This window comes from Actinotalea solisilvae, assembly GCF_016464425.1.
Taxonomy (GTDB): domain Bacteria; phylum Actinomycetota; class Actinomycetes; order Actinomycetales; family Cellulomonadaceae; genus Actinotalea; species Actinotalea solisilvae.
Map to the genome: position 1 here is coordinate 1 of NZ_JADDKQ010000013.1, position 57,146 is coordinate 57,146.

53 protein-coding genes, 1 pseudogene and 1 riboswitch (1 of these 55 running past the window's edge) are annotated in these 57,146 nt (G+C 75.6%); of the genes and pseudogenes, 6 read left to right on the plus strand and 48 right to left on the minus strand.

Annotation, left to right across the window (positions count from 1 at the left end; all coding sequences use genetic code 11):
- The coding region (locus tag JIG38_RS11820; RefSeq protein WP_199424025.1) for a hypothetical protein at window positions 1-406 on the plus strand (406 nt) is incomplete at its 5' end.
- A 78-nt stretch (window positions 407-484) separates the two neighbouring features.
- Here the strand turns inward: JIG38_RS11820 and JIG38_RS11825 are convergent.
- The 18 genes and pseudogenes from JIG38_RS11825 to mihF form a co-directional block, all read right to left on the minus strand.
- Complete coding sequence (locus tag JIG38_RS11825) at window positions 485-967, minus strand: PH domain-containing protein (protein WP_307844855.1); 483 nt, start codon at window positions 965-967, stop codon at window positions 485-487.
- A 2-nt stretch (window positions 968-969) separates the two neighbouring features.
- Window positions 970-1,821 carry an ATP phosphoribosyltransferase gene (hisG, locus tag JIG38_RS11830; RefSeq protein WP_199424026.1) on the minus strand — a complete coding sequence of 284 codons (852 nt, stop codon included), beginning with the start codon at window positions 1,819-1,821 and terminating at the stop codon, window positions 970-972.
- A gap of 58 nt (window positions 1,822-1,879) precedes the next feature.
- The gene (locus tag JIG38_RS11835) at window positions 1,880-2,143 is read right to left on the minus strand and encodes a phosphoribosyl-ATP diphosphatase (protein WP_199424027.1); all 264 of its coding nucleotides are present in this window, start codon (window positions 2,141-2,143) and stop codon (window positions 1,880-1,882) included.
- Between the two features lie 11 nt (window positions 2,144-2,154).
- A complete protein-coding gene (gene pnuC, locus JIG38_RS11840) occupies window positions 2,155-2,868 on the minus strand; it encodes a nicotinamide riboside transporter PnuC (protein WP_199424028.1) in 714 nt (237 codons plus the stop codon).
- The gene (ribH, locus tag JIG38_RS11845) at window positions 2,868-3,335 is read right to left on the minus strand and encodes a 6,7-dimethyl-8-ribityllumazine synthase (protein WP_199424029.1); all 468 of its coding nucleotides are present in this window, start codon (window positions 3,333-3,335) and stop codon (window positions 2,868-2,870) included. Before ribH ends, pnuC begins: the two co-directional genes overlap by 1 nt.
- Window positions 3,332-4,594: a GTP cyclohydrolase II gene (gene ribA, locus JIG38_RS11850; RefSeq protein ID WP_199424030.1), complete on the minus strand. Its 1,263-nt coding sequence runs from the start codon at window positions 4,592-4,594 to the stop codon at window positions 3,332-3,334. Before ribA ends, ribH begins: the two co-directional genes overlap by 4 nt.
- Window positions 4,591-5,196 (minus strand): riboflavin synthase, encoded by a 606-nt coding sequence (locus tag JIG38_RS11855; protein ID WP_199424031.1) that lies wholly within the window; start codon window positions 5,194-5,196, stop codon window positions 4,591-4,593. The genes ribA and JIG38_RS11855 overlap by 4 nt, the downstream gene beginning before the upstream one ends.
- The gene (gene ribD, locus JIG38_RS11860; protein WP_199424120.1) at window positions 5,197-6,300 is read right to left on the minus strand and encodes a bifunctional diaminohydroxyphosphoribosylaminopyrimidine deaminase/5-amino-6-(5-phosphoribosylamino)uracil reductase RibD; all 1,104 of its coding nucleotides are present in this window, start codon (window positions 6,298-6,300) and stop codon (window positions 5,197-5,199) included.
- Window positions 6,301-6,451: 151 nt separating this feature from the next.
- A riboswitch (FMN riboswitch) is annotated at window positions 6,452-6,607 on the minus strand.
- Between the two features lie 70 nt (window positions 6,608-6,677).
- The gene (gene rpe / locus JIG38_RS11865; protein ID WP_199424032.1) at window positions 6,678-7,346 is read right to left on the minus strand and encodes a ribulose-phosphate 3-epimerase; all 669 of its coding nucleotides are present in this window, start codon (window positions 7,344-7,346) and stop codon (window positions 6,678-6,680) included.
- A gap of 28 nt (window positions 7,347-7,374) precedes the next feature.
- The gene (locus JIG38_RS11870; RefSeq protein WP_199424033.1) at window positions 7,375-8,967 is read right to left on the minus strand and encodes an RsmB/NOP family class I SAM-dependent RNA methyltransferase; all 1,593 of its coding nucleotides are present in this window, start codon (window positions 8,965-8,967) and stop codon (window positions 7,375-7,377) included.
- Window positions 8,964-9,899 (minus strand): methionyl-tRNA formyltransferase, encoded by a 936-nt coding sequence (gene fmt, locus JIG38_RS11875; RefSeq protein ID WP_199424034.1) that lies wholly within the window; start codon window positions 9,897-9,899, stop codon window positions 8,964-8,966. Before fmt ends, JIG38_RS11870 begins: the two co-directional genes overlap by 4 nt.
- Before the next feature lie 41 nt (window positions 9,900-9,940).
- On the minus strand, window positions 9,941-10,573 hold the full coding sequence (locus JIG38_RS11880) for an HAD family hydrolase (RefSeq protein WP_199424035.1): 633 nt from the start codon (window positions 10,571-10,573) through the stop codon (window positions 9,941-9,943).
- The gene (locus JIG38_RS11885; protein ID WP_199424036.1) at window positions 10,570-12,732 is read right to left on the minus strand and encodes a primosomal protein N' family DNA-binding protein; all 2,163 of its coding nucleotides are present in this window, start codon (window positions 12,730-12,732) and stop codon (window positions 10,570-10,572) included. Before JIG38_RS11885 ends, JIG38_RS11880 begins: the two co-directional genes overlap by 4 nt.
- Before the next feature lie 60 nt (window positions 12,733-12,792).
- Window positions 12,793-13,998, minus strand: coding sequence for a methionine adenosyltransferase (metK, locus tag JIG38_RS11890; protein WP_199424037.1), 1,206 nt, complete (start codon window positions 13,996-13,998; stop codon window positions 12,793-12,795).
- Window positions 13,999-14,066: 68 nt separating this feature from the next.
- Window positions 14,067-15,380 (minus strand): annotated as a pseudogene (coaBC, locus tag JIG38_RS11895) (bifunctional phosphopantothenoylcysteine decarboxylase/phosphopantothenate--cysteine ligase CoaBC); the annotation flags it as partial.
- On the minus strand, window positions 15,346-15,609 hold the full coding sequence (gene rpoZ / locus JIG38_RS11900) for a DNA-directed RNA polymerase subunit omega (protein WP_182111167.1): 264 nt from the start codon (window positions 15,607-15,609) through the stop codon (window positions 15,346-15,348). The gene rpoZ and the pseudogene coaBC, both read right to left, overlap by 35 nt.
- A 186-nt stretch (window positions 15,610-15,795) precedes the next feature.
- A complete protein-coding gene (gene gmk, locus JIG38_RS11905; RefSeq protein ID WP_233404889.1) occupies window positions 15,796-16,368 on the minus strand; it encodes a guanylate kinase in 573 nt (190 codons plus the stop codon).
- Window positions 16,369-16,376: 8 nt separating this feature from the next.
- Complete coding sequence (gene mihF, locus JIG38_RS11910) at window positions 16,377-16,688, minus strand: integration host factor, actinobacterial type (RefSeq protein WP_182111168.1); 312 nt, start codon at window positions 16,686-16,688, stop codon at window positions 16,377-16,379.
- A 139-nt stretch (window positions 16,689-16,827) separates the two neighbouring features.
- Here mihF and JIG38_RS11915 point away from each other — a divergent pair, with 139 nt between their 5' ends.
- Window positions 16,828-18,186, plus strand: a complete 1,359-nt coding sequence (locus tag JIG38_RS11915) for a hypothetical protein (protein ID WP_199424039.1) — start codon at window positions 16,828-16,830, stop codon at window positions 18,184-18,186.
- Between the two features lie 10 nt (window positions 18,187-18,196).
- Here JIG38_RS11915 and pyrF read toward each other — a convergent pair whose 3' ends face one another.
- The 9 genes from pyrF to JIG38_RS11960 form a co-directional block, all read right to left on the minus strand.
- Complete coding sequence (gene pyrF, locus JIG38_RS11920; protein ID WP_199424040.1) at window positions 18,197-19,060, minus strand: orotidine-5'-phosphate decarboxylase; 864 nt, start codon at window positions 19,058-19,060, stop codon at window positions 18,197-18,199.
- Window positions 19,057-22,407, minus strand: a complete 3,351-nt coding sequence (carB, locus tag JIG38_RS11925) for a carbamoyl-phosphate synthase large subunit (RefSeq protein ID WP_199424041.1) — start codon at window positions 22,405-22,407, stop codon at window positions 19,057-19,059. The genes pyrF and carB overlap by 4 nt, the downstream gene beginning before the upstream one ends.
- Complete coding sequence (gene carA, locus JIG38_RS11930) at window positions 22,391-23,647, minus strand: glutamine-hydrolyzing carbamoyl-phosphate synthase small subunit (protein ID WP_199424042.1); 1,257 nt, start codon at window positions 23,645-23,647, stop codon at window positions 22,391-22,393. Before carA ends, carB begins: the two co-directional genes overlap by 17 nt.
- Window positions 23,644-24,189, minus strand: coding sequence for a PH-like domain-containing protein (locus JIG38_RS11935; RefSeq protein WP_199424043.1), 546 nt, complete (start codon window positions 24,187-24,189; stop codon window positions 23,644-23,646). Before JIG38_RS11935 ends, carA begins: the two co-directional genes overlap by 4 nt.
- Window positions 24,186-24,767 (minus strand): PH-like domain-containing protein, encoded by a 582-nt coding sequence (locus JIG38_RS11940; RefSeq protein WP_199424044.1) that lies wholly within the window; start codon window positions 24,765-24,767, stop codon window positions 24,186-24,188. The genes JIG38_RS11935 and JIG38_RS11940 overlap by 4 nt, the downstream gene beginning before the upstream one ends.
- Window positions 24,764-26,092, minus strand: a complete 1,329-nt coding sequence (locus JIG38_RS11945) for a dihydroorotase (RefSeq protein ID WP_199424045.1) — start codon at window positions 26,090-26,092, stop codon at window positions 24,764-24,766. Before JIG38_RS11945 ends, JIG38_RS11940 begins: the two co-directional genes overlap by 4 nt.
- Window positions 26,089-27,081, minus strand: coding sequence for an aspartate carbamoyltransferase catalytic subunit (locus JIG38_RS11950; RefSeq protein WP_199424046.1), 993 nt, complete (start codon window positions 27,079-27,081; stop codon window positions 26,089-26,091). The genes JIG38_RS11945 and JIG38_RS11950 overlap by 4 nt, the downstream gene beginning before the upstream one ends.
- Window positions 27,078-27,737, minus strand: coding sequence for a bifunctional pyr operon transcriptional regulator/uracil phosphoribosyltransferase PyrR (pyrR, locus tag JIG38_RS11955; RefSeq protein ID WP_199424047.1), 660 nt, complete (start codon window positions 27,735-27,737; stop codon window positions 27,078-27,080). Before pyrR ends, JIG38_RS11950 begins: the two co-directional genes overlap by 4 nt.
- Before the next feature lie 61 nt (window positions 27,738-27,798).
- On the minus strand, window positions 27,799-28,566 hold the full coding sequence (locus tag JIG38_RS11960; protein WP_307844856.1) for a helix-turn-helix domain-containing protein: 768 nt from the start codon (window positions 28,564-28,566) through the stop codon (window positions 27,799-27,801).
- 25 nt (window positions 28,567-28,591) lie between these two features.
- Here JIG38_RS11960 and JIG38_RS11965 point away from each other — a divergent pair, with 25 nt between their 5' ends.
- Entirely contained in the window at window positions 28,592-29,179 is a 588-nt protein-coding gene (locus JIG38_RS11965) for an alpha/beta hydrolase family protein (RefSeq protein WP_199424049.1), read from the plus strand.
- An 82-nt stretch (window positions 29,180-29,261) separates the two neighbouring features.
- Window positions 29,262-32,669: a proline dehydrogenase family protein gene (locus JIG38_RS11970; protein ID WP_199424050.1), complete on the plus strand. Its 3,408-nt coding sequence runs from the start codon at window positions 29,262-29,264 to the stop codon at window positions 32,667-32,669.
- A gap of 15 nt (window positions 32,670-32,684) precedes the next feature.
- On the opposite strand, the gene JIG38_RS11975 is transcribed toward JIG38_RS11970, so the two are convergent.
- Complete coding sequence (locus tag JIG38_RS11975) at window positions 32,685-34,184, minus strand: pyridoxal phosphate-dependent decarboxylase family protein (RefSeq protein ID WP_199424051.1); 1,500 nt, start codon at window positions 34,182-34,184, stop codon at window positions 32,685-32,687.
- Complete coding sequence (locus JIG38_RS11980) at window positions 34,184-35,545, minus strand: MFS transporter (RefSeq protein WP_199424133.1); 1,362 nt, start codon at window positions 35,543-35,545, stop codon at window positions 34,184-34,186. The genes JIG38_RS11975 and JIG38_RS11980 overlap by 1 nt, the downstream gene beginning before the upstream one ends.
- A 142-nt stretch (window positions 35,546-35,687) precedes the next feature.
- Between JIG38_RS11980 and JIG38_RS11985 the strand changes: the two genes are divergently transcribed.
- Window positions 35,688-37,952: a putative bifunctional diguanylate cyclase/phosphodiesterase gene (locus tag JIG38_RS11985; RefSeq protein ID WP_307844858.1), complete on the plus strand. Its 2,265-nt coding sequence runs from the start codon at window positions 35,688-35,690 to the stop codon at window positions 37,950-37,952.
- Window positions 37,953-37,973: 21 nt separating this feature from the next.
- Here the strand turns inward: JIG38_RS11985 and nusB are convergent, their stop codons facing one another.
- From nusB to JIG38_RS12005, 4 genes are all read right to left on the minus strand, one after another.
- A complete protein-coding gene (gene nusB / locus JIG38_RS11990; RefSeq protein WP_199424053.1) occupies window positions 37,974-38,390 on the minus strand; it encodes a transcription antitermination factor NusB in 417 nt (138 codons plus the stop codon).
- A 1-nt stretch (window position 38,391) separates the two neighbouring features.
- Window positions 38,392-38,955, minus strand: a complete 564-nt coding sequence (gene efp / locus JIG38_RS11995) for an elongation factor P (protein ID WP_199424054.1) — start codon at window positions 38,953-38,955, stop codon at window positions 38,392-38,394.
- 254 nt (window positions 38,956-39,209) lie between these two features.
- On the minus strand, window positions 39,210-39,647 hold the full coding sequence (locus JIG38_RS12000; RefSeq protein WP_199424055.1) for a hypothetical protein: 438 nt from the start codon (window positions 39,645-39,647) through the stop codon (window positions 39,210-39,212).
- 87 nt (window positions 39,648-39,734) lie between these two features.
- Complete coding sequence (locus tag JIG38_RS12005) at window positions 39,735-40,364, minus strand: hypothetical protein (protein WP_199424056.1); 630 nt, start codon at window positions 40,362-40,364, stop codon at window positions 39,735-39,737.
- A gap of 92 nt (window positions 40,365-40,456) precedes the next feature.
- On the opposite strand from JIG38_RS12005, the gene JIG38_RS12010 reads away from it, so the two are divergent.
- Window positions 40,457-42,364 carry a DUF6541 family protein gene (locus tag JIG38_RS12010; protein ID WP_199424057.1) on the plus strand — a complete coding sequence of 636 codons (1,908 nt, stop codon included), beginning with the start codon at window positions 40,457-40,459 and terminating at the stop codon, window positions 42,362-42,364.
- Here the strand turns inward: JIG38_RS12010 and JIG38_RS12015 are convergent, their stop codons facing one another.
- The 15 genes from JIG38_RS12015 to JIG38_RS12085 form a co-directional block, all read right to left on the minus strand.
- Window positions 42,365-43,582: a glycosyltransferase 87 family protein gene (locus JIG38_RS12015; RefSeq protein WP_199424058.1), complete on the minus strand. Its 1,218-nt coding sequence runs from the start codon at window positions 43,580-43,582 to the stop codon at window positions 42,365-42,367.
- A 70-nt stretch (window positions 43,583-43,652) separates the two neighbouring features.
- The gene (locus JIG38_RS12020) at window positions 43,653-44,105 is read right to left on the minus strand and encodes a type II 3-dehydroquinate dehydratase (protein ID WP_199424059.1); all 453 of its coding nucleotides are present in this window, start codon (window positions 44,103-44,105) and stop codon (window positions 43,653-43,655) included.
- Between the two features lie 35 nt (window positions 44,106-44,140).
- On the minus strand, window positions 44,141-45,271 hold the full coding sequence (gene aroB, locus JIG38_RS12025; RefSeq protein ID WP_199424060.1) for a 3-dehydroquinate synthase: 1,131 nt from the start codon (window positions 45,269-45,271) through the stop codon (window positions 44,141-44,143).
- Window positions 45,264-45,821, minus strand: coding sequence for a shikimate kinase (locus JIG38_RS12030; protein WP_199424061.1), 558 nt, complete (start codon window positions 45,819-45,821; stop codon window positions 45,264-45,266). Before JIG38_RS12030 ends, aroB begins: the two co-directional genes overlap by 8 nt.
- A gap of 5 nt (window positions 45,822-45,826) precedes the next feature.
- Complete coding sequence (aroC, locus tag JIG38_RS12035; protein WP_199424062.1) at window positions 45,827-47,047, minus strand: chorismate synthase; 1,221 nt, start codon at window positions 47,045-47,047, stop codon at window positions 45,827-45,829.
- A gap of 82 nt (window positions 47,048-47,129) precedes the next feature.
- Window positions 47,130-47,930, minus strand: coding sequence for a hypothetical protein (locus tag JIG38_RS12040; RefSeq protein ID WP_199424063.1), 801 nt, complete (start codon window positions 47,928-47,930; stop codon window positions 47,130-47,132).
- Window positions 47,927-48,604 carry a PilN family protein gene (locus tag JIG38_RS12045; protein ID WP_199424064.1) on the minus strand — a complete coding sequence of 226 codons (678 nt, stop codon included), beginning with the start codon at window positions 48,602-48,604 and terminating at the stop codon, window positions 47,927-47,929. Before JIG38_RS12045 ends, JIG38_RS12040 begins: the two co-directional genes overlap by 4 nt.
- Window positions 48,601-49,665 (minus strand): type IV pilus assembly protein PilM, encoded by a 1,065-nt coding sequence (gene pilM, locus JIG38_RS12050; protein WP_199424065.1) that lies wholly within the window; start codon window positions 49,663-49,665, stop codon window positions 48,601-48,603. Before pilM ends, JIG38_RS12045 begins: the two co-directional genes overlap by 4 nt.
- 92 nt (window positions 49,666-49,757) lie before the next feature.
- Window positions 49,758-50,561 carry a prepilin peptidase gene (locus JIG38_RS12055; RefSeq protein ID WP_307844859.1) on the minus strand — a complete coding sequence of 268 codons (804 nt, stop codon included), beginning with the start codon at window positions 50,559-50,561 and terminating at the stop codon, window positions 49,758-49,760.
- 2 nt (window positions 50,562-50,563) lie between these two features.
- On the minus strand, window positions 50,564-52,120 hold the full coding sequence (locus JIG38_RS12060) for a hypothetical protein (protein ID WP_199424066.1): 1,557 nt from the start codon (window positions 52,118-52,120) through the stop codon (window positions 50,564-50,566).
- A 14-nt stretch (window positions 52,121-52,134) separates the two neighbouring features.
- Complete coding sequence (locus JIG38_RS12065; RefSeq protein WP_199424067.1) at window positions 52,135-52,821, minus strand: prepilin-type N-terminal cleavage/methylation domain-containing protein; 687 nt, start codon at window positions 52,819-52,821, stop codon at window positions 52,135-52,137.
- Window positions 52,814-54,643, minus strand: coding sequence for a type IV pilus modification PilV family protein (locus JIG38_RS12070; protein ID WP_199424068.1), 1,830 nt, complete (start codon window positions 54,641-54,643; stop codon window positions 52,814-52,816). The genes JIG38_RS12065 and JIG38_RS12070 overlap by 8 nt, the downstream gene beginning before the upstream one ends.
- Before the next feature lie 96 nt (window positions 54,644-54,739).
- Window positions 54,740-55,192, minus strand: a complete 453-nt coding sequence (locus JIG38_RS20255; RefSeq protein ID WP_233404890.1) for a type II secretion system protein — start codon at window positions 55,190-55,192, stop codon at window positions 54,740-54,742.
- 175 nt (window positions 55,193-55,367) lie between these two features.
- Window positions 55,368-56,597 carry a type II secretion system F family protein gene (locus tag JIG38_RS12080; RefSeq protein WP_199424069.1) on the minus strand — a complete coding sequence of 410 codons (1,230 nt, stop codon included), beginning with the start codon at window positions 56,595-56,597 and terminating at the stop codon, window positions 55,368-55,370.
- Window positions 56,597-57,146, minus strand: partial view of a type IV pilus twitching motility protein PilT gene (locus tag JIG38_RS12085; RefSeq protein ID WP_307844860.1) — the end only. 1,136 nt of this gene lie beyond the right edge of the window; 550 of the gene's 1,686 nt are visible here — the last part of the coding sequence; its start codon lies off the right edge, out of view; its stop codon occupies window positions 56,597-56,599. The genes JIG38_RS12080 and JIG38_RS12085 overlap by 1 nt, the downstream gene beginning before the upstream one ends.

Genomic DNA, 57,146 nt, shown 5'->3' on the forward strand with positions numbered 1-57,146 from the left:
GAACTCCTGGCTGCACGACAACCTCTACTACCTCCAGGACCCCAACTACGGGAACACCCCCACCCACGACGACAACGTCCAGATCCAGGCCGGCACCAACATCACCATCCGCAACTCGGTCCTCGAGGACACCCACAACGCGGCCGTGATGATCACCCAGGACGCCGGCAGGGTCGCCAACTTCACGTTCAGCGGCAACCGCGTCGACAACGGGGCGTGCACCATCAACGTGGCCGAGAAGAGCTACGGGCCGGTCAACGGCCTGCGCATCACCGACAGCACCTTCGGGCTCAACATGGTCCGCTCGCGCTGCGCGATCTCGATGCCGCTCACCACGTCGTCCATCTCGACGGTGACGGGCAACCTCTTCACCGACGGCAGCGTCGTCGCGATCACCCGCGGCTGACGTCCGCTCTCACGACGACGGCCGCGTCCGGGAGGGCGCGGCCGTCGTCGTGCGCGGTCCGGCGGGCGGCGGGCGCCGTCAGTCGTCGCGCGCGGTCGGCGAGTGCAGGGCGACGAGCGTCGCCATGCGCCGCGCCTCGGCGTCGGCGCGCGGGCCGTCGGCCCGCTGCACGCCCATGACGGCGAGCGTGTCGCCGTCGGCCAGGTCGAGCTGCACCCACGGCCGGCCGTGGCCGAAGCGCACGGACACGACCTCGGCCCAGGTGACGCGGCGCGTGAGGAGGAGGTTGCGCACCGTGACGCCCTCGGCGTCCGGCACCGCGCGGACGCTCGCCTGGCGCCACAGGAACCAGGCGACGAGCGCACCGAACCCCACGATGCCGACGAGGTCGAGCGGCGACTGGCGGTCGGGCGCGACGCGCGGGAGCAGCACCGCGATGCCGATCATCAGCGCCAGCACGAGCGCACCCAGGACGAGCGAGACGACCCGCGCCGCGCGCGGGCGGAACGGTCGGTGCAGCTCGTCCCCGGCGCGCGGTCCGTCGGGCGTCGGCGCGGGCACGGTCAGAGCCGGCAGGCGTGGATCGACGTCACGAGGATCGCGCGCGCGCCGACGTCGTACAGGGCGTCCATGACGCGGTTCGTCTCGTCGCGCCGGACCATCGCGCGCACGGCCGCCCACTCGCGGTTGTGCAGCGGGGACACGGTCGGCGACTCCAGGCCGGGCGTGATCGCGACCGCCTGCTCGACGAGGTGCAGGGGCACGTCGTAGTCCATGAGCACGTACTGGCGCGCGGTGAGCACGCCCTGCAGGCGCCGGGTGAGGACGTCGAGCCCCGCGGGCTCGTCGACGTCGCTGCGGCGCACGAGCACCGCCTCCGAGCGCAGGATCGGGTCGCCGAACACCTCGAGGCCCGCGGCCCGCAGGGTGGTGCCGGTCTCGACGACGTCGGCGATGACGTCGGCCACACCCAGCTGGATCGCGGTCTCGACAGCGCCGTCGAGCCGCACGATCTCGCGCGCCTGGACGCCGTGCGCCCGCAGGTGGGCCGCGACGAGCACGGGGTAGGACGACGCCACGCGCCGGCCGGCGACGTCGCGCACGCCCGAGGGTCCCTCGGTCGCCGGCGCGGCGAAGCGGAAGGTCGAGCGCGCGAAGCCGAGCGGCAGGTGCTCGACCGCGGGCGACGCCGAGTCGAGCAGCAGGTCGCGGCCGGTCACGCCGACGTCGACCGTGCCCGCACCCACGTACACCGCGATGTCGCGCGGGCGCAGGAAGAAGAACTCGACGTCGTTGTCCGGGTCGGGCAGCACGAGCTCGCGGGAGTCGCGCCGCTGGCGGTAGCCCGCCTCGCGGAGCATCTCGGCGGCGGGCTCGGAGAGCGAGCCCTTGTTGGGGACGGCGATGCGGAGCACGGGGTCCTTCGTTCGGGTCGTGGCGTGGGTGCGTGCAGGGCGCGCAGCGGGGCGCGGCTCAGAGGTGGGCGTACACGTCCTCGAGCGTGAGCCCGCGGGCGATCATGAGCACCTGCAGGTGGTAGAGCAGCTGGGAGATCTCCTCCGCGGTGCGCTCGGCGCCCTCGTGCTCGGCGGCCATCCACACCTCGGCGGCCTCCTCGACGATCTTCTTGCCGATGGCGTGGACCCCGGCGTCGAGCTCGGCGACGGTGCCGGAGCCCGCCGGACGGGTGGTCGCCTTCTCGGCGAGCTCGGAGAACAGGGAGTCGAACGTCTTCACGACGCCAGAGCCTAGACGCCCTCGCGGTCGGGGGCCGGGCCGTCCACCCCGAGCGTGCCCGCGCCCGCCGACGCGGTGACCGCCTCGGGCCGGCCCGCCCGCTGCGCGCGCAACCACACGGTGAACCCGTAGAGCACGACCCCGCCGTAGACCGCGTAGAGGACCGCCGACGGGTAGTACCCCGCCTGGAGCAGCAGGGGCACGCCGACGACGTCGACCGCGATCCACACGAGCCAGAACTCGGTCCACCCGCGCGCCATGCCGTACGTCGCGAGCAGGCTCCCCGTGAAGATCCACGCGTCGGCCCACGGGCCCCACGAGCCCAGCGCGCCGAAGACGAGCGCGAAGACCACCGTGCCCACGGCGGCGCCCACGAGCAGCTGGAGCCGTCCGCGCGTGCCCGCCCAGGTCGGGACGATGGCCGGCCCGTCGCCCTCGCCCTGGGCCTGGCGCCAGCGCACCCAGCCGTACACGGCGACGACCACGAAGAAGACCTGGCGGCCCGCCTGGCCGTAGAGGTCCTTCGCCTGCGGCGTGTCGAAGACCCCGCCGAGGAACACCGTGAACAGGAGCACGTTGCCGACGATCCCCACGGGCCACGCCCACACGCGCCGGCGCATCCCGCCCACGGCCGACGCGAGCCCGAAGAGGTTGCCGATCACCTCGCGCCAGAGGATGGGGTGGCCGGCGACCGAGAGCTGGGCGTCGAAGAGCCAGTCGAGCATCACAGGCCCCGCAGCGCGAGCACCGTCGCGACCGCGGCCTCGGCGGCCTCGGCACCCTTGTCCTCGCTCGAGCCCGGCAGGCCCGCGCGGTCGAGCGCCTGGGCCTCGTCGTCGCACGTCAGCAGGCCGAAGCCGACCGGGACGCCCGTGCGCACGGCGACGTCCGTGAGGCCCTGCGTGGCCGCCGAGCAGACGTAGTCGAAGTGGGGGGTGCCCCCGCGGATGACGACGCCGAGGGCGACGACGGCGTCGACGCCCGTGCGCGCGACGCGGCCCGCGGCGACCGGCAGCTCGAACGACCCCGGGACGCGCAGCAGGCGCACGTCCGTGACGTTCGCGGCCGCCAGCGCACGCTGCGCGCCGGCGACGAGCCCGTCCATGACCTCGGTGTGCCAGCTCGCGGCGACGACGGTGACGCGCAGGCCCGTGCCGTCCAGGGTGAGTCGTGGTGCGCCGGCTCCGCTCATCGCGGGTCCTCCTCGGGGGTGCCGTGGTGGGTGAGCAGGTGGCCCATCGCCACCGCCTTGGTGCGCAGGTACGCGGCGTTCTCGACGGTGCGTCCCACCTCGAGCGGGACCACCTCGTCGACGACGACGCCGTGGGCCTCGAGGCCCGTGACCTTCGCGGGGTTGTTGGTCAGCAGGCGCACGCGCGCCAGGCCGAGGTCGGCGAGCACGGCCGCGGCCGCGCCGTACTCGCGGCGGTCAGCGGGCAGGCCGAGCTCGAGGTTCGCCTCGACCGTGTCGCGGCCCTCGTCCTGGAGCGCGTACGCCTCGATCTTCGCGAGCAGCCCGATGCCGCGGCCCTCGTGCCCGCGCAGGTACACGACCGCACCGCCCTCGTGCGCGACGCGCTCGAGCGCCGCGTCGAGCTGGGGGCCACAGTCGCACCGCAGCGAGCCGAAGGCGTCGCCCGTGAGGCACTCGGAGTGGACCCGGACGGCCGGCACGGGCGCCGCGTCGGCGACCTCGGCCGGCACGAGCGCGACGTGCCCCGCGCCGGTGCTGAGGTCGCGGTAGCCGTGCACGTGGAAGACGCCGTGGCGCGTGGGCAGGCGCGCCGTCCCCGTCGCGTGCACGCGGGCACGGGGCGGCGCGGCGTCGGGCACGGCGTCGTCGTGCTCGCGGCGCCAGGCGACGAGGTCCTGGATCGTCAGCAGGACGAGGCCCTCGGTCGCCGCGAGGGCGGCCGCGTCGTCGAGACGCATCATCGTGCCGTCGTCGTGCACGAGCTCCGCGATGCCGGCGACCGGCTCGAGCCCGGCGAGGCGGCACAGGTCGACGGCGGCCTCGGTGTGCCCGCCGCGGTGCAGGACGCCGCCCGGCACGGCGCGGAGCGGGAGCACGTGGCCGGGCCGGATGACGCTCTGCGGCCCGGCCGCCGGGTCGGCGAGGACGCGCAGCGTGTGCGCGCGGTCGGCGGCCGAGATGCCCGTCGTGACGCCGTCGGCGGCGTCGACGGTGACGGTGTAGGCCGTGCGCCGCGGGTCCTGGCTGTGCGGCACCATGAGCGGGAGCTCGAGCGCGTCGGCGCGGGCCGCGGGCATCGGCGCGCACAGGTAGCCCGACGAGTGCCGGATCGTCCACGCGACCCACTCGGGCGTCGCGGACTGCGCCGCGAGCACGACGTCGGCCTCGTTCTCGCGGTCCGGGGAGTCGGCGACGAGCACGGGTCGGCCGCGCCGCAGCTCGGCCAGAGCCTCCTCGACCGTGCCCAGCCGGATCACGCGGGTCCCCCGGCGCGGCCGCCCAGCAGCCGCTCCACGTACTTGGCGACGACGTCCACCTCGAGGTTGACGGTGTCCCCGGGCACGAGCGCGCCGAGCGTCGTCGCGGCGAGCGTCGTGGGGATGAGCGAGACGCCGAACGAGGCGTCGTCCACGCCCGTCACCGTGAGCGAGACGCCGCCCACGGCGATCGAGCCCTTCTCCGCGACGTAGCGCGCGAGCCCGGCCGGGAGCGCGAACCGCAGGTCGTCCCAGCGCGGCCCCGGCGCGCGCGAGAGCAGGGTGCCCGTGCCGTCCACGTGGCCCTGGACGAGGTGCCCGTCGAGCCGGCCGTCCGCGCGCACGGCGCGCTCGAGGTTCACGGCGGCCCCGGGGACGAGCCCTCCGAGCGTGCTGCGCGCGAGGGTCTCCGGCATGGCGTCGACGCCGAACGCGTCGCCGTCGAGGTCGGTGACCGTGAGGCAGACCCCGTCGACGGCGATCGAGTCGCCCAGACGCGTGCCCTGGGTGACGACGGCGCCGCGCAGCGTGAGGCGCGCGTCCTGCCCGCCGCGGTCGACCGCGACGACCGTGCCGATCTCCTCGACGATCCCGGTGAACATCTAGCTCTCCTCGTGGGGGGTGCGCTGGTGGTGGGGCACGGGCTGGTGCTGGGGCACGGGCTGGTGCTGGGGCGCGGCCTGGTCGTGGGGCGCGGGCCGGTCGTCCAGCGGGTGCCGGACGTCGGCCACGAGCAGGACGTCGGGGCCGAGCACGCGCAGCGACCTCGGCCGCAGCCGGAACGCGTCGTCGATCGAGGCGATGCCCAGGTCGGCGACGGCGGCGGGGCCGGCGCCCAGCAGGACGGGTGCGAGGTAGGCGTGCACCTCGTCGACGAGGCCCACGCGCAGGAACGCGGCGGCGAGCGTCGGGCCGCCCTCCACGAGCAGGTGGCGGACCTCGCGCTCGGCGAGCCGCGCCAGGACGGCGGCGAGGTCGCGCGTGGGCTCGACGACGAGCGGCCCGCCCGGCCCGCGCAGGCGCGCCCCGTCGGGCACGGGCGTCGACCCGACGACGACGCGCAGGGGCTGGTGGGCCGCGAGGTCGCCGTCGGCCGTGCGTGCCGTGAGCGCGGGGTCGTCGGCGAGCACGGTCCCGGTGCCGACCGCGATGGCGTCGACCTCGCCGCGCAGCGCGTGCGCGTGCGCGCGGGCCTCGTCGGACGTGATCCACCGGCTCGAGCCGTCCGCGGCGGCGACGCGCCCGTCGAGCGTCGTCGCGAGCTTGAGCGTGACGAAGGGCCGGCCGGTGCGCACGGCGTGCAGCCACACGCGCAGCAGCGCCTCCCCCGCGTCCTCCCGCACGCCGCCGACGACGTCGACGCCCGCGGCCCGGAGGGCGGCGCCCCCGCCGGCCGCCGCAGGGTTCGGGTCGTCCACCGCGTGCACGACGCGCGCGATCCCGTGCTCGATCAGGAGCGCCGCGCACGGCGAGGTCCGCCCCGTGTGCGCGCACGGCTCGAGGGTCACGACCGCCGTCGCCCCGCGGAGGTCCTCGCCCGCGGCCCGGGCCGTGGCGACCGCGGCCGCCTCTGCGTGCGGCGTCCCCGCCCCCTCGTGGCGGCCCTCGCCGAGCGTGCGCCCGTCGGGCGCGAGCAGCACGGCGCCGACGCGCGGGTTGGGCCCGTGGGCGGGCCCGCCGGCGGCGAGCTCGAGGGCGCGGTCCATCGCGGCGAGCTCGGCGGGGCTGGCCCCGGGCGGGGTCGGCGCGGCCGTCGTCGGTGCGGTCACGGTCACCTCCCTCGAGCGCTCAGCTCCGGGGGTGCGCGACGGGTCGCGAGGACGTCACGGCGGCACCGTCGTGTGCCGTCGCCGACGCCACGTGCTTCCTCCCATCCGGACTTTCACCGTCGGTCCTGGAGTTCCACCAGGTCAACCGTCCCCGCTCGTCCCGGCACCGAGGTGCCGGCACGGTCGTGGACGGGTCGCGGACTGTCACCGCCGGCTCGGACTTTCACCGACCCCGGAGCACGTACGTGTTCGGCCGCCAGTGTGCCACAGGGAGCGGAGCGTCCTCGCAGGCGCCCGCGGAGGGCCTGGGGCGGTCAGGCGTGCCGGTGCGCGGCGGCGGCGAGGCGCCGCAGGTCGTCGATCGCCACGGCCGCGTCGTCGGCACCGTAGACGGCCGATCCGGCGACGAAGACGTTCGCCCCCGCCTCGGCCGCGCGCTCGACGGTCTCGGTGGAGATCCCGCCGTCGACCTCGACCCAGACGTCGAGGCCCGCCTCCTCGACCGCGCGGCGCGCCCGGCGGATCTTCGGCAGCGTCACGTCGAGGAACGACTGGCCGCCGAACCCGGGCTCGACGGTCATGACGAGCACCATGTCGACCTCGGGCAGCAGGTCGACGAACGGCTCGACCGGGGTGGCGGGTCGCAGCGCGAGCCCGGCGCGCGCGCCGAGGCGCCGCAGCTCGCGGGCGAGGCGCACGGGGGCGCGCGCGGCCTCGGCGTGGAAGGTCACCGAGGCGGCGCCCGCCTCGGCGAACCCGGGCGCCCAGCGGTCCGGGTCCTCGATCATGAGGTGGGTGTCCACGGGCACGGGCGACACCTGCACGAGCCGCTCGACCACCGGCAGGCCGAGCGTGAGGTTCGGCACGAAGTGCTGGTCCATGACGTCGACGTGGACCATGTCGGCGGTCGCGACCCGGCCGAGGTCCCGCTCGAGGTTCGCGAAGTCGGCCGACAGGATGCTGGGCGAGATGAGGACGTCCATGCCGACAGTCTGGCGCAGCGTGCGCGGCTCAGGTGCGGCGCAGCAGCGCGAGGTGCATCGCGTCGGTGCCGTGCACGTGGGGCCAGAGCTGGACCCACGGGCCGGGCCCCAGCTCGATCGGCCCGCCGACCACGGCGCGCACCGCCTCGCGCGCGTCCAGCTGCTCGACGTCGTCGCGACGGCGCAGCACGTCCGTGACGACGAGCTGCGTCTCGGCGACGTGCGGCGAGCACGTCACGTACGCGACGACGCCCCCGGGGCGCACCGCGTCCAGCGCCGACGCCAGGAGCCGGCGCTGGAGCTCGGTGAGCGGGCCGATGTCGGCGGGCGCGCGCCGCCACCGCGCCTCGGGCCGCCGCCGCAGCGCGCCGAGGCCGGTGCACGGTGCGTCGACGAGCACGCGGTCGTACGACGCCGGCTCCTGCGCACCCACGGTCCGGCCGTCCGCGCAGCGCACCTCGACCACGCCCTCCGGCAGCGCGGCGACCGCCGCGCGCACGAGTCCCGCGCGGTGCGGCTGGACCTCGTTGGCGACGAGCGTCGCCCCCCGGCCCGCGGCGAGGGCGCCGAGGAGCGCGGACTTCCCGCCGGGACCCGCGCACAGGTCGAGCCACCGCGCGTCCTCGCCCGCGACCTCGGCCGCGGCCAGGGCGAGCGCGACGAGCTGGCTGCCCTCGTCCTGGACGCCCGCTCGACCCTCGCGGACACCCGGCACGTCCGCCGGGTCGCCGCCCGCGAGCACGACCGCCGTCGGCGCCCACCGGCCCGGTGCCGCGGAGGGCGCGGCCTCGAGGAGCGCCGACCGGTCCGCGAGCCCGGGGCGGGCGACGAGCGTCACGGCGGGCGCGGCGTTGTCGGCCTCGAGCAGCGCGTCGAGCTCGGACCCGTCGCGCGCGTCGGCCACGAGCGCCTGCCGCAGCGCCCGCACGACCCACCCCGGGTGGCTGTGGACCACCGCGGCGCGGTCGAGGGGGTCGGCCCCCGCCGCCTCGGCGACCCGGTCGAGCCACAGGTCGAGCGGGGCGGTCGACACCTGCCGGAGCACGGCGTTCGCGAACTGGGCCGGCCCGGCGCCGATGCGTCCGCGCACGAGGCCGACCGTCATGGAGACCGCCGCGTGCGCGGGGACGCGCATCCCGAGGAGCTGGTGCACACCGAGGCGCAGCGCGTCGAGCACGGGCGGGTCGATCGCCGTCGTCGGCCGCCTCGCGGCGATCTCGACGACGGCGTCGTACCGGCCCTGCAGGCGCAGCGTCCCGTACGCGAGCTCGGTCGCGAAGGCCGCGTCCCGGCCGCGGATCCCCCGCTGGCGCAGGAGGGGCGGCAGCACGAGGTTGGCGTACGCGTCGGACTCCGCGACCTCGCGCAGCACGTCGAACGCCGCGAGCCGCGCCGCGTCACCCGTCCTCGCGCGCTCCGCGGGTGCCTGGGCCCCGCGGGCGACGTCGCCCGTGAGCCGCGCGCGACCCCGCTGACGACCGGCCGCGTCGCGCCCCTCGTCCCGGGGCGGGCGTCCCTGGTCGCGGCCGCGCGGACCCGTGCCGCGGGCGTCCTCGCGGCGTCCCTCGCCGCCCGGCCCGCCCTCGCCGCGCCGGCCCGCCCGGCCGTGCCGGTCGCTCACCGCTCCCCCAGCGTCGCGCCGTCGAGGTCGCGCGACCCGCGGGCCCAGTCGGCCGCCGCCATCGGCCGCCGGCCCGCGGGCGCCACCTCGCCGAGGCGCACGGCGTGGGTGCCCGTGCCGACGAGCACGTCCTGCCGGCCCACGGCGACCTGGCCCGGGGCCAGGTCGGTGACGTCGGCGTGCAGCCGGACGGGCCCGAGGCGCAGGCGGTCGCCGCCCGGGAGCGTCGTCCACGCGCCGGGGGCGGGCGTGACAGCGCGCACCCGCCGGTCCGTCGCCACCGCGGGGTGCTCCCAGCGCACGCGCGCGTCCTCGGTGCCCAGGCGCGGCGCGTGGCTGACGCCGTCCGCGGGCTGCGGCACGCCGACGACGGCGCCGTCCTCGAGCCCGTCGAGGGTCGCGACCAGGAGGCCCGCCCCGGCCGTCGCGAGCCGCTCGAGCAGGTCGCCCGACGTGTCGCGCGGCCGGACCGTCTCCGTGAGCGTCCCGAGCACGGGCCCGGTGTCCAGGCCCGCGTCGATCCGGAAGGTCGTCGCGCCCGTGACCTCGTCGCCGTGCAGGACGGCGTGCTGCACCGGCGCGGCGCCACGCCACGCGGGCAGGAGCGAGAAGTGCAGGTTCACCCAGCCGTGGCGGGGGACGTCGAGCACCGCGGGCGGCAGGAGGGCGCCGTACGCGACCACGGGCGCGCAGTCCGGCCGGGTCGCGGCGATCGCCGCGCGCACGCCGTCGTCACGCAACGAGGACGCCTCGAGGACCGGCAGCCCGGCCTCGAGGGCCCGGACCTTGACGAGGCTGGGCTGGAGGCGCCGCCCGCGTCCGGCCGGGGCGTCCGGGCGCGTGAGCACCGCGACGACCTCGTGCCGGGAGGCGAGGAGCGCGTCCAGGGCCGGCAGGGCGACCGCGGGGGTGCCGGCGAAGAGCAGACGCATCCCCCGATCCTAGGGTCGGGCCCGGGGCCCGCCGCCCCGGCTCAGGTGCCGGGTGCCCGCGGCGACGCGGGCACCTCGACGCCGAGCGCGCGCAGCGTGCCGCGCAGCGCGTCGTGCGACGTGAACAGTTCGGTGCGGAACCCGGCCCGGGCCGCCGCGTCGACGTTGACCGGCGCGTCGTCGGTGAAGAGCGTCCGCGCGGGGTCGAGCCCGAAGCGCCGCGTCGCGAGCCCGAAGATCCGCGGGTCGGGCTTGGCGAGGCCCTCGCGGCCCGAGACGAGCACGTCCTCGAGGCGGCCGACGACGGGCGCGGTCGTGGGCGCGACGTGGAACGTCTCGGCCGACCAGTTGGTGAGGCCGAGCACGCGCACGCCCGCGGCGCGCAGGTCGTCGACGAGCGCGTCGGCGCCCTCGACCGGGCCGGGGACGGCCTCCGCGAAGTGCTCGACGTACACGTCGAGCAGTCCCACGTGCTGCGGGTGGGTCGCCTCCAGCTCCGCGCGCGCCTCGGCCCAGGGCCGCCCGGCGTCCTGGCGGTGGTTGAAGGCCGCGAAGTCGACCTCGTCGAAGAACCGGCGGACGTCGGCCTCGGGGTGGCGGCCGCGGAACGGCAGCCACGGGTCCCACCGCACGAGGACCTGGCCGAGGTCGAACAGGACGGCGTCGACGGTCACACGACCTCCAGGGGTTCGGCGACGACGCGGACCGGGCCGGCCTCGCGGCGTGCGCTCCGGGTGGCGACGGCCGCGGCGACCGCGGCCGTCGTGCGGGCCGCGACGGGCCACGGCGAGCGCACGAGGGCGCGCACGGGCCGCCGGGTCTCCGGGTCCAGCACGGCCTCCGCGGGCGCGGCGCCCTCGACCGCGAGCGGGCCGAGGACGACGGCGCCGTCGGGCAGCGCGAGCCGCGCGAGCAGGGCCTCGACGGCGTCGCGCGGTCCCTCGAGCGCGACCATGTGGACCGCGGGCGGGAGGCCGAGCTCGGCGCGCTCGACGAGCTCGCGCTCGGCGAGGTGGGCCGGGTCCCAGCGGACGAGGGCCTGGCTCGGCTGCGGCGCGGCGTCGCCGACGAGGAGCACGCGGCCGCCCTCACCGGCGGGTCGCACGAGCGCCGCCGCGCCCATCCAGGTGCGCAGCGCGTCGACCGCGACCTCGAGCCCGGCGCGCGACGTCACGACGGCGGCGTCGAGGAGGACGGCGGCCGCGTAGCCGCCCGCCGCGCGCGGCTCAGCGCCCGGCGTCGCGACGACGAGCGCCGGCCGGTCGGGGACCTGCGCCAGCACGCCGGTCGCGGCGCCGGACACGCGCACGGGGACGCCGGGGAAGGCGCGGCCCAGCTCCTCGGCGGTGCGTCCGCTCCCGACCCGCACGGAGCGCAGCGTCGTGCCGGAGCAGGCCGGGCAGCGCCACGCGGTCGCGAGTCGACCGCACCACCGGCACCGCGGAGGCGCCGTCGGCCCGGTGAGCTCGAGCGGCCCGCTGCAGTGCGTGCACCGCGCCGGGGCGCGGCAGGTGCCGCACGCCACGGCGGGGACGTACCCGGCGCGCGGCACCTGGACGAGCACCGGGCCGGCCGCGAGGCCCTCGGTGACCGCGCGCCACGCGGGTGCGGGCAGCCGCGCCGCCGCGGCCGGGCCCTCGCGCGCGAGCTCGACCGACGTCAGCGCCGTCACGCGCGGCGCGGCCCGGCGCACGGCGTCCCGGTGGGGCACGAGAGCGTGCGCCGTGCCCGCCGCCACCCAGCGGTGCGCCTGGACCGACCGCACGTAGCCGCCGACCAGCAGCGCGGCGCCCTCGTGCGACGCGCGCAGCGCGAGCACCTCGCGCGCGTGCGGGTAGGGGGCGCGCGGCTCGGCGTGCAGCGCGTCCGCGTCGTCCCAGCAGACCGCGAGCCCCAGGCGCGCGACCGGCGCGAACGCCGCGGCGCGCGTCCCCACGACGACGTCGGCCCGGCCGCGGCTCACCGCGAGGAAGGCCCGGTACCGCGCCGCGGGGCCGTCGTCGGCGACCAGCCGGACGCGGCCGCCCTGCAGACCGGGCACCCACGCGCCGACGCCCGCGCGCTCGAGCGCGTCCTCGACGAGCGCCACCTCGGCCGCCGACGGCACGACGACGAGCGACCCGCGCCCGCCCGCGCGCGCGGCCACGACGGCGCGCGCGACGTCCCGTGTCCACCCGGTGCCGTCCGGCGAGGGCAGCGCCTGCCAGACGGCGTGGGGCGACTCGCCGGCGGCGGTGCGGCGGAGGAAGGCCGCTCCCCCCGGCAGGTCCGCCCACGCGGCCCCGGCCACGTCGGGCTCCGGCGGAGCCGTCGCGGGCGAGCCGCCCGGCGCCGCCGCGGCGCCCGGGTCCTCGGGCGGGACGGACGGGGACGCCCACTCCTCCTGCTCGACGCGCGCGTGCCGCGGCGGGACCGCGAGGCGCAGCACGTCGGCGAGCGTGCCCGCGTAGCGACGCGCGACCCCCGTCGCCGCGGCGAGCACCGCGGGCGTGAGCACGACCTCGGGCGAGACGACCCGGCGCAGGGGCGCGAGCTCGCCGTCGTGCTCGGCCTCGTCGCGCCGGTCCACGACGTAGCCGTCGACGTCCTGACCCGCGAACCGGACGCGCACGCGCGTCCCGGGCTGCGCGGCCGCCGACGACGCCTCGGGGACCGCGTACTCGAAGAACCGGTCGAGGTGCGGCTGCGGCCGGTCGACCGCGACGAGGGCCACGGGGCGCTCGGCCGCGACGGCCCCGGGCGCGCGGCGGCGCGGCCGACGCGGCGCCGGGAGCCCGGCGAGGGTCAGCTGGACCGCCGCCTCACCCGCGCCCTCGTCCGCCACGCCGCTCATTCCCTCATCCCGCACCGTCACGCGGGCGTCGTCCCCAGGGTCGCCTCGGGGCACGCCGGGTCAGGACAGCGCGGCGTGCAGGTCGAGCACGCGGTCCGTGCGCTCCCACGTGAAGTCGGCGAGCTCGCGGCCGAAGTGCCCGTAGGCGGCCGTGCGCGAGTAGATCGGGCGCAGCAGGTCGAGGTCGCGCACGATCGCGGCGGGCCGGAGGTCGAACACCTCGCGGATCGCGGCCGTGAGGCGGCCGAGCGGGACCGTCTCGGTGCCGAACGTCTCGACGTAGAGGCCGACGGGGTGGGACGCGCCGATCGCGTACGCGACCTGCACCTCGCAGCGGCGCGCGAGCCCCGCGGCGACGACGTTCTTGGCGACCCACCGCATCGCGTACGCCGCCGAGCGGTCGACCTTCGACGGGTCCTTACCCGAGAAGGCGCCGCCGCCGTGGCGAGCCATGCCGCCGTACGTGTCGACGATGATCTTGCGGCCCGTGAGGCCGGCGTCGCCCTGGGGGCCGCCGATGACGAACTGGCCGGTGGGGTTGATGAGCAGACGGTGGCCGACCGTGTCGAGCTCGAGCTCCTCGAGGACGGGGAGGACCACGTGCTCGGCGACCTCGGGCGCGAGCGTCGCGTCGAGCGAGATGCCCGGGTCGTGCTGCGTCGACAGGACGACGGTGTCGAGCCGCACGGGGCGGTCGCCGTCGTAGCCGATGGTGACCTGCGTCTTGCCGTCGGGCCGCAGGTAGTCCAGCGTGCCCTCCTTGCGCACCATGGCCAGGCGCTCCGCGAGGCGGTGCGCGAGCCAGATCGGCAGGGGCATGAGCGAGGGCGTGTCGTCGCTCGCGTAGCCGAACATGAGGCCCTGGTCGCCCGCGCCCTGCGCCTCGAACGGGTCGAACGCGTCGGCCGTCGCGTCCTGGCGCAGCTCCCACGCCTTGTCCACGCCGGCCGCGATGTCGGGCGACTGCTGGCCGATCGACACCGAGACGCCGCACGAGTGCGCGTCGAAGCCGATGGTCGAGGACGTGTAGCCGATCCGGTTGAGCACCTCGCGGACGACCTGGGGGATCTCGACGTACGCCTCGGTCGTGACCTCTCCCGCGACGTGCACCAGGCCGGTGGTGACCATCGTCTCGACCGCCACCCGGGCCGTCGGGTCCTGCGCGAGCATCGCGTCGAGGATGCCGTCGGAGATCTGGTCGCACACCTTGTCCGGGTGGCCCTCGGTCACGGACTCGGACGTGAAGAGGCGGAGGTCGTCGGTCATGGCCGCCAGCGTAGTGGCGCGCGCGCGCCGGGCCGGACCTGTCCGCAGGGCGAGGCGCCGGGCGGGGCTCAGCCGGTCGCGCCGCGCGCCGGATCGCGTCGCGCGCGCAGCGTCACGACGGCGTCCCAGACGGCGTCCGCCACCTGCTCCTTCGACCCGCTCGCGGCGCCCACCTCGTCGCCGCGCGCGTCGAGGAGGGTCACGGCGTTGTCCGCCGTGCCGAACCCCCGTCCGCCGCCGACCGCGTTCACCGCGAGCAGGTCCGCGCCCTTGCGGACCGCCTTCGCGCGGCCGTGCGCCAGGACGTCGCCGTCCGCGTCGCCCGTCTCGGCGGCGAAGCCCACGACGACCTGGCCCGGGCGCAGGCGCTCGCGCGCGAGCTCGGCGAGGACGTCCGGGTTCTGCACGAGCTCGAGCGTGAGCCCCGCGCCGTCCTGCTTCTTGAGCTTGTGCTCGGCCGCAGCGGCGGGGCGGAAGTCGGCCACGGCGGCCGCCATGACGACGACGTCGGCGTGCGCGGCCGCGTCCCGGACGGCGTCGCGCAGCTCGGCGGTGCTCTCCACGCGCCGGACCTCGACGCCGTCGGGGTCGGGCAGGTCCACGTTCGCCGCGACGAGCGTGACCGCGGCGCCGCGCGACGCCGCGGCCCGGGCGAGCGCCCAGCCCTGGCGGCCCGTCGAGCGGTTGCCCAGGTAGCGGACGGGGTCCAGCGCCTCGCGCGTGCCGCCCGCGGACACCACGACGTGCGCGCCAGCGAGGTCGCCCGGGGGGGCCGGCGCGTCACCGGGCAGGTGCTCCCCCACGAGGGCCAGCGCCGCCGCGGCGATCGCCGCGGGCTCCGGCAGCCGGCCGGGCCCCGTGTCGGCACCGGTGAGGCGGCCGCTGTCCGGGTCGAGCACGTGGACGCCGCGCGAGCGGAGCGTCGCCACGTTGGCGCGCGTCGCGGGGTGCTCCCACATCTCCGTGTGCATCGCCGGGGCGAGCAGCACGGGGCACCGGGCCGTGAGGAGCGTGGCGGTCAGCAGGTCGTCGCTGTGCCCGCCGGCGGCACGGGCGAGGAGGTCGGCCGTCGCGGGCGCGACGACGACGAGCTCGGCCTCGCGCCCGAGCGCGACGTGCTCGACGGCCGGGACGTCGTCCCACACCTCGGTCGTCACGGGCTTGCCCGAGAGGGCTTCCCAGGTCGCCCTGCCGACGAACTGCAGGGACGCGCGCGTCGGCACGACGCGCACGTCGTGCCCGGCCTCGGTCAGCAGCCGCAGCAGCAGGGCGGCCTTGTAGGCGGCGATGCCGGCGCTGACGCCCAGCACGATGCGCACGTCGGCCCTCCGCCGGCTCGTGAGGTGGTCAGCCCTCGGTGGGCGTGACGGTGAGGAGGCCGGCGTTGATCTCGCGCATCGCGATCGAGAGCGCCTTCTCCTGGTGGCGCGCCTCGACGAGCGGGCCGACGTACTCGAGCAGGCCCTCGTTGAGCTGCGAGTAGTACGCGTTGATCTGACGGGCCCGCTTGGCGGAGTAGATCACCAGCGCGTACTTGGAGTCCGCGGCGGCGAGCAGCTCGTCGATGGGCGGGTCGGTGATGCCCTCGGGTGCGGCGACGGTTCCGGCCATGTGCAGCTCCGTGTTCTCTCAGGTTCGTTCACGTCCGGGCGACCGGGCGACGGCGCGCGTGGTTCGGGTGGCGCCCTGCGGTCGACCGGCTCGGTCTGGTGGCCCTGACGGGGTCCGGCGGATCCCGGCTGGGGGTCGGCCCCGACCGGTGCGCGACGGGCGCGCACGCAGGGGCGACCACCCATCCTACCGCCTGGCCAGCCCCATCACCTCGACCAGCTCGTCCGTCGCGCGCCGCACGTCGTCGTTGACGATGACGTGGTCGAACTCGCTCGCCGCCGCGAGCTCGACGCGGGCCGTCGTGAGGCGGCGCTCGCGCTCGTCGGCGTCCTCGGTCCCGCGGCCCTCGAGCCGCCGCACGAGCTCCTCCCAGGACGGCGGCGCGAGGAACACGAACCGCGCCTCCGGCATCGCCAGGCGGACCTGCCGCGCGCCCGCGAGGTCGATCTCGAGGAGCGCCGGCCGGCCCGCCGCGAGCTGGTCGAGGACGGGCCGGCGCGGCGTGCCGTAGCTGTTGCGGCCGTGCACGACGGCGTACTCGAGCAGCTCGCCGTGCGCCACCATCTCGGCGAAGGCCTCGGGCCCCACGAAGTGGTAGTGCACGCCGTCGACCTCGCCGGGGCGCGGCTGGCGCGTCGTCGCCGACACCGACAGCCAGATCTCGGGGTACCGCTCGCGGATGTCCGCCGAGACGGTGCCCTTGCCGACCGCCGTGGGGCCCGCGAGGACCGTCAGACGTGCCGGTGACGCGTCTGCCAAGGCCCCGGTCAGCCGAACCGCTCGATGAGGGCCTGCGCCTGGTGCGGGCCGAGGCCCCGCAGCCGGCGCGTCTCGGAGATGCCGATGTCGGCCATGATCGCCCGCGCCTTGACCTTCCCGACGCCCGGGAGGGACTCGAGCAGCGCGGAGACCTTGAGCTTGCCGATCACGTCGTCCGTGCGGCCCTGCTCGATCACCTCCGCGAGCGAGCCCTGGGAGTACTTGAGGCGGTTCTTCACCTCGGCGCGCGCCTGGCGGGCGGCTGCGGCCTTCTCGAGCGCCGCAGCGCGCTGCTCGGGAGTCAGCGGGGGTAGGGCCACGCGGGGTCACCTTCTTCACGAGGGGTCGGGGTGGCGATCGGGTCGAACCTAGCGATCACCGGGGGTCCAGGGCAACGCGGCCCGGTGCGGCGACGCAGGTCACACGTCTGCGGGCCCGCGGTCCCCTACGGTGTGCACCGTGCCGCGAGCGTCGACCCCCGGACCGCGCCCGCGGTCCGTGCCCCTGCTGACCGCCATCCTGGTCGTCGCTGCGGGCCTCACCGGCTGCGGCGACATCAACCACGGCGACCAGCTCGCACGCGACTTCCGCGCGTGGATGAAGGGCGTGGAGGGCGTGGCCGCCGTCGACGCCGGTGGCCAGAACGTCCTGCCGTGGGCCGGCACGGGATCCGGGACCGTCACGCTCGACCCCGACGTCGACGCCGCCCGCGTGCACGCCGTCGTCGACCGGGCGAACGACTTCCCCTCCCGGCACGAGCTCTCCGTCCGCGTCGTCCACGAGGCGGACGGGGCGACGGGCGCGTTCGACGTCCCCCGCGGGCCGCAGGAGACCGTCGACGCGACGGTGGAGGCGAGCCTCGCCGTGGTCGGCCTGGACCACGTCGTCTCGTTCGACCTGACCGCGGCGGACCGCGTCGACCGACCGCCGAGCGCCCTCGTCGTGACGGACGGTGACGTGCTGGACGTCGTCGACGCCGTCTCCCCCGTGCTGCGCGACGGCGGGCTCGCCGTCGGGACCGTGGCGGTCGAGGACGAGGACGCGGCGATCACGGCGCGGACCTCCGAGGCCGGGGACCTCGACGGTCCCCGGGCCGCCCTCGCCGCCGTCGCGGCGTCGTACCCCGTCCTGGAGGCCGACCTCGACCCCGGGGCGCTCGTCGTGCGCGTCGACGCCGCCCGGACCCCCGACGTCGCCGCGGCCGCCGAGGCCGCGGCCCCGGGCACCGTGGTGACCGTCCACTTCGGGACCGTCACCACGGGCGCGCCGGGCGACTACGGCCGGGCGCTCGCGCTCGCCGACGCCGCGCAGGCGACGGGCCTGGTCGTCGCGATCGAGGCGGAGCCCGACGCCGTGCAGATCGAGGTCGCCGACGTCGCCGCCGCCCTCGAGGTGGACGCGGTGCTGCGCGGGGTGCCCGAGGTCCGCGGGATGCGGGTGGGGTACACGACGACCGACGGCGTCTCGGACCTGACGACCACGCGCACGGGCCTGGCGCCGTACGCCGCGGCGCTCACGGCGCTCGACGACGAGCTGTCCGGGCGCCTCGAGGAGGTGCGGCTCCACGACCGGTCCCTCGACGTCCGGACCGTGCCGACGGACGCACCGGTCGAGGCACGAGCCGACGCGCACGCGGTGGGCCGTGCGGGCGCCCTGCTGCCCGACGGGGTGGACGTCTCCGTCTTCGTCGGCCCCGTCGGCTTCGCCGTCACGTCCCGACCCGCCGTCCGGAGGGCCGACCTGGACGTCTACGCGGCGCAGGACGCCGACGACCCGCTGCTCGACGGGTTCGTCGAGGGCTGGTCGAGCGCCGCCTGAGCGCGGCGGGTCAGCGCAGCGCCGCCGTCGCCTCCGCCGCGGCCTCGGCGGCCGCGGCGCGCAGCGCCTCGCGGTCCGGGCCGGCGCCGAGGACGGCGCGGGACGTCGACGCGAGCACGGACCGGCGGGCGGCACCGAACGCCGCGAGCTCGAGCCCGCCGGCGCCCTGCGCGCCGACCCCGGGTGCGAGCAGCGGGCCGCGCACGGCCGCGAGATCGATGCCGAGGTCCTGGGCCTCCTTCGCGACGGTCGCGCCCACGACGAGGCCGACCGAGCCGAGCCCGGGCCCGTCCCCCAGCGCGGCGCCGTTGAGCGCCGCGGCGGCCGCGGCCACGACCGCGGCGACAGGGCGGCCCGACGGCGACCGTGCGTGCTGCACCTCGGCGCCCTCGGGGTTGGACGTGAGGGCGAGGACGAAGAGCCCGCGCCCCGTCGCGGCGGCCGTCTCGACCGCCGGCGCGAGCGACCCGACGCCGAGGTACGGGCTCACCGTGAGCGCGTCGCACGCGAGCGGCGCGCCGTCGCGGAGGTACGCGTCGGCGTAGCCCGCCATGGTGGACCCGATGTCCCCGCGCTTGGCGTCGCAGATCACCTGGGTGCCGCCCGCGGCGGATCGCACGGCCGCGAGCACCTCCTCGAGCACCGCGACCCCGGCGGAGCCGTGCCGCTCGAAGAAGGCGGACTGGGGCTTGATCGCCGCGACGCGGCCCGCGAGGGCCTCGACCACGGTCAGCGAGAATGTCCGCAGCCCGTCGGCGTCGTCGCCGAGGCCCCAGGCCGCCAGCAACGAGGGGTGCGGGTCGACGCCCACGCACAGCGGCCCCAGCCGGTCCATGGCGTCCGCCAGGCGCGCACCGAACGACGGACCGCTCACGCGCGCACCGCCGCGGCCGTGGCGTCCCGCAGCTCGAGCCGGTGGTCCTGCAGGCTCCGGACGTCGAACGGGCCCTGGCGCAGGGACTCGATCGCCTGGACGGCCGCCGCGAGCTGCTGCACGGTCGTGACGATCGCCTTGTCGGCCGCCACCGTCGCGGTGCGGATCTCGTAGCCGTCGGCGCGCGCGCCCTGGCCCGACGGCGTGTTGACGACCATCTCGACCTCGCCCCCGACGATGAGGTCGACGATGGTCGGCTCGCCGCCCGGGCCGCGGCCGGCCGAGTGCTTGCGCACGATCGTCGACGCGATGCCGTTGCGCCTGAGGACCGCGGCGGTGCCCTCGGTCGCGAGGATCTCGAACCCCAGCTCGCTGAGGCGCTTGACCGGGAAGGTGATCGCGCGCTTGTCGCGGTCGGCGACCGAGATGAACACGCGGCCCGACGTGGGCAGCCCGCCGAAGGCCGCGGCCTGCGACTTGGCGAACGCGGTCGGGAAGTCGACGTCGAAGCCCATGACCTCCCCGGTCGAGCGCATCTCGGGCCCGAGCACCGTGTCGACCACGGCGCCCGCGGCCGTCCGGAACCGCTTGAACGGCAGCACGGCCTCCTTGACGGCGATCGGGGCGTCCATGCTCAGCGTGCCGCCGTCGCCCGTGGGCGGCAGGACGCCGTCCGCGCGCAGCTGCGCGATGCTCCGCCCCGCCATGAGCAGCGCGGCCGCCTTCGCGAGCGGCACGCCCGTCGCCTTGGCGACGAAGGGGACGGTGCGCGACGCGCGCGGGTTGGCCTCGAGCACGTAGAGGACGTCGGACACGAGCGCGAACTGCACGTTGAGCAGGCCCCGCACGCCGACGCCGGCCGCGATGGCCTCCGTCGAGACCCGGATCCGGTCGAGCTCGGCGCGCGACACCGTGACCGGCGGCAGCGCGCAGGCCGAGTCGCCCGAGTGGATGCCGGCCTCCTCGATGTGCTCCATGACGCCGCCGAGGTAGAGCTCGGTCCCGTCGTAGAGCGCGTCGACGTCGAGCTCGATCGCGTCGTCGAGGAAGCGGTCGATGAGCAGCGGCGGGATCTCGGCCGTCGGCCCGCTCACGGCCCGCGCCGCGCCGATCGCGCGGTCCACGTACTCGGCGAGCTGGCCGTCGGAGTAGACGATCTCCATGCCGCGGCCGCCGAGCACGTACGACGGCCGGACGAGCACCGGGTACCCGATGCGCCGCGCGACCTCGGTCGCCTCGGGCAGGGTGCGCGCGGTCCCGAAGGCCGGCGCGGGGAGGCCGGCGCCCTCGAGCACGCGCCCGAACGCGCCGCGGTCCTCGGCGGCGTCGATCGCGGCGGGGGGCGTGCCGAGGATCGGCAGGCCGGCGTCCTCGAGACGCTGCGCGAGCGCGAGCGGCGTCTGCCCCCCGAGCTGCACGATGACGCCCGCGACGGGTCCGACGGCGAGCTCGGCCTGGTAGACCTCGAGCACGTCCTCGAACGTCAGGGGCTCGAAGTACAGCCGGTCGGACGTGTCGTAGTCGGTCGAGACCGTCTCGGGGTTGCAGTTGACCATGACGGTCTCGAACTCGCCGCGCAGCGCGAGGGCCGCGTGGACGCAGGAGTAGTCGAACTCGATGCCCTGGCCGATCCGGTTGGGGCCCGAGCCGAGGATGAGGACGGCGGGCCGCTCGCGCGGCTGGACCTCCGTCTCGTCGTCGTAGGACGAGTAGTGGTAGGGCGTGCGCGCGGCGAACTCGGCCGCGCAGGTGTCGACGGTCTTGTAGACGGGCCGCAGGCCGAGCGCATGCCGCAGCTCGCGCACCGTCTGCTCCCCCAGGCCCCGCAGCGACGCGAGCTGCGCGTCGGACAGGCCGTGCCGCTTCGCGCGTCGCAGCAGGTCGGCACCGAGCTCGGGGGACGTGCGGACCTCGTCGGCGATCTCGTTGACGAGCACGAGCTGGTCGAGGAACCACGGGTCGATCCCGGTGACCTCGTAGACCTGCTCGACCGTGGCACCACCCTCGCGCCCCACCGACCGCAGCGCCTGCTGCACCTGGACGAGCCGCTCCTCCGTGGGCACCGCGATCGTCGCGAGCAGCGCCTCGAGCGCCGCGCCCGACGGGACGTCGCCCTCCCAGTGGAACACCGAGCCGGACTTGTCGATCGAGCGCATGGCCTTGCCGAGCGCCTCGGCGAAGTTGCGCCCCATGGCCATGGCCTCGCCGACCGACTTCATGGTGGTGGTCAGCGTCGCGTCGGCCGCGGGGAACTTCTCGAAGGCGAACCGCGGGACCTTGACCACGACGTAGTCGAGCGACGGCTCGAACGACGCGGGCGTCGAGCTCGTGATGTCGTTGGGGATCTCGTCGAGCGTGTACCCGACGGCGAGGCGGGCCGCGATCTTCGCGATCGGGAAGCCCGTCGCCTTCGACGCGAGCGCGCTGGACCGCGACACGCGCGGGTTCATCTCGATGACGACGACGCGCCCCGTCTCCGGGTGCACCGCGAACTGGATGTTGCAGCCGCCGGTGTCGACGCCGACCTCGCGGATGACGGCGATGCCGATGTCCCGCAGGCGCTGGTACTCGCGGTCGGTGAGCGTCAGCGCGGGCGCGACCGTCACGGAGTCGCCCGTGTGGACGCCGACGGGGTCGACGTTCTCGATCGAGCACACGACGACGACGTTGTCCGCGTGGTCGCGCATGAGCTCGAGCTCGTACTCCTTCCAGCCGAGGATCGACTCCTCGAGGAGCACCTCGGTGGTCGGCGAGTAGTGCAGGCCCGCGCCCGCGATGCGGCGCAGCTCCGCCTCGTCGTACGCGATGCCCGAGCCGAGGCCACCCATGGTGAACGACGGCCGGACGACGAGCGGGTAGCCGAGGTCCTCGGCCGCCGCGAGGACGTCGTCCATGGAGTGCGCGATGAAGGAGCGCGCGCTCTCCGCCCCGCAGCGCTCGACGACCTCCTTGAACGCCTGACGGTCCTCGGCGAGGTGGATCGACGCGGTGTTGACGCCGATCATCTCGACGCCGAAGCGCTCGAGGACGCCCGCCTCGTCGAGCGCGATCGCCGTGTTGAGCGCCGTCTGCCCGCCGAGCGTCGGGAGGATCGCGTCGGGCCGCTCCTTCTCGATGATCGAGGCGACGACGTCCGGCGTGATGGGCTCGATGTAGGTCGCGTCCGCGAACTCCGGGTCGGTCATGATCGTCGCCGGGTTGGAGTTGACGAGGATCACGCGCAGGCCCTCGGCGCGCAGCACGCGGCACGCCTGGGTCCCGGAGTAGTCGAACTCGGCGGCCTGCCCGATGACGATCGGCCCGGAGCCGATGACCAGGACGCTGGAGATGTCAGAGCGACGGGGCATCGGCGGCGGGCTCCTTCGAGGACGCTGTGGTGGCGGGGCTGGGGCTGGCGGCCGTGGCACGGTCCTCGACCGTCCCCGTGGTCATGAGCTCGACGAAGCGGTCGAACAGGTAGCCGGCGTCGTGCGGGCCGGCCGCGGCCTCGGGGTGGTACTGGACCGAGAACGCGGGGACGTCGAGGCACTCGAGGCCCTCGACGACGTCGTCGTTGAGGGCGACGTGCGACACGGTGACGCGGCCGTAGCGGCCGCCGTCGTGGGGCGCGACGGACTCGCCCTCGAGCGGCGCGTCGACCGCGAACCCGTGGTTGTGGGCGGTGATCTCGACCTTGCGCGTCCGCCGGTCCATGACGGGCTGGTTCACGCCGCGGTGGCCGTAGGTGAGCTTGTACGTGCCGTAGCCGAGCGCGCGCCCGAGCAGCTGGTTGCCGTAGCAGATGCCGAAGAACGGGATGCGGCGGTCGAGCACGTCCCGCAGCAGCTCGATCTCGTGCGTCGCGGCCGACGGGTCGCCCGGGCCGTTGGAGAAGAAGACGCCGTCGGGCGCGAAGGCGAGGACCTCCTCCGTGGTCGCCGTCGAGGGCAGCACGTGGGTGCGGATGCCGCGCTCGGCGAGACGCTGGGGTGTCATGGACTTGATCCCGAGGTCGATCGCGACGACGGTCGCGACCGGCTCCGCGCCGCTCGCCGGTCCGCGCACGGGCTCGACCGTGTACGGCTCGGCGACCGTGACCTCGCTCGCGAGGTCGGCGCCCTGCATCGCGGGCGCGGCGGCGACCTCGTCGAGCAGGTCCTGGTCCGCGCGGCGGCGGCCCGTCGCGTCGACGAGCGCGTCGCCCGAGAAGATGCCGCCGCGCATGACGCCGCGCTCGCGCAGGTGCCGCGTGAGGGCGCGCGTGTCGATGTCGCTGATCCCGACGACACCCTCCGCACGGAGCGCGTCCTCGAGCGTGCGCTGCGACCGCCAGCTCGACGGGCGGATCGCGGGGTCCCGGACGACGTAGCCGGCCACCCAGATGCGCGTCGACTCGGGGTCCTCGTCGTTCATGCCGGTGTTGCCCACGTGCGGTGCCGTCATGACGACGATCTGCCGGTGGTACGACGGGTCGGTGAGCGTCTCCTGGTACCCGGTCATGCCGGTGTTGAAGACGATCTCGCCGACCGTGCGGCCGGTGGCGCCGAGGGCACGGCCGGTGAACGTCCGGCCGTCCTCGAGCACCAGGACTGCTGTCTGGTCGGTCATGGCTTCTCCTCGGGCTGGGGGGTCGGGGGGACGGCCGGGGGCTTCAGCAGCCCGCGCACGGCGGTCGCCAGGCGGTCGCGGTCGGCAGGGTGGCGGGGGCGCAGGCAGGTGTCGGAGTAGAGCGGGGGCCCGTCGCGGTCGCCCGGCATGGACTCCCAGCGGACGACGACGACGCCCTCGACGCCGACCATTTCGCCGGCCTCGCCGCGCACGACCTCGACCGCACGCAACGACGCGCGCGGGATGGCGACGTCCCGTCCGGTGGGCCCGTCGACCACCACACCACCGTCACGGACGTGCACGGTGGCGGGCGACGGGCGGCCCGTGCCGTGCGCCGTGACGGGGCCGGGCCGCGCGCCCACCCCCGTCGTGGACACGTGGGTGACGTCGACCGGCTCCGTCCGCGACGCACCGGCGTCCGGCTGCGGGTCGATCGGGCGCCACAGGTGCATCGGCGCTCCGGGGACGCTCGGGCCGAGGACCGGTGCCGGCCGCCGCGTGGTCGGCTCGCCGCCGCCGGTCGGCGTCGCGCGGAGCGTCATGCCGCACCGTCCACGCCCGCGACGCCGCCCGCGGCCGCGCCGGCCGCGACGAGCGCGCGCACGGCCGAGACGAGGGCCTGACGGTCGGCCGACCGGCGCGGGCGCAGGCCCGAGTCCAGCACCGTGGCGCCCGGGGCGTCGCCGCCGAGCCGCGCGCCGCGCGCGCCGACGACCTCCCAGCGCAGCACGACGACACCCTCGCCGCCCGCCACCTTGCCGGCGATCCCCGGGGCGAGGTGTGCGTCCCGGAGCGCGGCCGCGGGCACGAAGAGGTCGCGTGCGCCGGCTCGGGTCAGCAGCACCCCGGCGTCGTGCACGGTCACGCTCGCCGCGGACCGCGCGCCGAGGTCGTGGGCCACCACCCGGTCGAGCCAGTCCCCCGCCACCGTCGTCGAGACGTACGTCGCCTCGACGGGGCCCAGGCGCACCGCACCGAGCGCGTCCGGTGCGGGCACCGGCGGGAGCGCCGGCACCAGGGTCGCGGAGCGTGCCGCGCGGGACCGCCAGCCGGCGCGCATCGCGAGCAGGACGACGACGAGCAGGACGACGAGCACCGCGATCCCGAGGGCCTCCCTCACCGGGCGGGCTCCGGCTGGGGCACGGCGACGGTGTCGAGCACCGTGGGGCGGCCGCGCAGGAACGTGGCGACCACGCGGCCGCTCAGCTCCCGGCCCCCGTAGGGCGTGTTGCGGCTCGCGCTCGCGAGCGTCGCCGGGTCCACCGTCCAGCGCGCGGCCGGGTCGACCAGGGTGACGTTGGCGGGCTCACCGACGGCGAGCGGGCGGCCCTGCGCGCGCTCGCCCGCGTCGATCCGCCCGATCCGCGCGGGCGCCGTCGAGAGCACCCGCGCGACGCCGGCCCAGTCGAGGAGGCCCGTGTCGACCATGGTCGTCTGCACGACCGACAGCGCCGTCTCGAGGCCCGTCATGCCGAACGCGGCGGCGGCCCACTCGCAGTCCTTGTCCTCGCGCGTGTGCGGCGCGTGGTCGGTCGCGACGACGTCGATCGTCCCGTCCGCGAGCCCCGCCCGGACGGCCTGGACGTCGGCGTCGGTGCGCAGCGGCGGGTTGACCTTGTAGAGCGGGTCGTAGGTGCGCGCGAGCTCGTCGGTGAGCAGCAGGTGGTGCGGCGTGACTTCGGCCGTGACGTCGATGCCGCGCGCCTTGGCCCAGCGCACGATCTCGACCGAGCCGGCCGTGGACAGGTGGCACACGTGCAGGCGCGAGCCGACGTGCTCGGCGAGCAGCACGTCGCGGGCGATGATCGCCTCCTCGGCGACCGCGGGCCAGCCCGCGAGGCCGACGTCGGCGGACACGATGCCCTCGTGCATCTGGGCGCCGGCGGTGAGGCGGGGCTCCTGCGCGTGCTGGGCGATGACGCCGTCGAACGCCTTGACGTACTCGAGCGCGCGGCGCATGAGGACCGGGTCGTGGACGCACTTCCCGTCGTCCGAGAAGACGCGCACCCGCGCCGCCGAGTGCGCCATCGCGCCCAGCTCGGCGAGCTGCTCGCCGGCGAGGCCCACGCTGACCGCGCCGACCGGCAGGACGTCGACCCAGCCCGCGTCGCGCCCGAGCCGCCACACCTGCTCGACGACGCCCGCGGTGTCCGCCACGGGGGACGTGTTCGCCATCGCGTGCACCGCGGTGAAGCCGCCCAGGGCCGCGGCGCGCGTGCCGGACGCGACCGTCTCGGCGTCCTCGCGCCCCGGCTCGCGCAGGTGCGTGTGCAGGTCGACGAGGCCGGGCAGCGCGACGAGCCCGGCGGCGTCGACGACCTCGGCGTCCCCCGCGGCGCGCGCCGCGTCGGCACCGACCGCGGCGATGCGCCCGTCGGCCAGCAGGACGTCGGTGGGCTCGGCGCCGAGCGGGGCGGCGCCCCGCAGCAGGTACGTCGCGCTCATGCGGTGGTCTCCTTCTCCTTCGCGAGCAGCAGGTACAGCACGGCCATGCGCACGGCGACGCCGTTGGCGACCTGCTCGACGATCACGGCCCGGGGCGAGTCGGCGGCGTCCGCCGAGATCTCCAGGCCGCGGTTCATCGGCCCGGGGTGCAGGACGATCGCGTGCTCCGGGAGGAGCGCGAGCCGCCGCGCGTCGAGCCCGTACGCCCGCGTGTACTCGAGCGGGCTGGGGAAGAAGCCGGTGCGCCCGGCGCCGGTGCCGTCGCCGCCCATCCTCTCGCGCTGGACCCGCAGCATCATGATCGCGTCCGGCTGCTGGTCCGCGATCACCTCGTCGAGGTGGTACGACGTCGCGGCGGTCCACGACCCCGAGCCGACGGGCAGCAGCGTGGGCGGCGCGACGAGCGTCACGCGCGCCCCGAGCGTGTGCAGGAGGTTGACGTTCGAGCGCGCGACGCGCGAGTGCAGCACGTCGCCCACGATCGCGACGTGCAGCCCGGCGAGGTCACGCCCGACGCCGTCGGGGTTCGCGGCGTCGCCCACGAGGTGGCGGCGCAGCGTGAACGCGTCCAGGAGCGCCTGGGTCGGGTGCTGGTGCGTCCCGTCGCCCGCGTTGACGACGGCGCCGTCGACCCAGCCCGAGTGCGCGAGCCGGTGCGGTGCGCCCGACGCCTGGTGCCGCACGACGACGGCGTCGGCGCCCATGGCCTGGAGCGTCAGCGCGGTGTCCTTGAGCGACTCGCCCTTGGACACGCTCGACCCCTTGGCCGAGAAGTTGATGACGTCCGCCGAGAGCCGCTTGGCGGCCGCCTCGAAGGAGATCCGCGTGCGCGTCGAGTCCTCGAAGAAGAGGTTGACCACGGTCCGGCCGCGCAGCGTGGGGAGCTTCTTGATCTCCCGCGCCTGCGTCGCAGCCATGCGCGACGCCGTGTCGAGGACCTCGACGGCCTCCGCGCGGTCGAGGTCCGCGGCGCTGAGCAGGTGCCTCATCGGTCGCCTCCCGTCGTCCGGGCGGCGCCCGCGGCGCCGGAGATCCGCACGGAGTCCTCGCCGTCCGTCTCGGCGAGGCGCACGCGCACCTGCTCCCCCAGCGACGTCGGCAGGTTCTTGCCGACGTAGTCGGCGCGGATCGGCAGCTCCCGGTGGCCGCGGTCGACGAGGACCGCGAGCTGCACGACGCGGGGCCGGCCGAGGTCGTTGACGGCGTCGAGCGCCGCACGGATGGTGCGCCCCGAGAACAGCACGTCGTCGACGAGGACGACGGCCCGGCCGTCGACGCCGCCGGGCGGCACCTGCGTCGCGCCGATGGCGCGCGTCGGGTGCCGGTGCAGGTCGTCGCGGTACATCGTGACGTCGAGGGAGCCGACGAGGTCCGCCGCGTCCAGGCCGGGCTCGACCTCGGCGATCTTGGCGGCGAGGCGGCGGGCGAGGGGCAGGCCCCGCGTCGGGATGCCGAGCAGGACGAGGTCCGTGCCGCCCTTGTTGCGCTCGAGGACCTCGTGCGCGATGCGGGTGAGCGCCCGGGTGATCTCGGGTGCGGTGAGCACCTCGGCACCGGGGGTACCGGTGGCGGCGCCGTCACTCGCAGGCAGAGCTGGACCGACAGGCAGCGGTTGACCGACAGGCAGAGCAGGGCCAGAGGACATCTGGCGACCTCCTTCCCCGCCTCACAGGACGGGTCTTAAAGGATGTCCGACGCCGGCGACCCTACCCGACCGGGCGCCGTGGCGTGCCCGACGTCCGCCGCCGGAACTGTGCGGGCGTCTCTCCCGTGAGCCGGCCGAAGGTGCGCGTGAGGACGGCCTGGTCGTAGAAGCCGGCGGCGGTCGCGACCTCCGCGAGCGGCAGGTCGCCCGCGCTCAGCAGGGCCGCGGCGCGGTCCACCCGGCACCGCAGCACGTACTGCTGCGGCGAGAGCGCGAAGACGCGCCGCATCCGACGGTCGAGGGTCGACGGCGAGCAGCCCGCCGCCTCGGCCATCGCCGCGACGGGGAGCGGCCCCGAGAGCCGGGCGGCGACGAGCGCCGCGACCCGGTGCAGCGAGCGGAGCGTCGCGTCGTCCGCGTCGCGCGCGCGCAGGTCCTCGGACACGCTCACGAGGCCGACGAGCTCGCCCTCGTCGCGCACGGGGACCTTCGAGCTGAGGTACCACCCCGGCGGGCCGCCGGGTCGCGAGATGAGCTCGAGCTCGCGCCGCAGCGGCTCGCCCGACGTGAGCACCGCCTCGTCCTGCGCGGCATAGTGCGACGCGAGGTGGGCGGGGAACAGGTGCTCCGCGCGGCGGCCCACGACCGCGCGCCGGCTCCGCTCCCCCGTCCGGTCGACGAACGCCTGGTTGACGACGACGTAGCGGCCCGTGACGTCCTTGGCGCAGAACATCGTGCCCGTGAGCGCGTCCATGAGCGTCGTCCACTCGGGCCCCAGCGCGCGGCGCAGCCGCTCCCCCTCGGGCCAGGCGTCGTCGGCTCGCGTCACGCGCCGGACGCTACCGTGGTCGGCCATGACGCCCGCCGGACTCCTGCTCACGCCCGGCGCGGGCGCGGGCCGCGACAGCCGCACGCTGGTGGCCCTCGAGGAGGCGCTCGCGCCGTTCCCCGTCCGGCGGGTCGACTTCCCCGGCCGCGCCGCGGGACGCCGTGGCCCGGAGCGCGCGCCCGTCGCGGTCGCGCACGTGCGCGTCGAGGCGGACCGGTTCGCCGCCGACCTCGGCGTCCCGCCCGACGCCGTCGTGCTCGGCGGGCGGTCCTTCGGCGGCCGGATGTCGTCGATGGCCGTGGCCGAGGGCCAGCCCGCGGCCGGGCTGGTGCTGCTCTCCTACCCCCTGCACCCGCCCGGCAGGCCGGAGCGCCTGCGGGTCGAGCACCTGCCGTCCGTGCACGTGCCCGTGCTCGCGGTGTCCGGGACGCGCGACCCCTTCGGCACGCCCGAGGAGCTCGCGACGCACCTCGCGACGATCCCCGGCCCGGTGACGACGGTGCTCGTGCCCGGCGCCCACGCCCCCGCCGACGACGGTGCCGTCGGCGCTGCCGTCGCGGACTGGCTCGTCGCGCTGGGCGCGTCCGGCGTCGGCCGCGCGACCCCGGGCTGAGCGCTCCGCTTGGACCGATCCGCCCGCCCCGGGCGCCGGATCGTGACAAGACGTCGTCTCGGCGTGTGAGGAGGATGAGGCGATGAGCACCCGCACCGCGCCGACCGACCTCGCCTCCGCAGCCACCGACCTCGCCGAGCGCTGGGTCGAGACGACGGCCTCGGGGCAGACCGCGCGCGAACGGCGCACGACCGGCCGGCTGGCCGCGCTCGTGGCCGACCCGGCGGGGCTCGAGCTCGCGGTGCGCTTCGTCGACCGGGTCGCGCGCCCCGAGGACCTGCACGTCGCCGCGCGCGAGCTCGCCGGGCTGTCGGCGGGCTCCGCGGGCGGCTTCCTCGGGCCGGTCGACCGGCTGCTGCTCGCGGTGGGCGCGCGCGTCGCGCCGAGCCTCCCGCACGTCGTCGTGCCCGCCGCGCGCGTGCGCCTGCGCCAGCTCGTCGGCCACCTCGTCGCCGATGCCGGCCCCGGCCTCGGCCGGCACATCGCGGCCGCGCGCGCCGAGGGCTTCCGCCTCAACCTCAACCTGCTCGGCGAGGCGGTGCTGGGCGAGGCCGAGGCGCGCGGCCGGCTCGCGCGCGTGCAGGCGCTCGTCGAGCGGCCCGACGTCGACTACGTGTCCGTCAAGGTCTCGGCCGTCGCGAGCCAGCTCTCCACCTGGGACACCGACGGGAGCCGTGACCGCGTGGTCGAGCGCCTCCTGCCCCTGTACCGCTCGGCGCACGCCCACGGCACGTTCCTCAACCTCGACATGGAGGAGTACCGCGACCTCGCGCTCACGGTGCGCGTGTTCGAGCGGCTGCTCGACCGCCCCGAGCTGCGCGACATGGCGATGGGGATCGTCCTGCAGGCCTACCTCCCCGACGCGCTCGCGGCCCTCGACGAGATCACCGGGCTCGCCGAGCGGCGCGTCGCGTCCGGCGGCGCCCCCGTCAAGGTCCGCCTCGTCAAGGGCGCGAACCTCGCGATGGAGCGCGTCGAGGCCGAGCTCCACGGCTGGGAGCAGGCGCCGTACGCGACCAAGGCCGAGGTGGACGCCTCCTGGGTGCGGCTGCTCGACCGTGCGCTCGACCCCGCCCGCACCGCCGCCGTCCGGGTGGGTGCCGCGAGCCACAACCTCTACGGCGTCGCGCTCGCGCACCTGCTCGCCGCCGAGCGGGGGGTGGGGGCCGCCCTCGACGTCGAGATGCTCCAGGGCATGGCACCCGCGCAGGCGCGCGCGGTGCGGGACACGGTCGCGCCCGAGGGCCGTGTGCTCCTCTACACGCCGGTCGTCGCGCGGGACGACTTCGACGTCGCGATCTCCTACCTCGTCCGGCGCCTCGAGGAGAACGCGGCGCCGGAGAACTTCCTGCACGCGCTGTTCACCGACGACGACGCGTCCCCCGCCCCTCGACCGGCAGCCGACGACGCCGCCGGCCACGGCCTGGCCGGCCAGCGCGCCGCCTTCGCGGCCGCGCTGCGCGACGCGGCGACCGTGAGCGCCGCGCCGCGCCGGACGCCCCGCCCGGAGCCGGTGCTGCCGGGGCCGGGCTTCGAGAACGCCGCGGACACCGACCCCGCCGTGGCCGTGTCGCGCGGGTGGGCCGCGGACCTGCTGAGCCGGGCACCCGCGGGCACCGCCCCGTCGCTCGGCGCGCTCGCGGCGCTCCCGGTGCCGCCGGCGACGGTCGTCCGGACGGCCCGCGAGGTGGACGACGCCGTCGCCACCGCGGTGGCCGTCGCCCCCCGGTGGGCAGGGACGGCGCCGTCAGCCCGTGCCGCCGTGCTGCGCCGGGCCGCACTCGAGCTCGAGCGCTCGCGCGGCGACCTCGTCGCGGTCATGGCCCACGAGGCGGGCAAGACCGTCGCCGAGGGCGACCCCGAGGTGAGCGAGGCCGTCGACTTCGCGCGCTACTACGCGCGGGCCGCCGAGCAGCTCGCCGACGGCGCCGTGCGCGGCGCGGTCTTCCGGCCCGACGGCGTCACCGTCGTCACCCCGCCGTGGAACTTCCCGGTCGCGATCCCCGTCGGGTCGGTGCTCGCCGCCCTGGCCGCGGGCTCGCCCGTGCTGGTCAAGCCCGCGCCGCAGACGCCCCTGAGCGCACGCGTCGCGTTCGCCGCCGTGCACCGCGCGCTCGAGGCCGAGGGCCTCCCGGCGGACGTGCTCCAGGTGCTCGACTGCCCCGAGGGGGACGTCGGCCGGCGCCTCGTGAGCCACCCGGACGTGCGTCGCGTCGTGCTCACCGGGTCGATCGAGACGGCGCGTCTCTTCGCGTCGTGGCGCGCCGACCTCGACGTGCTCGCGGAGACGTCCGGCAAGAACGCGATCGTGGTGACGCCCGCCGCCGACGTCGACCTCGCCGTGGCCGACGTCGTCCGCTCGGCCTTCGGGCACGCGGGGCAGAAGTGCTCCGCCGCGTCGCTGCTCGTGCTCGTGGGCTCGGCCGGGCGCTCGGCGCGGCTGCGCCGCCAGCTCGCCGACGCCGTGACGTCGCTGCGCGTCGGCCCGTCGACCGACCTCGGGACCGCGATGGGCCCGCTGGTCGAGCCCGCGTCCGGCAAGCTGCTGCGCGCGCTCACGACGCTCGACCCGGGCGAGTCGTGGCTCGTGCGGCCGCGCCGCCTCGACGCCGAGGGGCGCCTGTGGACGCCCGGCGTCAAGCACGGCGTCGCGCCCGGCTCCTTCTTCCACCTCACCGAGTGCTTCGGGCCGGTGCTCGGGGTGATGCGCGTGGCCACGCTCGAGGAGGCGGTGGCCGTCCAGAACGCCGTGCCCTTCGGACTCACGGGCGGACTGCACTCGCTCGACGAGGACGAGATCGCCACCTGGCTCGACACCGTCGAGGTCGGCAACGCCTACGTCAACCGGCACATCACGGGGGCGATAGTGCAGCGCCAGCCGTTCGGCGGCTGGAAGGCGAGCGCGGTCGGGCCGGGCGCCAAGGCGGGCGGACCCGGATACGTCCCCCAGCTCGGTCGCTGGGCGGACGCCGACGACGTGCCCCAGGACGACGACGCCTGGCTCGCGTGGGCGCGCGCCGACGACGCCCGCGTGTGGCGCGACGAGCTCGCCGTCGAGCACGACCCCTCGGGCCTGCGCGCCGAGGCGGACGTGCTGCGCTACCGGCCGCTGCCCGGCGTGACCGTGCGCGTGGGCACCGACGCGCGCGAGCGCGACGTCGCCCGCGTGCTCGCCGCCGCCGGTCGCGCGGGCGTGCCCACGACCGTGTCGCGGGCGGACGACGAGGACGACGCGGCGTTCGCGGCTCGGGTGCGGTCGGGCGACGTCGCCGGCCGGGTGCGCGTGGTCGGCACGTCGCCCGGGCTCCGCGAGGCGGCGGCGCAGCGCGTCGGCGAGGTCACCGTCCTCGACGGCCCCGTGCTCGCCTCGGGTGTGCGCGAGCTGCGCGCCATGGTGCGCGAGCAGGCCGTGAGCCGGACGCTCCACCGGTTCGGGCACGTGCCGCCCGGACCGCGTCGCGCGATCCCCACGCCCGGCCGGCCCGCCTGACCCGGGCCGGCCGCCTCAGGCGTCCGGGTCGACGACGCGCGCGAGGACCTCGACGAGGAGCGGCTCGACGAGCTCGGCGGGGAGCGCCTCGAGCGTCGCCATGACGGTCGCGAGCCGGTCGGGCAGGTCGCCCTGGGCGACGGTCGCGGCGAGGGCCAGGTCGGCCTCGGCCGGCGGCGCCCCGCGGACGTCGTCGGCGGCCGCCCCGAGGTCCCGGACCAGCGCGTCGACGACGCTCTCGCTCACGGCGGTGAGCGTGAGGTGGGCGGTGCGGGGCAGCCGCGTCCCGTCGGCCTGCGCGAGCGCGGGCTGGCACTGGGCGAGCCACCCCCGGGCGCGCAGGGCGTCGACCCATCGGAACGGGTCGACCCGGGCGGCCGGGACAGCCGCGACGTCGGCGCCGACCGCGAGGACGGGCCCGACCGGCGCGCCGACCACCCGCAGCCCGTCGGTCGCGCCGACCGCCGCACGGACGCGGCAGGTCGCCCGGTGCGCCTGCGCGGTGAGCGCGGCGTAGCCCTCGGGGCCGAGCGCGCGGGTCACGGCCCACGCGGCGGCGAGCGGCCCCGCGGCGCGCGAGCCGAGCACCGTCGCGTTGACGACCGGGTAGCCCGGCCAGCCCTTCGTGGCGAAGTACTGGTGCCGGTGGCGCTGCCGGCCGCGGTGCAGGAGCACCGAGGCGCCCTTGGGCGTGTAGCCGAACTTGTGCAGGTCGGCCGATACCGAGGTGACGCCCGGGACCGCGAGGTCCCACGGCGGCAGCGGCTCGGGCCACCACGGCAGCACCCACCCGCCGAGGCACGCGTCGACGTGGCACGCGACGCCCAGGGCGGCGGCGCCCGCGGCGACGTCGGCGACGGGGTCGAGCGCGCCGTACGGGTAGGAGGGCGCGGACACGACGACGAGCGCGGTGCGGTCGGCCTGCGCGCGGACCGCCGCGAGGAGCGCGTCGGCCGCGACCGCGCCCGTGGCCGGGTCGACGGGGACCTCGACGAGGTCGAGGTCGAGGTAGTGCGCCGCCTTGCGGAAGGCGGGGTGCGCCGTCGTGGGGATCACGAGGCGCGCCCGCCCCGCCGGGGCCCGCGGGCCCGGGCCGTGGTGGGACGCGTGCGCGGGCGCGTCCGCCGCGCGCGCCACGCGCCACGCGTCGCGGGCCGCCTTGACCGCGAGCAGGCACGACTCCGTGCCCCCGGACGTCACCGACCCCACGACGTCGCCGTCGCCGTGGAGCACGTCGCGCGCCAGGGCGACGAGGTCGCGTTCGAGCCGCGCGACCGAGCGGAACGTCGTGGGGTCCAGGCCGTTGACCGGCTGGAACAGCCGCGCGGCCGCCGCCGCGAGCTCGTCGAGGTCCGGCCGGCCGGGGTCGTAGACGTACGACAGCACGCGACCGCCGTGCGTGGGCGGGTCGGCCGCGCGCAGCGCGCGGAGCGTCGCGAGGACGTCGTCGTGCGCGCGCGGTGCGGTGCCGGACGCCGCCGCGGGCGGCGCCGGTGCGGGGGGCAGGGCGTCCATCAGGCCTCCCGGGGCTGGACGACGGCGTCGACCTCGGCACGCGTGAGCCGGTAGGCCCACAGCGGGACGAGCGACGCCAGGAGGAGGGCGGCGGGCAGGGCGCTGAACGCGAGGGCGACACCGGCGACGGCCGACGGCGGCTGGGCGACGACCTCGCCGCCCGCACGCGAGACGAAGCCCGTGGCGGCGAGCAGGAGCAGCAGCAGGGTCGGCCCGAGCGCGAGCCCGGCCGTCTCCCCCGCCGTCCACACGCCGCTGACGACGCCCGCACGGTCGGTCCCGCGCTCGCGCGCGTCGACCGCGGCGACGTCGGGGAGCATCGCGAGCGGGAAGACCTGGAGCCCGGCGTAGGCCACGCCCGCGACGGCGACGGGGACGTACACCCACGGGCCGGGCGCCCACGCCAGCGGCACCATCGCGAGCGCCGCGACGGCGAACAGCACGGTCGCTGCGCGGTAGGCGCGGTGCTTGCCGACCCGGTCGGCGAGCCGGCGGCACAGCGGCATGACGAGCACCGCGGGCCCGACGAGCGCGGCGAACAGCACGGTCACGGCACCCTGGGAGCCGAGCACGTAGGTCGCGACGTACTGGGCCCCCGCGAGCATCGCCCCGATGCCGAGCGCCTGGAGGACGAACGTCGCGAGCAGCGCACGCAGGGCGGGCAGCTCGCGCAGCGCGGCGACGCCCCAGGCGAGGGCCTCCCCCCGCCGGGCCGGCCGCCCGGTGGGTGCGGGCCGGCCCGTCGGCGCCGACCCGCCGCCGCGGGGCGCGTCCCACCACGCCGCGAGCAGGCCGAGCCCGATGAGCGTGCCGCACGCGACGGCCATGACGAGGTAGCCCGTCCGGCCGCCGCCCGCGAGGTCGCGCAGCAGCGGCCCCCCGGCGCCGAAGACGAGGATCGCGACGGCGAGCACCGCGACCCGCGGTGCGACGAGGCGCGTACGCGCGGCGTAGGTCGGCGCCATCTCGGCGGGCAGGGCGATCCAGGGCACCTGGAACAGGCTGAACGCCGTCGTCGCGAGCACGAACGCGAGACCCACCCACGCGGCCGCCGTCGGGCCGGTGAGCGGTGCGGGGACCGCGAACAGGGCGACGAACGCCAGCGGCAGGCCCAGCGCGCCCGCGAGGAGGAAGGGACGTCGCGTCCCGGTGCGCGCGTGCGCGCGGTCCGAGCGGGCGCCGATGAACGGGTCGACGACGACGTCCCAGACCTTCGGGACCGTGACGACGACGCTCGCGAGCCCCGCGGCGACCCCGAGCTCGTCCGTGAGGTAGTACGCGAGCACCAGGCCCGGCAGCGTCCCGAAGCCGCCCGTGCCGACGGAGCCCAGGGCGTAGCCGGCACCGCGTCGTCGCGTCACGCCGCGATCCTGCCACGGGACCCGCCGCGGACCGGGGCACCCGGCGGGGCGCACCGTGGGTGTGCACCGCCATCCGGGTGACGGTGACACGTGCCGGTGCGTCGCGCTCAAGATGTCGGCCCCGGACGCCGATACTCCCGTTGTGTCCGGATCTGCGCCCTCGTGGTCGGTCGTCGTCCAGTGCGTCGTGGCGGGCGTCGTCGTCGGCCTGTGCGCGCTCCACGCGACGGGCTGGCGCGGCGGTCTGCGCCGCGCCGAGGCGTTCTGGACGGTGACGTGGGCGCTCGCCCTCGCCGCGGTCAGCCTCGTCAACGGCCTGCTGGTCGTCGCGCCCGCGGGCGTGCAGGACGCCCTGCTCCTCGTGCGGTTCCTGCTCGTGGCGGCGGCGCTCGTCATGAGCGTCCCGGCCGTGCGCGTGTACACCGGTGGCCCGCTCGAGCCGCGCCCCGTCGCCGCCATGGTCGTCTGGTACGTCGCCGGGACCGTGCTCTGGCTCACGACCGACCTCGTGGCGGCGCACCGCTGGGTGGACGGCCTGCCGGTCTACGGCCCGCTGTGGACGGCCGCGCTGCTCGCGCCCCTCCTGGTCGTCGCGCGCGAGGTGCGCCGGTCGCTCGGCAGCCGCGTGGTCGACCCCCTCGGCGGGACGGTCGCCGTCGGCGGGACCGTGTCGGCCGTCCTGCTCATCGTGTCGGCCGTGCCTCCGCCCAGCCCGACGACCGAGCTCCTCGCGGGCCTCTGGGTGGTGCCGCTCATCGTCGTCGTGCTCGTCGTCACCGCGTCGCGGACCGCGGCCGTCCGCCGGGACGCCCTGCGGCGCGCGGGCATGCGGGACGTGCTCAGCACCGTCACCAACGACGCCTGGCTGCTCCGCTCCCCCGAGCAGACGCTCGACCGCGCGGTCACCGAGGCGCGCCGCCTGCTCGGCGACTCCTCCATCGCGGGCACCATCCGGCCCTTGTCGCGCGACCGCTTCGTCACCGAGCTCTTCTCGGGTTCCGGCCGCCCCGAGGACCCGGTCGACGCGGCGTTCCTGCGTGACCTCGCCCGCGTGGTCTCCGGCGCCGCCGAACGGCAGGCGCTCACGCGGCGCCTGCAGCGGGCCGCCTTCACGGACTCGCTCACCGGCCTGCACAACCGTCACGCGCTCGACCGCCACCTCACGGGTGTGCTCGAGAAGGCCAACGTCGAGCGCACGCGCGTCGCGGTGCTCTTCTGCGACCTTGACGGCTTCAAGCTCGCCAACGACCGGCACGGCCACGCGTGGGGCGACGGTCTCCTCGTCCACATGGCGCACCACCTCGAGGCGGTGCTGGGCGACGGGGTGTTCGTCGCGCGCCAGGGCGGCGACGAGTTCGTCGCGGTGCTCGAGCGCGCGCCCGGGGACGACGCGCTGCGCGCTCTCGCACGCCGCGTCCGCGAGGAGTTCGTCCCGCAGGACGACGACGTCGTCCGCACCGCCGTGACCGTCGGCGTCGCCGCCTGGCAGCCGGGCGACGTGGTCGACCCTGCGGCCCTGCTGCGCGAGGCCGACCTGGCGATGCTCGAGGGCAAGCAGTCCCACGCGGGCGTCGCGCTGTTCGACAGCCGGCTCCGCGCCCGCACCATCGCGCGCGCCACGGCACGCGACGAGCTCGAGGCCGGCATCCGCGACGGGGAGATCGTCGCGCACTTCCAGCCGCTGACCGACGCCCTGACCCTCGAGGTGATCGGCCTCGAGGTGCTCGCCCGGTGGCGCCGGGACGGGCGGCTGCGCCGGCCCGCCGAGTGGCTCGCGCTCGCCGAGGAGACCGGGCTCATCGTCGAGATCGGGCGCCAGATGTTCGCGGCGGCGCGCGCGGGCATGGAGCGCTTCGACCTGCCCGTGGCGGTCAACGTCGCGGCCCGGCAGCTCGACGAGACGGACTTCGTGCTCGACGTCGAGCGGTCCTGGGGCTCGGACCGGTGGGACATGCTGACGATCGAGGTGACCGAGAGCGCGCTCCTGTACGACGCCGCGCACGTGCGCTCGTCGCTCGCCTCGCTCGTCGAGCGGGGCGCGAAGATCGCCCTCGACGACTTCGGCACCGGCTACAACTCGCTGTCCCGCCTCGGCGAGCTCCCGATCCAGGTGCTGAAGATCGACCGGACGTTCGTGCACGACATCGCGACCCCCGAGGGCGCCGCGGTGCTCCGCGCGATCCTCGCCCTCGCCGAGGCCCACGGCCTCGAGGTCGTGGCCGAGGGGGTCGAGCGGGCGGCGGAGCTCACCGCGCTCGTCGACATGGGCGTGCCCGTGGTCCAGGGCCACATGCTCGGGCGACCGTCCGCCCGCGTGCCCGTGCGCGGGCGCCGACCGATCTCGGTCCCGAGCCAGCCCGGGGCCCGCGCAGACCTCTACGACTTCGTGCCCGTCGGCCACGCCTGACGCGAGCGGCGGGCTCCCTGGTCAGGCGGAGAGCGTCGGCTTGAGGTCGACGATGCGCCCGAGCAGGCCGTTGACGAAGCCGGGCGAGTCGTCCGTCGAGAGCCCGCGCGCGAGCTCGACGGCCTCGTCGACGGCGACCGCGTCGGGGACGTCGTCGTTGTAGAGGACCTCCCACGCGCCGAGGCGCAGGATCGCGCGGTCCACAGCCGGCATGCGCTCGATCGTCCAGCCGTGCGAGTACGTCGCGATGAGCTCGTCGATCCGCTCGAGCTGCGCGAGCACCCCCTCGACGAGGTCGACCGAGTACTGCGGCAGGGACGTCTCGTGACCCGGCTGGGCGATCCGCGCCGCGAGCACCTCGGCCGGCGGCAGGCCGCGCTGGTCGGCCTCGAAGAGCACGTCGAGCGCACGCTTGCGGGCCTTGCTGCGTGCGGCCAAGTCAGTCGTTCACGCGGCCGAGGTAGGACCCGTCGCGGGTGTCCACCTTGACGCGCGTGCCCTGCTCGAGGAACAGCGGGACCTGGATCTCGGCGCCCGTCTCGAGCGTCGCGGGCTTGGTGCCGCCCGTCGACCGGTCACCCTGGAGGCCCGGCTCGGTGTAGGTGATCTCGAGGACGACCGACGGCGGGAGCTCGACGTAGAGCGGGCTGCCGTCGTGCGTCGCGACCATCGCCTGCTGGCTCTCGAGCAGGTAGTTGGCGGCGTCGCCCACGGTCGCCTCGCTGACGTGGAGCTGGTCGTAGCTCGACGTGTCCATGAAGACGAAGTCGGTGCCGTCCTTGTAGAGGTACTGCATGTCGCGCTTGTCGACGTTCGCCGTCTCGACCTTGGTGCCCGCGTTGAACGTGCGGTCCACGACCTTGCCCGAGAGCACGTTCTTGAGCTTGGTGCGCACGAACGCGCCGCCCTTGCCCGGCTTGACGTGCTGGAACTCGACGACGGTCCACAGCTGGCCGTCGATGTTGAGGACGGTGCCGTTCTTGAGGTCGTTCGTGGTGGCCACAGAAGGTCTTCCTGTCGGGTCGGTCGGGGTCCGTGCACGTCCCGTGCCGTACCGGCGCCGGACCGCCGTCGGACCCCGTGGGGACGAGGTGTCGGAGGACCGCGCGGAGCGCTCGGGCGCCGCTCGCCCGGGACGAGCCCCGACCGGGAGGTCGCGGCCGACGCACACCGGGGGCGAGGCGCCGGACAGTCTACCGCCGCGCCGGCGCCGGGTCGTGCGGACCGCGCGTGCGGGGGCGTGGGGCGCGGCCGCCGTCAGGGCTCGAGCAGCCGCCGGACGACCGCGCCGACGACGACCGCCCAGAGCATCGAGGCGAACGTGCCGATGACGAACCGCTCGGACGTCTCGGGGTGCTCGCGGATCTCGGGGTACCGGCCGAGGCCCTTGACCGCGATGACGAAGGCGATGCCCGACGGGTAGCCCGCGACGACGGACCCCGTGATCGCGAGCCGCTCGAGGATCCCGACCCACGTCCCGCCACGCAGACCGCTGACCTCGCCCGCGGACGGGTCCGCACCGGCCGCCGGGTCGGCTCCGGCGGCGAGGGCCGTGCCGTCGGGGGCCGTCCCCGCCGGCCCGGCGTCGGGTGAGCGCGCCGCGAGGCGCAGGACGCCGGCCGTGAGCGGCCAGCCCCCGACCGCGCTGAGCAGCAGCCCTGCGAGTCCGACGACGACCGCCACCCAGCTCTCCACCACGCGCTCCCCCGTCCGTCCGAGGCCGCGACAGTACCGCCCGCCGCGGACACCACCGCGGACGGCGCGGCCGGGCCGGGCAATGGGTCAGACGACGGCGTCGCCCGCGGGCGCACCCGCCGCCCGCGCGAGGAGGCGGCCGGCCGCCGCGCGCGCCGCGAGCTCCTCGTACCAGAGCGCGGTGCGCAGGCGCTGGCTCACCGCCTGCTGCGTGACGCCCAGCCGCGCCGCGACGTCGTCCTGCGTGGCGCCCGGCCGGGCGACGACCGCGTCGACGGCCTCCCAGCCCGCGACGGTCCGGCGCGCACGGAGGGCGCCGAGCAGGGTGAGCACGGCCTCGGCGTCGGCGGCGGCCGCCCGGTCCGCACCCCGCACCGCGAGCGGCACCGCGCGGACCCTGCTCTTGGCGGCCTCGACGGCCGACCGGGCGTCCACGAACGCGGGACCCTGGCCCGCCCGGACCGAGGCGGGCAGCGGCTCCTCGACGGGCCCCGCCCCGATGCCGACGCTCCAGCCCCCGGAGCGCAGGAGCGAGAGCGCGACGTCGACCACGGCGTCGGGGTCGTCGTACGCCGCCTGCACCTCGTCACCGACCGTGCGCTCGAACGGCCGGACGGGTGTCCCGCCCGCCCCCTCGGTCCCCAGGCGCTCGAGGAGCGCGTCGACACGGTCGCCCAGCACGCGGCTGTCGACCTGGTCCACGGTGACGACGAACATGTACCAAGGCTAGCCCTTGTGGCGCGGCGAACAAATGCTGGACCTTGTCGGACGGGCTCAAGTGCACGACCGGACCTGCCGACGACTCCCGGGTGGAATGGGTCGCAGCCGGGGGCGCCGGTCTCCTGGCGCTGGCGACCTTCTGGCTGCCAGGTCTCGCCGTGCTCCGGGCCGCGGGACACCGCGGCCTCCTGCTCGTCGCGGCCGCCCCCGTCGCGACCCTGGCGACCGCAGGGCTGGGCGCCGTCGTCGCGCACGCGGTCGGCGTGCCCTGGGGTCGCCCGACCGCGGCGGCCGCGACCGTCGTCGCGGCGCTCGGCGCGTACGCCCTGCGGTCGCGCGACGCGACGTCGCGCGCGCCGGCGAGCGGCCGGTACGGACGCGCGACCGCCCTCGCCGTCGCCGTGGGCACCCTGCTGCAGGTGGTCCCCGTCGCCGTCGCCATGCGGGCGCCGGGCAGGCTGCTCGACGCCTACGACGTCGTCGTGCACCTGACGACCGTCCGGCACGTCCAGGAGACCGGCATCGGGTCCTCGCTCGTGCTCTCGGACGCCGGCGAGCCCGGCCGCGCACCCTTCTTCTACCCCGCGGCGTGGCACGACGTCACGGCGCTCGTGCCGGTGTGGCCCGACGTGCCGACCGTGTCCAACGCCGCCGTCGTGCTCCCCACCGCCCTCGCGTGGTCCGCCGGGGCGGCGCTCCTCACCCGCACGCTGCTGCCCGCCCGGCCCCGCGCGGCGGTGTGGGCGGCCCTCCTCTCCGCGGCGGGCGTCGCGCTGCCCCTCACGCTCACGGGGCAGCAGGCCGGGCTCATCCCCAACGCGATGGGCCTGAGCGTCCTCCCGGCCGTCGTCGCGCTCGTCGCGCGACGCGGCCCGCTCGGCGTGCGGTGGCTCGCGGGGTCGGCGCTCGTGCTCGCGGGCCTCGCGCTCGTCCACCCCAACGCGGTGCTGGCGGCCGGGCTGGTCCTCCTGCCCTGGGCGGCCCACCGGGTCGTCGCGGCGGTGGCGGCCACGCGCGGGCGCGCGCGGCACGCGGCGCTCGCCACCGTCGCGGTCGGGCTCGTCCTCCTCGTGCCGGTCGTCCGCCTGGTGGCGCAGAGCGGCCCGATGACCCACGTCCGCGCCTTCCCCGGGGACAACCCGTACGAGTGGACGACGACGGCGGTCGCGGTGCTCTCCGGGAAGCTGGGGACGGCGGCCGGCGGGGGCGGGGTCTTCGTCGTCGCCGCCGCCGTGGTCGGCGCGCTCCTCGTGCGGCGTCTGCCGCAGGCGCGGTGGCTCGCCGCGTCGGCCGGGCTCGTGCTCGTCGTCTTCGTCGCCGGGCGCTCGGGCCTGCCGGTGCTCGGTGACCTCGACGTGCCGTGGTACGGGGAGACGAAGCGGCTCGCGCCGGTGGTGGCGGCGATGCTCGTGCCCCTGGCCGCACTGACGCTCGACTCGCTGGGCTCCTGGCTCGTGGCCACGGGCCGGCTGCGGACCGACCTGCCCCGCCGGCAGGTCGCGATCCTCCTGGGCGGCCTCCTCGCGGTGCCCGGCCTCGTCACCGGGGCGCTCGACACGGCGGCGGCGGCGCGCGCCGACTTCGGTGCCGGCGGCCGGGACGGCGTCGAGCTCCCCACCTTCGCCTCCGACGCCGAGCTCGCGATGCTCGCGCGGCTCGGCGACGAGCTCGGGGCCGGGGCCGTCCTGGGGTCGCCCCACTCGGGTGCCGCCCACCTGTACGCGCTGCACGGCGCGTCCGTGAGCGTGCGGAGTCCGCTCTCGCAGGTCGCGCCGGGGCTCAGGGACCTCGAGCGACGACTGGACGACCTCGGCACGGACGCGCAGGTGTGCGCCGACCTCGCGCGGTTCGGCGTCCGCTACCTCTACGTGGACCCGGTGCTCTTCCGCCAGGAGCGCGCGGAGCTCCCCCGGATGACGACCGCTCCCCGCGACGGTGTCCGCGTGGTCGACCGGGGCGGGACCGCGACGGTGTACGAGATCACCGCGTGCGACTGATCACGCAGCGGTCCGGGACGGCCTCGGCGACCGCTCGAGGACGAGCAGCGCGACCGGCAGCGCGACGAGCAGGAGCGTTCCGGCGACGCCCTCGGCCGTCGGCCCCAGGAAGTACGGCAGGAGGACGACGGGCGTGGCCGTCGCGGTCAGGGCCACCCGTGCCCGCGTGGCGACCCGGCGCGTGCCGACCGTCCAGAGCCAGATCAGCGCGACCGTGAGGAGCGGACCGGAGTAGTACGACAGTCGCAGCGGGTCCAGGAGCAGGCGCACGGAGATGACGACCACGACCGCGACGAGCCCCGTGCCGCCGCGGCGGAGCGACGCGGCGGCGCCGGCGAGCCCGACACCGACGCCCTGGATCACGCGGAGCACCCAGTCCGAGCCGATCCACGCGCTCCCGATGAGCCCGAGCGTCGACGTCGCGTTGATCCCCCAGCGGAACTCGAAGGTGTTGACCTCGCCGAGCAGGAAGAACGGGCCGTAGGCGAGCGCGGCGAGGAGCACGACCGTCGTCCCGCGCAGGACCGTGTCGCGCCAGCTGCGGCTCATGAGGATCATCGGTGCGCCCAGGACGCCCCACAGCTTCACGCCCGTCGCGAGGCCCACGAGGAGGGCCACGCCGAGGGAGCCGCGCCTGCGGGCCAGGAGCGCGGCGTTCGCGAGCAGCAGGCCGAGGAGGATCTCCTCGGGGTGGCCGTTGCCCACCGACTCCGCGAGCGGCCCGCCCAGCACGAGCGGGAGCGCCACGGCCCACTCCGCGGCGCGGCCCTGACGCGGCGTGCAGCCCGTGGCACGGGCCCATCGGCGCGCCGTCCACTGGGCGAGGGCTGTGAGCCCGACGCACTGGAGCCCGGCGACGGTGAAGAGCAGCGGCAGGTGCAGCGCCTGGACGACGGTGACGAGGACGCCGAGGGCGAGGAGGTAGACGGGGCCGATCTGCAGGCCGGGGTCGGCGAACACGTCCCAGACGCCGTCGCCGAGCATCGACGTGCCGGCCCGCCGGAACCATCCGGCGTCGCCGTCCGGGATCGCCGCCCCGAGCGCGCCGGGCACCACCATCGCGAGCGTCAGCAGCACCGCCGAGGGGTGCGCCCACAGCCACCTCAGCGCCGCCGCGAGGCCGGGCCTGCGGGCGCCGAGGGCGGCGAGCTCGCGCTCCAGCCACGACCCGCCCGGCGAGGTCACGGTCGAGGGCTCGACCGGTGCCTGCACTGTCATCCTGTCCGCCTGCTCCTCGACCGTCGCACCGCCTCCGGGTGTATCGGCGGCGGGTGGGCCGAGGTTGAGGTCAGGAGCCGGCGCTCGTGCGTGCGGCGACCGCGATCAGCGCGAGCCGGTACGAGTCGAACCCGAACCCGGCGACCGTGCCCGTCGCGACGCCGCCCACGACGCTCGTGTGCCGGAACTCCTCGCGCGCGTACGGGTTGGACAGGTGCACCTCGACCAGGACGAGGCCGGCCTTCGTCACCTGCGCCGCCGCGTCGCGCAGCGCGTACGAGTAGTGCGTGAACGCCGCGGGGTTGAGGACGACGTGGGTCGCGGTGTCGACGGCCTCGTGCAGCCACCCGACGATCGTCGCCTCGTCGTCGGTCTGCCGGACGTCGACCTCGAGGCCGTCGGCGGCGCCCCAGGCGGCGGCCCGGTCGGCGAGGTCGGCGAGCGTCGCCGAGCCGTACACCTCGGGCTCCCGGACCCCGAGCCGGCCGAGGTTGGGACCGTTGAGGACCAGCACGCGCGTCATGGCCGCAAGGCTAGGGGATCGCGCGGGGCCGCCCGTCAGAGGGCGATCGCCGTGCCGGACGGCGCCTCGCGGCTCACCTCGGCGTACGCCGCGGCGAGCAGCGTCGGGTCCGGCCCCTCGAGGCGCGCGGTGCGCCCGACGCCCTCGAGCACCACGAACCGCAGCAGGTCGCCGCGCGACTTCTTGTCGCGCCGCATGGCGCCGAGAAGCTGCTCCCACCGGTCGCCGCGGTACGTCGTCGGCAGGCCCAGCGAGGTGAGCACCGACCGGTGCCGGTCGACGACGGCGTCGTCGAGGCGGCCCGCGACCCGCGCGAGCTCCGCCGCGAACACCATGCCCACGGAGACGGCCGCGCCGTGCCGCCAGGAGAAGCGCTCGACGTGCTCGATCGCGTGGCCGAACGTGTGGCCGTAGTTGAGGATCTCGCGCAGGTCGGCCTCGCGGAGGTCCTCGCCGACGACGCGCGCCTTGACCGCGACGGACCGCTCGACGAGCTCGCGCAGCGTGGCCCACCCCGCGGCGTCGGGCTCCCGCGCCGTGAGCGCGCCCGGGTCGGCCTCGACGAGCTCGAGGATCCGCTCGTCGGCGATGAACCCGGTCTTGACCACCTCGGCGAGGCCGGCGGTCCGGTCGTGCACCGGCAGCGACTCGAGCGTCGCCAGGTCGCACAGGACGCCCGCGGGCGGGTGGAACGCGCCGACGAGGTTCTTGCCCTCGGGGGTGTTGATGCCCGTCTTGCCGCCCACCGCCGCGTCGACCATGGCGAGGAGCGTCGTGGGCAGCTGGACGACGCGGATCCCCCGCAGCCAGGTCGCCGCCACGAAGCCCGCGAGGTCGGTCGTCGCTCCCCCGCCCAGCCCGACGACGGCGTCGCTGCGCGTGAAGTCCGCCTGGCCGAGCACGCCCCAGAGGAAGGCCGCGACCTGGGCGGTCTTGGCCTCCTCGGCCTCGGGCACCTCGGCGAGGAACACCTCGTAGCCCTGGCCGCGCAGGTCCTCCTGCACGGCCTCGGCGGACGCCGTGAGCGCGCCCGGGTGGATCACCAGGACGCGGCGCACGCGGTCCCCGAGCAGACCGGGGAGCTGCCCGAGCAGGTGCCGGCCGACGACGACGTCGTACGGCCGCTCACCCGGGACCGTGATCCGGGTCGGGGCGGCGTCAGTCATGGGGCTCCTCGCGAGGGCTGTCCGGGGCGACCGAGGTGAGCGCCGCGTGGATCTCGTCGGCGACCTGGGCGGGCTTGAGGGTGTCCGTGAGCACGTGCAGGGTGGAGACCTCGTGGTACACGGGCCGGCGCGCCTCCATGAGCGCCTGCCACTGGCCGCGCGGGTTGCCGAGCAGCAGCGGCCGCGCCGTGGCGAAGCCGACGCGGGGGGCGGCGTGCGCCAGCGTGACGTCGAGGAACACCACGGTGCCCCCGGCCTCCCGGTAGAGCCCCAGCGCCTCCTGCGTCACCGCGTCGAGCACCGCTCCCCCGCCGAGCGCGAGGACGCCCTCGTGCTCGGTGAGCGCGGCGAGCACGGCGGCGCGCTCGAGGGCGCGGAAGTGCGGCTCGCCGTCGTCCACGAAGATCTCGGCGATGGGCTTGCCCGCGGTGCGCTCGACGTCCTCGTCCGTGTCGCGCGACGTCGTGCCCAGTCGCGCCGCGAGCTGGCGCGCCACGGTCGACTTCCCCGACCCCGGCGGGCCCACGAGCACCGCGACGGGTCCGCGCACGCGCGTCACCGCTGGAGCTCGGGGATCGACTCGACGTACGCGGCGTGGTTGCGCGCGACCTCCGCGACGCTGTCGCCGCCGAACTTCTCGAGCACCGCGTCGGCGAGCACGAGCGCGACCATCGCCTCGGCGACGACGGCGGCCGGCGGGACCGCGCAGACGTCCGAGCGCTGGTGGATGGCCTGGGCCGTCTCCCCGGTCGAGACGTCGACCGTCGCCAGGGCGCGCGGCACGGTCGAGATGGGCTTCATGGCGGCCCGCACGCGGAGCACCTCGCCGTTCGTCATGCCGCCCTCGAGGCCGCCCGCGCGGTTGGTCCGCCGTCGGATGCGCCCCGTCTCCGGGTCGCGCTCGATCTCGTCGTGGGCCTGCGAGCCGCGGCGCGCGGCGGTGCGGAAGCCGTCGCCGATCTCGGCGCCCTTGATCGCCTGGATGCCGACGAGCGCCGCGGCGAGCCGCGCGTCGAGCCGGCGGTCCCAGTGCGTGTAGCTGCCGAGCCCGGTCGGCACGTCGTAGGCGAGCACCTCGACGACGCCGCCCAGGGTGTCCCCCGCCTTGTGGCAGTCGTCGATCTCCTCGACCATCGCCGCGGAGGTCTGGGCGTGGAAGCAGCGCACCGGGTCGGCGTCGAGCGCGGCGACGTCGTCGGGGGTGGGCAGGACGGCGTCGTCCGGCACGCCGACGGGCCCGATCTGCACGACGTGCGAGACGAGCCGGACGCCCACCGCCTGCTCGAGGAACCGCGCGGCGGCGACGCCCAGCGCGACGCGCGTCGCCGTCTCGCGCGCCGAGGCCCGCTCGAGCACCGGGCGCGCGTCCTCGAAGCCGTACTTGCGCATGCCGACGAGGTCCGCGTGCCCCGGGCGCGGGCGCGTCAGCGGCCGGTTGCGCGCGATCTCCCGCGCGTCGCCCGTGCCGGCGTCGACGTACAGCCGCTCGGGCGGGACGGGGTCCGCCGCCATGACGTCGACCCACTTGGGCCACTCGGTGTTGCCGACCTCGATCGCGAGCGGGCCGCCCTGGCTGACGCCGTGCCGCAGGCCGGCGAGGACCCGCACCTCGTCCTGCTCGAACGACATGCGCGCGCCGCGCCCGTAGCCGAGACGGCGCCGCGCGAGGGCCGCCTGGACGTCGGCCGTGGTCAGCCGCACGCCGGCCGGCAGGCCCTCGAGGATCCCCACCAGGGCAGGGCCGTGCGACTCACCCGAGGTCAACCAGCGCAGCATGGCCCGATCCTTCCACGGGCCTGGACGCACCTCGGCCCGCGTCCGGGCAGCGGACGCGGGCCGAGGGTGGTGTCCTGCGGCGTCAGCCCAGCGGGGCGAACGGGTTGCGCTCGCTCGTCGGGAGCGGGACCGGGGCCTCCTCGGTCGGCGGCACCGGCACGGCGTAGGGGTCGGGCAGCACGAAGATCGCGCCGGTGATCATGAGCTCGAGGTCGCCGTCGGCGACGGCGGGCTTGCCGCCCGACGCGTCGGCCGCCTTCTGCCGCGTACCGTCCAGCCCCGTGACCAGGTACAGCCGGTCGGTCCCCGTCTGCGCCTGCCGGAGGAAGGCGTTGACGTTGGCGAACGGGCCGACGACCTTGAGGCTCAGGGGCACGTACGAGAACCCCTCGGGGACGAGCGCCGCGAGGGTCGCGGCCTCGGTCGCGGCGGTCGGGGCGCCCGCGGCGTCGACGGTCCCGTCGGGCGCCTCCGTGCCGTCACCCTCGGTGCCGGGCTCGGTCGGCGCCGGGGCGGGCGCCGCCGGGGTCGGCAGGGTGAGCACGGTCGACGTCCCGGGCGACATCTCGACGACGCTCACGCCGTTCGCGTCGGCGAGCTGCTGCACGGCACGTGTGTAGTCGGCGATGCGTCCGGTCGTCGGGATCTGCGCCTGGAGGGCCGCGAGCTCGGCGCGGTACTCGGGCAGCTTCTCGAAGTCCGCACGGAGCTGGACGAGCTGCACCTCGAGGAGGTCGTTGCGCGAGCGCGTGTCCTGCGCCTGCAGCCGCGTGGCGCTCGCGCGCTCGAATCCGGGCGCCGCCACGAGGAACCAGGTCCCCGCAGCCATCGCGAGGACGACGAAGACTGCTCCGGCGATCCATCCGCCTGCTCGGGGCCTCATGACTGCTCCTCCTCGATCGCGGTGAAACGCTCGGACAGCGCGCGCTCGTCCACCTGGACGGTCGCGGTGACCGTGTAGTAGGTCACGCCCTCGAGCTCGGTGACGCTCGCGCTCGTGAACCACGCCTCGGTGAAGCCCGGGATGGTCTCGAGCCCGTCGAGCCACGCGGCCGTGTCGGGCAGGGTCAGGGAGTTGCCCGTGAGGCTCACGGTGGCGATCTCCGTCGCGAGCGGGTCGACGGCCGCTCCCGTCGCCGAGGAGGGCGCCGTCGCCGAGGTGACCTTGAGGTTCTCGACGCTGACGCCGGCCGGCGCCGTGGCGGCCATGGCGACGACGTAGTCGGGCCACAGGACCTCGCCGCCCATGCCGAGGACGCGGGCGATCTTGGTCTGCTCGAGCTGGGCGAGGACGACGGGCACCTCCGCGTACTTCTCCTGCTCGAGCAGGAGGCGCGCGGTCTCGCCCTCCGCCTGCGCGAGCTCGTCCTCCGCGGAGCGCTCGGCGAGGACGGACGTCCCGGCGAGGCCGACGCACAGCACCAGGGCGACCCCGATGCCGATGCCGAGCCAGCGCTTGACGGTGACGAGACCCCGCTTGCTGCGGACCTCGGCCGGCAGCAGGTTGACCTGGGGCAGGCCGGCGACGAGGGGCGCCGCGGCCTTCCGGGCGCTCACGCCGCCAGCCCGAACGCCAGGCCCAGGGGCAGCGCGAGGAGGGACGACTGCGCCGTGAGGCGCTCGGGGTGCGCGGACTTCGCGACCTTGAGCGTCGACAAGGGGTCTCCGATCGTCACGGCCAGGCGGCTGGCGCTGGAGAGGTACTGGCCGAGGCCGGGCAGGTGCGAGCCGCCGCCCGTGAGGACGACGACGTCGATGCCCGCGCCCGGGTGGTTGCCGGCGTAGTACACGAAGGTGTTCCGGATGGCCTCGATGAGCGGCCGGACGACCGAGTTCACGGCCTCCGCGGCGGGCATCAGCTCGGGCGCGACCGCGAAGCCGACGCCGACCTCGCGCTTGATGTTCTCGGCGTCCACGCCGGAGACCTGCAGGGCGCCCGCGACGGCCTCGGTGACGTTCTGACCGCCCGAGGGGAGCATCCGGACGAACTGCGGCGCGCCGTGGGCCGAGATGATCACCTGGGTGACGCGCGCGCCGATGTCGACCACGCCGACCGTGCGCTGGGCGAGGTCGCCGCGCACGACCGAGCGCATGAGGGCGAACGGGTTGAGGTCGACGAGCTGCGGGCGCAGGCCGGCCGTCTCGACCGCCATGACGTTCGCGTTGACCGTGTCACGCGTCGCCGCCACGAGCATGCCCTGGAGCATCCGCCCGTTCGGGCCGTCCGTCTCGCCGGTGGCGTAGTAGTCGAGCACCGCCTCGTCGGTCGACATCGGCAGGAGCTCCTGGACCTGGAACGGCAGCGACGCGCGCACCTGGGACGGCGGCATCCACGGCAGGTCGAGCTCGCGGACCACGACGCGCTGGTTGCCGACGCCGATGTTGACGTCCTTCGACGGGAACCGGGCCTCGGCCCACAGCTGGCGGATCGTGCCGCTCACGGTCGCCTGGTCGGCGACCTCGCCGTCCCGCACCGCGCCGGGCGGCAGCGGCGCCTCGCCGTACCTCACGAGGGTCGGCTGGGCGTTCACCCCCCGTCCTCCACCGCCGAAGACGACCTCGGCCGCACGCACGCGCGTGGTGCCGATGTCGAGTCCGATCACTCCAGCCTTGGCCACTGGTGGTCCCTTCTCGCCGGGGCGCGGGTGCGCATCCCTGTGGTCCTATCGGGTTGCGGGGCCCCGGTCTTGAGAGGTTCCGGCGACGAGTGTCAGAGCAGGAAGCCGAGGTACCAGTCCCAGACCGCCTCGCCGCACGCGACGCCGATGGCGGCGCCCAGCACGATCCATGGGCCGAAGGGGATGCGGCTGCGTCGGCCCGCGCGCCCGAGCAGCAGGAGGCCGATCGAGAAGAGGCCGCCGACGAGGAAGGCCGCGAAGGCGCCGACGACGAGCTCGCCCCAGCCGAGCCAGCCCAGGGCGACGCCGAGGACGCCGGCGAGCTTGACGTCGCCGAAGCCCATCGCCCCCTCCTTGAGCATCATGAGCCCGAAGTAGAGGACGAAGAGCGCGGCACCGCCCGCGAGGGCGCGGAGCATCGCGCCGATGTCGCCGAGGACGAGGCTCGCCACCAGCAGCAGGACGGGGACGACGACCGCGGACGGCAGCACGATCGCGTCGGGCAGGCGCCGGACGTCGAGGTCGATGAGCGCCAGGGCCAGGCAGACGGCCGCCAGGTACAGGAAGGCCGGCAGGGCCGGGCTCCAGCCGATCCGGAGCCCGACGAGCACGAACAGCAACGCCGTCGCCGCCTCGACCGCGGGGTACCGGGCGGAGATGGGCCGGCCGCAGTCGCGGCACCGGCCCCGCAGCAGGAGCCACGACACGACCGGGACGTTGTCCCGCGGCCGGATCGCGTGCCCGCAGCCCGGGCACGCGCTCGGCGGCGAGACGACCGACTCACCGCGCGGGACGCGCCAGATCACGACGTTGAGGAACGAGCCGATGAGGAGCCCGACGACCGCGAGCGCGCCGAGCGCGCCCGCGGTCACGAGTCGCGGGTCCAGGAGCTCCACGCTCAGGTGTTCTCGCGCACGTAGAGGATGTCCACGTTGTAGTACTCGATCGCCGCGCTCGCCGTGACGACGCCCCAGACCGGGAGCGGCTGGTAGTACATCGTCAGCTGGTTGTCGATGATCGCCTGGCCGCCCGCGTAGATCTGGCCGTAGTGGGTCGTGTTGTTGGCCTTGCGGATGTTGCACGGCGAGTAGAGCAGGACGTCGACCGTCTGGTGGACCGTGACCTGGTTGTTGAGCGCGATCCCGTCCTGGTTGCAGCCGAACGGCTTCGCGTCGTACGGCTGGATGAGGTAGAGGTTGCGCGAGTCGCTCGTCGTCGACGTGATCTGCGAGTTGCCCGAGAACGTCACGCCACCGTTGGCGAAGATCGCCAGGTTGTCCTTGAGCGTGAACCCGATGCCCTGGAGCGTGACGGGGTCCGAGCACGTCGAGACGACGATCGTGTCCTGCGTCAGCGTGTGCCCGTTCGCGAAGAGCCAGGCGCCGACGCCGTCGGCCTTGCCGTTGAGGTTCGTGCTGTGCCCCGTCGGCCCGACCAGGTTGGGCCCGGTGTACCAGCCGCACGGGAACCCGGCGCGGGGGAACGTCACGACGTTGGTGTAGCCGTTGTTCGCCCACTCGGTCTGCGTCGCGGCGTCCCACTTGAGGATCGGGAACGCGAGGGCGGCCGGCGGCGGCACGGCGACCCCGGAGACGCACTTGCCGTTGGTGGCCGGGTAGCAGGGTCCGCCGGAGTCGCTCGTCACCGAGCCCGACGCACGCGCCTGCTGCCCGAGCTGCATCTTGCCGAGGCTCGCGTTGCCGTTGGAGACGAGCACGCGCCCGTTGACCGACACCTGCGGGTTCGTGGCGGAGAACCCGCCCTTCGCGTGCACGTCGACCTCGACCACGCACTGGTTCGACATCGAGACCGTGCCCTGCGCGTAGATCGAGCCGTAGTAGTGCTGGTTGTTGTTGCAGGTCACGTTGCCGTTCGTGTAGACGTCCGCGTCCGGCTGGCCGTTCTGGCCGTAGATCGACGCGTGGTTGGCGAGCGTGACGCCGCCGTTGCCGAAGATCGCCTTGTCGAGGTCGTTGCCCCACGAGGGCGTGAGCCGCAGCAGCGTCTCGACGGTGCGCCGGGCCACCTGCTGGTCCAGGAGCGGGTCCGACACCGAGGTCGCGGTGATGGTGGCCTTGGCGACCTGCACGCCGGCGAGGACGTCCGCGCAGTCGACCTGCACGTCGCCCGCGGTGAAGTACGCGACCTCCGCCGTGACGTCGAGCTGGTCGGTGATGGTCGAGATCGTCTCCGGCGGCACGGTCCCGCACGGCAGCGACCCGGGTGCGGTCGACTGCACGTGGGCGACCAGGTCGTTGACCTGGGCCTCGGACGTCATCACCGCGCTCGAGCGCTGCCGGTCCCGGCCGGACGCGCCGCTCTCGTGCACGGCGGTCGCGACGAGCGCGAGGACGAGCACGGCGACGATGCCGACGAGCGACACCGCGACGACGATGGCGATGCCCTCGTCACCCCGGGCACGTTCGGCCAGCCGGGCGCGCAGGCTGTGGGTCATGGGGAGGGCCTTCCTCACGGGGGCGGAGGGTTGTCGCACTGGCTGGAGTCGTACCCGTACGTGGTGTTGCGGCCCGTCAGCGAGGACGTGACCTGGAGGTGCTCGCCCGTCGAGGCCGTGCGGGCCGAGTAGAGCCGGACCAGGAGCATCCGGTCCTTGTAGGGCGTCGACGCGCCCTGGAGGACGAACGGGGCGTTCGCGGAGCTGTAGGGCGTCGTGGTGTCGACCCACAGGTCGCGCGCCACGACGGACCACCCCTGCGAGGTGCCGCCCGTGTTCCAGTCGGTCGACCAGCTGCGCGTGCGCAGCGTGAAGGTCTTCGGGTCCGAGCCCGCGTCCTCGAGCATCTGCCACTGGACGCACTGCCGGGTCCCGTTGGACTGCGTGAAGATGCGCATGCAGGTGCCCGACTGCGAGCCCATGTCGACGCACGTGCCGACGTAGGTCGGCTCGTCCGACGGGCTGAACAGCACGTTCCCCGACCGGATCTGGCGGTCGATCTGCGCGAGCGCCTGGCGCATCTCCGTGACGGCGGCCGCCGAGTCCCGCGCCTCGTTGGTCGAGCGGACGACCGTGATCACCGCCCCGAACGCGAGCGCGATCGCGAGCGAGAACACCCCCATCGAGATGAGCATCTCGATGAGCGTCATGCCCGCCTCGGCCTCGCCGGACCGGCGGGCGCGCCTGAGCCGCTCACGCATTGGGTGCCGCCTTGTAGGTCGCCTGGGCCACGAGACCCGAGAGGTTGGTCGAGAGGGCGTACCGGGCGATCTCGGTCCCGTCCCGAGCCACGACGACGGTGAGGTTGCCGACGACCCCCGCGCCGCCGTTGATCTGGGACACGCACGCCTCGGTCTTGCAGTCGGTCGTCGCGACGCCGGTCCGGATGGCGGGCGTGCGGACGACGGTGGGACGCTGCACGGTCACGGCGCCCTCGTACGTCACGGACAGCACGTGGCCGCCGCCGCCGGTGTACTCCACGGTCGTGGCCGGGATCGTGACGACGCGGGAGGCACCGTTGTCGGGCGCCGCGCACGGCGTGAGGTCGTAGCAGCCGAGGTCCACCGTGACGAAGGACGTCCCGTCCCAGACCTCGAGCATGCCGGACTTGACGTACTCCGGCGCCCGGGCGCCCGCACCCTCCTCGGCGCGCGCGCTCTCGGTGAGCCCGGTGATCTGCCAGACCGGCTTGTTGGCGACCCAGCCGGCCGGCACCGTGGACGCGCCCGCGCTCGAGCCGACCTGGACCGCGCCCAGGGCGCGGTTCGCCGCGGTGAACGCGCAGCCGAGGCTCTGCGGTCCCGCGCCGGTCGTGCAGCCCGCCGTGCTGGTCTGCGTCAGCTGCGCGCTGACCGACCGGAACGCTGCGCCCGTGCTGGGCACGGAGACCATCGGGACCGTGAGGGCGCCGAAGCCGAGCGTGCCCTCGGGCTCGTAGTCGAGGCTCGCCGGCGTGGAGCTCGGCCGCACCATCGACGAGGCGCAGGGGTGCGGCTGCGTGCCGGTCGCGAAGCCGGCACCCGAGGTCGAGATGCAGTGGGTCGCGTCGCCGTTGATCTCGGCCCACGCCTGCCCGCTGTCGGACCCGGCCGGCCGCGCGACGAGGCGACCCGCGGTGCCCTGGAGCGCGACGGCCCCGCTCGAGTGGCTGCCCGTCGTCGCCGAGTCCTCCTGGTCCGGCGCCGACGACGGGTCGGAGTCGACGGACGCGGAGCCGACCGCGGTGCCGGTGGTGGACTCCGTCGCACCGACCCGGCGGGCACCGGTCGTCTGGGCGTCGGCGTTGGCGCTCGCGGTCTGCTCGACGAGCAGGCTGCTCGCGTTGCTGCTCAGCGTGAGGTCGAGCCGACGGCCGTCCTCGAACCCGGGCACCGGGGCGGTCGCGTCCACCTCGTTGGTCACGGTGACGCCACCCAGCGCCTGGCCGGACTGCGCGGTGAAGTACGCCTGGCACGGCGCCGCGAAGGGGCTCTGGGCGGTCGACAGGCACCCGGCGGGCGAGTACGCCACGGAGCGCTCGGCGACCCGGCGGACACCGTTGTCCGCGGCGCTGGTCCAGCTCACGAGGGCGTAGAGGTTGAAGGGCTGCTCCCCGCCGCTCGTGGTGGGGGCGCGGGTCACGTAGACCTGGACGCGGTACCGGACCTCGCCGACGGTCTGGTCCTCCCAGTGCGCCGAGAGCGCGTTGACGACCAGCGGCTCGTCGACGCCCGGCAGCACGGCGGTGGGACGGAAGGCGTAGGCGGTCGCGACCGGCACGACGTACTCGATGCCGCCCTCGGGGGCCGAGCCGTCGGTCTGCGTGACCTGGTCGTACGGGAGGGCGCGCAGGCGCTCGAGGGCCTGCGTCGCGAGGGCGGTGGCCGTCTGCCGGTGCCGCGCCTGCGCGATGGTCTCGATGCTGGAGACGAGCACGCCGAGCAGCGAGGCCATGACGAGCACGACGACGAACATCGCGACGATCACCTCGATGAGGGTGAATCCCTCGTCGCGGCTCGTCACCCGCTTCCGCAGGTCGGTCATCGCGTGGTCCCCTGTCGCCGGTCGTCGGGTCGGGCAGCGCGCGATGGGGCGGGGCGTACGCCCCGCCCCATCGCGCTCAGTGCTGTGCTGACTGGATCAGCAGGAGGTCGTGCTCAGGCCGTTCTCGGCCGAGTAGAACGCCGTGGAGCGCGTGCCACCCGTGTAGGTGAGCGTGACGCACCAGCTCTGCGACGCGGCCGTGGTCGTGGCCGAGCCGGCCGCACCCGGGTACGACAGCGCGGCGCTGACGGTGTCCTTGCTCTTGTTGCCGACGCTCACCGAGTTGACCTGGAGGTCGGTGCCGCTGACCGAGACGCCGCCCGGCGCCGCGAGGACCGTGCTCGCGTCGACGTAGTAGGTCGCGACCTCCTTGCCGAGCGTCGAGACATCCGACGTCGCCGAGGAGTCCACGGCCTTCTTGCGCTGGTTCATGAAGACCGGGATGGCGATCGCGGCGAGGATGCCGATGATGATCATGACGACGAGGAGCTCGATCAGGGTGAAGCCCTGGTCCTTCTCCTCGATGGACTTGCGGATGCGCGACATCATTGCGCTGCCCTTCGTTCGCGTTATGAATGCCGGTCGCCCGGCGCTTGGTGGGTGCTACAACCCCTCTATCGGTGACCCCGGCGGGGGACTTAACCGTCGGGTCACCCTGGCGGTGTTTTTCACCCGCTTGCCGCAGCGCACCCGGGCGCAAGGTCCCGGTCGGCGACGAAATGCCCTATTCGATGAGGGTGAAGATGCTGAAGATGGGCATGTAGAGCGCGATGATCATCGCGCCCACGATGCTGCCCAGGACCGCGATCATCAGGGGCTCGATGAGCGACGTCAGCGCCTCGGTGGTCGCCTCGACCTCCTGGTCGTAGAAGTCGGAGATCTTCTCGAGCATGGTGTCGAGCGCGCCCGTGTCCTCGCCGACCGCCATCATCTGCACCACCATGGGCGGGAAGACGGGATGGCTGGCCAAAGGGCCGGAGAGGCTCTGACCTGTGCGGACGGACTCCTGGACGGCCTTCACGGCGCGCTCGATGACGATGTTCCCCGACGTCGCACCGACGATGTCGAGCGCCTGCAGGATGGGCACGCCGGCGTGGATCATCGTGCCGAAGTTGCGCGTGAAGCGGCTGATGGCGATCTTCTTGACGAGCTGGCCGAAGACGGGCGCCTTGAGCTTGAGCGGGTCCAGCCGCTCGCGCAGGGCGGGGTCGTTCTTGTGCTTGGCCCACCAGATGCTGAAGATGACGAGCGCGACGGCGCCGATCGGGACGGCGAACTTCATGATGGCGGAGAGCGTCACGAGGATCTTCGTGGGCCACGGGAGCTCGCCGCCGAGGGAGTCGAAGAGGCCCGCGAAGATGGGCACGATGAAGAGCAGCATGCCGATGACCGCGACGATCGCGATGACGAAGACCACGACCGGATAGGTCATCGCGGACTTCACCTTGCCGCGCAGCTTCACCTCGGCCTCGAAGTTCTCGGCGATGGACAGGAGCACCTTGTCCAGGAATCCGCCGATCTCGCCCGCCTTGATCATGTTGATCATCAGCGGCGGGAAGACGTCCTTGTGCTTGGACAGCGCGTTCGACAGCGCCAGACCGGTCTCGACGTCGTTGCGGACCTGGGCGAGCACCCGCGCGAGCGGCTTGCTCTCCGTCTGCTCGGCGAGGATCGACAGCGCGCGGAGCAGCGACAGGCCAGACGTGATCATCGTGGCGAGCTGCCGCGCCATGATGGCGAGGTCCTTGAGCGCGATCTTGTCGGTGATCCCCGGGATGGAGATCTCCTTGGACAGGCCCGTGGTCTGGAGCTCGCTGATGGAGATCGGGGCCATGCCCATGGTCCGCAGCCGGTTGGCGACCGCCGCCTGGTTGCTCGCCTCGATCTTGCCCTTGACGATCTTGCCGGCCTTGTCCCGGACGGCGTACTCGAAGGTCTTCGTGGCGTTGGACATCAGTGACCGCCTCCCGCGTAGCTCGGAGCAGTGCCGAGGGCCTGGTTGCCGAGCGGGTCACCCATGCCGCCGCTCATGGCGCCGAACGCCGTGCCGCCGCCGCTGCCGCCGGCCGTCCGGCCGGTCAGCCGGTTGTAGTCGGCCGTGTGGTGGCACTTCTCGAGGCCCTGCTCGTAGGTGATCTTGCCCGTCTTGACCAGGTCGGCCAGGTGCTGGTCCATCGTGTGCATGCCCATCTGGGCGCCGGCCTGCATCGCCGAGTAGATCTGGTGGGTCTTGCCCTCGCGGATGAGGTTGCGGATCGCGGGCGTGGCGATCATGACCTCGGTCGCGACCGCGCGCCCGGGGCCGTCGGCCCGCTTGGAGAGCGTCTGGCAGACGACGCCCTGGATGGCGCCCGCGAGCTGCGTGCGCACCTGCGCCTGCTGGCTCGGCGGGAAGACGTCGATGATGCGGTCGATCGTCTGCGCGGCGTCCTGGGTGTGCAGCGTGGCGAAGACCAGGTGCCCGGTCTCGGCCGCCGTCAGCGCGACCGAGATGGTCTCGAGG

Coding starts and splice junctions, on each gene's coding strand:
- JIG38_RS12070 (WP_199424068.1), bottom strand. CDS start 54,643: ATGACCGACCTGCGGAAGCGGGTGACGAGCCGCGACGAGGGATTCACC.
- metK (WP_199424037.1), bottom strand. CDS start 13,998: ATGACCGACGACCTCCGCCTCTTCACGTCCGAGTCCGTGACCGAGGGC.
- carA (WP_199424042.1), bottom strand. CDS start 23,647: ATGACCGACCAGACAGCAGTCCTGGTGCTCGAGGACGGCCGGACGTTC.
- JIG38_RS11945 (WP_199424045.1), bottom strand. CDS start 26,092: ATGAGCGCGACGTACCTGCTGCGGGGCGCCGCCCCGCTCGGCGCCGAG.
- JIG38_RS11965 (WP_199424049.1), top strand. CDS start 28,592: ATGACGCCCGCCGGACTCCTGCTCACGCCCGGCGCGGGCGCGGGCCGC.
- ribD (WP_199424120.1), bottom strand. CDS start 6,300: ATGGACCGCGCCCTCGAGCTCGCCGCCGGCGGGCCCGCCCACGGGCCC.
- JIG38_RS12005 (WP_199424056.1), bottom strand. CDS start 40,364: ATGTTCGTCGTCACCGTGGACCAGGTCGACAGCCGCGTGCTGGGCGAC.
- rpoZ (WP_182111167.1), bottom strand. CDS start 15,609: ATGGCCGGAACCGTCGCCGCACCCGAGGGCATCACCGACCCGCCCATC.
- aroC (WP_199424062.1), bottom strand. CDS start 47,047: ATGCTGCGCTGGTTGACCTCGGGTGAGTCGCACGGCCCTGCCCTGGTG.
- ribH (WP_199424029.1), bottom strand. CDS start 3,335: ATGAGCGGAGCCGGCGCACCACGACTCACCCTGGACGGCACGGGCCTG.
- JIG38_RS20255 (WP_233404890.1), bottom strand. CDS start 55,192: ATGATGTCGCGCATCCGCAAGTCCATCGAGGAGAAGGACCAGGGCTTC.
- JIG38_RS12015 (WP_199424058.1), bottom strand. CDS start 43,582: ATGACAGTGCAGGCACCGGTCGAGCCCTCGACCGTGACCTCGCCGGGC.
- JIG38_RS11855 (WP_199424031.1), bottom strand. CDS start 5,196: ATGTTCACCGGGATCGTCGAGGAGATCGGCACGGTCGTCGCGGTCGAC.
- JIG38_RS11975 (WP_199424051.1), bottom strand. CDS start 34,184: ATGGACGCCCTGCCCCCCGCACCGGCGCCGCCCGCGGCGGCGTCCGGC.
- JIG38_RS12060 (WP_199424066.1), bottom strand. CDS start 52,120: ATGACCCACAGCCTGCGCGCCCGGCTGGCCGAACGTGCCCGGGGTGAC.
- JIG38_RS12040 (WP_199424063.1), bottom strand. CDS start 47,930: ATGAGGCCCCGAGCAGGCGGATGGATCGCCGGAGCAGTCTTCGTCGTC.
- JIG38_RS11970 (WP_199424050.1), top strand. CDS start 29,262: ATGAGCACCCGCACCGCGCCGACCGACCTCGCCTCCGCAGCCACCGAC.
- rpe (WP_199424032.1), bottom strand. CDS start 7,346: ATGGACGTCCTCATCTCGCCCAGCATCCTGTCGGCCGACTTCGCGAAC.
- aroB (WP_199424060.1), bottom strand. CDS start 45,271: ATGACTGACGCCGCCCCGACCCGGATCACGGTCCCGGGTGAGCGGCCG.
- carB (WP_199424041.1), bottom strand. CDS start 22,407: ATGCCCCGTCGCTCTGACATCTCCAGCGTCCTGGTCATCGGCTCCGGG.
- JIG38_RS11950 (WP_199424046.1), bottom strand. CDS start 27,081: ATGAGGCACCTGCTCAGCGCCGCGGACCTCGACCGCGCGGAGGCCGTC.
- JIG38_RS11935 (WP_199424043.1), bottom strand. CDS start 24,189: ATGACGCTCCGCGCGACGCCGACCGGCGGCGGCGAGCCGACCACGCGG.
- JIG38_RS12065 (WP_199424067.1), bottom strand. CDS start 52,821: ATGCGTGAGCGGCTCAGGCGCGCCCGCCGGTCCGGCGAGGCCGAGGCG.
- fmt (WP_199424034.1), bottom strand. CDS start 9,899: ATGCGTCTGCTCTTCGCCGGCACCCCCGCGGTCGCCCTGCCGGCCCTG.
- JIG38_RS11885 (WP_199424036.1), bottom strand. CDS start 12,732: ATGAGCGGCGTGGCGGACGAGGGCGCGGGTGAGGCGGCGGTCCAGCTG.
- JIG38_RS12080 (WP_199424069.1), bottom strand. CDS start 56,597: ATGTCCAACGCCACGAAGACCTTCGAGTACGCCGTCCGGGACAAGGCC.
- pnuC (WP_199424028.1), bottom strand. CDS start 2,868: ATGCTCGACTGGCTCTTCGACGCCCAGCTCTCGGTCGCCGGCCACCCC.
- JIG38_RS12020 (WP_199424059.1), bottom strand. CDS start 44,105: ATGACGCGCGTGCTGGTCCTCAACGGTCCCAACCTCGGCCGGCTCGGG.
- pyrR (WP_199424047.1), bottom strand. CDS start 27,737: ATGTCCTCTGGCCCTGCTCTGCCTGTCGGTCAACCGCTGCCTGTCGGT.